General features: G+C 68.4%; 35 protein-coding genes and 2 pseudogenes. 19 read left to right on the forward strand and 18 right to left on the reverse strand.

The annotated features are described in order from the left end of the window. The 9 genes and pseudogenes from RMP06_RS05270 to RMP06_RS05310 form a co-directional block, all read right to left on the reverse strand. Window positions 1–155, reverse strand: a pseudogene (locus RMP06_RS05270) (IS5/IS1182 family transposase); the annotation flags it as partial. Between the two features lie 337 nt (window positions 156–492). Next, a complete protein-coding gene (locus RMP06_RS05275) occupies window positions 493–1011 on the reverse strand; it encodes an aminoacyl-tRNA deacylase (protein WP_310460724.1) in 519 nt (172 codons plus the stop codon). A gap of 15 nt (window positions 1012–1026) precedes the next feature. Further along, window positions 1027–1656 (reverse strand): annotated as a pseudogene (locus tag RMP06_RS05280) (L-threonylcarbamoyladenylate synthase). A gap of 19 nt (window positions 1657–1675) precedes the next feature. Beyond that, a complete protein-coding gene (locus RMP06_RS05285) occupies window positions 1676–2539 on the reverse strand; it encodes a 3',5'-nucleoside bisphosphate phosphatase (protein WP_310460725.1) in 864 nt (287 codons plus the stop codon). Between the two features lie 46 nt (window positions 2540–2585). Further along, complete coding sequence (locus RMP06_RS05290; protein ID WP_310460726.1) at window positions 2586–5825, reverse strand: sensor domain-containing protein; 3240 nt, start codon at window positions 5823–5825, stop codon at window positions 2586–2588. After that, window positions 5822–6694 carry a transporter substrate-binding domain-containing protein gene (locus tag RMP06_RS05295; RefSeq protein WP_310460727.1) on the reverse strand — a complete coding sequence of 291 codons (873 nt, stop codon included), beginning with the start codon at window positions 6692–6694 and terminating at the stop codon, window positions 5822–5824. Before RMP06_RS05295 ends, RMP06_RS05290 begins: the two co-directional genes overlap by 4 nt. 136 nt (window positions 6695–6830) lie before the next feature. After that, window positions 6831–7385: a phosphoethanolamine transferase domain-containing protein gene (locus RMP06_RS05300; protein WP_310460728.1), complete on the reverse strand. Its 555-nt coding sequence runs from the start codon at window positions 7383–7385 to the stop codon at window positions 6831–6833. Further along, window positions 7379–7603 (reverse strand): LysR substrate-binding domain-containing protein, encoded by a 225-nt coding sequence (locus RMP06_RS05305; protein ID WP_310460729.1) that lies wholly within the window; start codon window positions 7601–7603, stop codon window positions 7379–7381. The genes RMP06_RS05300 and RMP06_RS05305 overlap by 7 nt, the downstream gene beginning before the upstream one ends. Next, a complete protein-coding gene (locus RMP06_RS05310) occupies window positions 7600–7731 on the reverse strand; it encodes a hypothetical protein (RefSeq protein WP_310460730.1) in 132 nt (43 codons plus the stop codon). Before RMP06_RS05310 ends, RMP06_RS05305 begins: the two co-directional genes overlap by 4 nt. Before the next feature lie 97 nt (window positions 7732–7828). On the opposite strand from RMP06_RS05310, the gene RMP06_RS05315 reads away from it, so the two are divergent. The 6 genes from RMP06_RS05315 to RMP06_RS05340 all read left to right on the forward strand — a co-directional run bounded on the left by RMP06_RS05315 (window position 7829) and on the right by RMP06_RS05340 (window position 16906). Further along, on the forward strand, window positions 7829–9013 hold the full coding sequence (locus tag RMP06_RS05315; RefSeq protein ID WP_310460731.1) for an acyl-CoA dehydrogenase: 1185 nt from the start codon (window positions 7829–7831) through the stop codon (window positions 9011–9013). A 2-nt stretch (window positions 9014–9015) separates the two neighbouring features. Next, window positions 9016–10203, forward strand: coding sequence for a CaiB/BaiF CoA transferase family protein (locus RMP06_RS05320; RefSeq protein WP_310460732.1), 1188 nt, complete (start codon window positions 9016–9018; stop codon window positions 10201–10203). A 108-nt stretch (window positions 10204–10311) separates the two neighbouring features. Next, window positions 10312–12309 carry a TonB-dependent receptor plug domain-containing protein gene (locus tag RMP06_RS05325; protein WP_310460733.1) on the forward strand — a complete coding sequence of 666 codons (1998 nt, stop codon included), beginning with the start codon at window positions 10312–10314 and terminating at the stop codon, window positions 12307–12309. Window positions 12310–12315: 6 nt separating this feature from the next. Further along, the gene (locus RMP06_RS05330; RefSeq protein ID WP_310460734.1) at window positions 12316–12873 is read left to right on the forward strand and encodes a YfiR family protein; all 558 of its coding nucleotides are present in this window, start codon (window positions 12316–12318) and stop codon (window positions 12871–12873) included. After that, window positions 12870–15590, forward strand: coding sequence for a response regulator (locus RMP06_RS05335; RefSeq protein ID WP_310460735.1), 2721 nt, complete (start codon window positions 12870–12872; stop codon window positions 15588–15590). The genes RMP06_RS05330 and RMP06_RS05335 overlap by 4 nt, the downstream gene beginning before the upstream one ends. Continuing rightward, window positions 15587–16906, forward strand: a complete 1320-nt coding sequence (locus tag RMP06_RS05340) for a diguanylate cyclase domain-containing protein (RefSeq protein ID WP_310460736.1) — start codon at window positions 15587–15589, stop codon at window positions 16904–16906. The genes RMP06_RS05335 and RMP06_RS05340 overlap by 4 nt, the downstream gene beginning before the upstream one ends. Here the strand turns inward: RMP06_RS05340 and RMP06_RS05345 are convergent. The 5 genes from RMP06_RS05345 to grpE form a co-directional block, all read right to left on the reverse strand. Continuing rightward, window positions 16882–17292, reverse strand: a complete 411-nt coding sequence (locus RMP06_RS05345; protein ID WP_310460737.1) for a hypothetical protein — start codon at window positions 17290–17292, stop codon at window positions 16882–16884. The two genes, RMP06_RS05340 and RMP06_RS05345, sit on opposite strands and share 25 nt — an antisense overlap. Window positions 17293–17359: 67 nt before the next feature. After that, window positions 17360–17767, reverse strand: coding sequence for a DUF1801 domain-containing protein (locus RMP06_RS05350; RefSeq protein ID WP_310460738.1), 408 nt, complete (start codon window positions 17765–17767; stop codon window positions 17360–17362). Between the two features lie 9 nt (window positions 17768–17776). After that, window positions 17777–18931: a molecular chaperone DnaJ gene (gene dnaJ / locus RMP06_RS05355; RefSeq protein ID WP_310460739.1), complete on the reverse strand. Its 1155-nt coding sequence runs from the start codon at window positions 18929–18931 to the stop codon at window positions 17777–17779. Window positions 18932–19082: 151 nt separating this feature from the next. Beyond that, window positions 19083–21026, reverse strand: a complete 1944-nt coding sequence (dnaK, locus tag RMP06_RS05360; RefSeq protein ID WP_310460740.1) for a molecular chaperone DnaK — start codon at window positions 21024–21026, stop codon at window positions 19083–19085. Between the two features lie 86 nt (window positions 21027–21112). Next, window positions 21113–21670, reverse strand: a complete 558-nt coding sequence (gene grpE / locus RMP06_RS05365) for a nucleotide exchange factor GrpE (RefSeq protein ID WP_310460741.1) — start codon at window positions 21668–21670, stop codon at window positions 21113–21115. Window positions 21671–21804: 134 nt separating this feature from the next. On the opposite strand from grpE, the gene RMP06_RS05370 reads away from it, so the two are divergent. Beyond that, the gene (locus RMP06_RS05370; protein ID WP_310460742.1) at window positions 21805–22749 is read left to right on the forward strand and encodes a DUF6502 family protein; all 945 of its coding nucleotides are present in this window, start codon (window positions 21805–21807) and stop codon (window positions 22747–22749) included. Next, window positions 22749–24269 carry a DUF5666 domain-containing protein gene (locus RMP06_RS05375; RefSeq protein ID WP_310460743.1) on the forward strand — a complete coding sequence of 507 codons (1521 nt, stop codon included), beginning with the start codon at window positions 22749–22751 and terminating at the stop codon, window positions 24267–24269. Before RMP06_RS05370 ends, RMP06_RS05375 begins: the two co-directional genes overlap by 1 nt. A 27-nt stretch (window positions 24270–24296) precedes the next feature. On the opposite strand, the gene RMP06_RS05380 is transcribed toward RMP06_RS05375, so the two are convergent. From RMP06_RS05380 to RMP06_RS05390, 3 genes are read right to left on the reverse strand one after another with little or no spacing between them, the layout of a single operon-like run. Further along, on the reverse strand, window positions 24297–24746 hold the full coding sequence (locus tag RMP06_RS05380; protein WP_310460744.1) for an RNA-binding S4 domain-containing protein: 450 nt from the start codon (window positions 24744–24746) through the stop codon (window positions 24297–24299). Next, window positions 24743–26242 carry a sensor histidine kinase gene (locus RMP06_RS05385; RefSeq protein WP_310460745.1) on the reverse strand — a complete coding sequence of 500 codons (1500 nt, stop codon included), beginning with the start codon at window positions 26240–26242 and terminating at the stop codon, window positions 24743–24745. The genes RMP06_RS05380 and RMP06_RS05385 overlap by 4 nt, the downstream gene beginning before the upstream one ends. 5 nt (window positions 26243–26247) lie before the next feature. Further along, complete coding sequence (locus RMP06_RS05390; protein WP_310460746.1) at window positions 26248–26928, reverse strand: response regulator transcription factor; 681 nt, start codon at window positions 26926–26928, stop codon at window positions 26248–26250. Window positions 26929–27071: 143 nt separating this feature from the next. On the opposite strand from RMP06_RS05390, the gene RMP06_RS05395 reads away from it, so the two are divergent. Genes RMP06_RS05395 through kynB form a run of 5 tightly spaced genes read left to right on the forward strand, consistent with a single transcriptional unit; the run spans window position 27072 to window position 31299 of the window. After that, on the forward strand, window positions 27072–28031 hold the full coding sequence (locus RMP06_RS05395; RefSeq protein WP_310460747.1) for a Bug family tripartite tricarboxylate transporter substrate binding protein: 960 nt from the start codon (window positions 27072–27074) through the stop codon (window positions 28029–28031). A gap of 3 nt (window positions 28032–28034) precedes the next feature. Continuing rightward, entirely contained in the window at window positions 28035–28565 is a 531-nt protein-coding gene (locus RMP06_RS05400; RefSeq protein ID WP_310460748.1) for a tripartite tricarboxylate transporter TctB family protein, read from the forward strand. A gap of 8 nt (window positions 28566–28573) precedes the next feature. After that, complete coding sequence (locus RMP06_RS05405) at window positions 28574–30058, forward strand: tripartite tricarboxylate transporter permease (RefSeq protein WP_310460758.1); 1485 nt, start codon at window positions 28574–28576, stop codon at window positions 30056–30058. Between the two features lie 3 nt (window positions 30059–30061). Beyond that, on the forward strand, window positions 30062–30673 hold the full coding sequence (locus RMP06_RS05410) for a hypothetical protein (RefSeq protein ID WP_310460749.1): 612 nt from the start codon (window positions 30062–30064) through the stop codon (window positions 30671–30673). Beyond that, window positions 30670–31299: an arylformamidase gene (gene kynB, locus RMP06_RS05415; RefSeq protein ID WP_310460750.1), complete on the forward strand. Its 630-nt coding sequence runs from the start codon at window positions 30670–30672 to the stop codon at window positions 31297–31299. Before RMP06_RS05410 ends, kynB begins: the two co-directional genes overlap by 4 nt. A gap of 2 nt (window positions 31300–31301) precedes the next feature. Here kynB and hemH read toward each other — a convergent pair whose 3' ends face one another. Then, on the reverse strand, window positions 31302–32399 hold the full coding sequence (hemH, locus tag RMP06_RS05420) for a ferrochelatase (RefSeq protein WP_310460751.1): 1098 nt from the start codon (window positions 32397–32399) through the stop codon (window positions 31302–31304). Window positions 32400–32429: 30 nt separating this feature from the next. On the opposite strand from hemH, the gene RMP06_RS05425 reads away from it, so the two are divergent. The 6 genes from RMP06_RS05425 to RMP06_RS05450 form a co-directional block, all read left to right on the forward strand. After that, on the forward strand, window positions 32430–33146 hold the full coding sequence (locus tag RMP06_RS05425; RefSeq protein ID WP_310460752.1) for an HAD family hydrolase: 717 nt from the start codon (window positions 32430–32432) through the stop codon (window positions 33144–33146). Between the two features lie 109 nt (window positions 33147–33255). After that, window positions 33256–34752, forward strand: a complete 1497-nt coding sequence (locus RMP06_RS05430; protein WP_310460753.1) for an efflux RND transporter periplasmic adaptor subunit — start codon at window positions 33256–33258, stop codon at window positions 34750–34752. After that, window positions 34749–36956, forward strand: coding sequence for a hypothetical protein (locus RMP06_RS05435; protein WP_310460754.1), 2208 nt, complete (start codon window positions 34749–34751; stop codon window positions 36954–36956). Before RMP06_RS05430 ends, RMP06_RS05435 begins: the two co-directional genes overlap by 4 nt. A gap of 1 nt (window position 36957) precedes the next feature. Then, the gene (locus RMP06_RS05440; protein ID WP_310460755.1) at window positions 36958–38895 is read left to right on the forward strand and encodes a preprotein translocase subunit SecA; all 1938 of its coding nucleotides are present in this window, start codon (window positions 36958–36960) and stop codon (window positions 38893–38895) included. Then, the gene (locus RMP06_RS05445; protein WP_310460756.1) at window positions 38895–39737 is read left to right on the forward strand and encodes an efflux RND transporter periplasmic adaptor subunit; all 843 of its coding nucleotides are present in this window, start codon (window positions 38895–38897) and stop codon (window positions 39735–39737) included. The genes RMP06_RS05440 and RMP06_RS05445 overlap by 1 nt, the downstream gene beginning before the upstream one ends. 12 nt (window positions 39738–39749) lie before the next feature. Beyond that, a partial coding sequence (locus tag RMP06_RS05450) for a DUF4347 domain-containing protein (RefSeq protein WP_310460757.1) occupies window positions 39750–53207 on the forward strand: 13458 nt, incomplete at its 3' end.

Below are 53207 nucleotides of genomic sequence, written 5' to 3' on the forward strand. Positions count from 1 at the left end.
TACGTCGTCGGTCTCCCAGGCTTGCCGCTGACTGGCGCTGCCTGCCACGCCATGTCCCGATCCAGCCACATCGTCAGCGACCCCCTGGCTCTCAGCGCCTTCGTGTAGGGCGACCAGTTCTTCGTCGTGTACTTCTTCTTCGCCGGCTTGCTCATCCCGTCAGCCTACCTCACCGCTCGACCACCGGCCGGCTGGGTGGGTTGTGCAACAAAGCCGTACTGACATCGCTCGCCGGTAGCTTCTTGCTAAAATCCGGCAAACACATGCTGGTGGCGGAAGTGCTTGGGCAGCGTGTCAAGGCGAGTCTAAATTGGACACCCCTACCCAGTTCGGACTCTTGGGTGGTGATCCACTTTGTTAGCGTCGCGCCCGAGGCAGTGTCGCCACCTTATCTGACCTTCTCGCTGCAACCGCGGCCATACAAACTGCGCTGAGTTGCCGGCAACGAAATCTGGCGGGGTTGCTATCAGCGTGTCCCGGCTGACTCGTCCTTCATGAGCGCGGAGGCGATCCGGACTGTGCCTGATCCGCCGCCTGCACTTCGATGGCGCCCAGTGTGGTGGTCAATACCGCCGGCGCGATGCCGACGAGGTAGCCGCGCCGGCCGCCATTGATGTAGATGCGCTCGATCCCGAGCACGGTCGATTCGACATACACGGGCACCGCCTTGCGAAAGCCGAACGGCGAGGTGCCGCCGACGAGGAAGCCGCTGTGGCGCTGCGCCACCTCGGGCTTGCAGGGCTCGACCTTCTTCGCGCCGATCTGGCGCGCGAGGTTCTTGGTGCTGACCTGGCGGTCGCCGTGCATCAGGATGAGCAGCGGCTTCGCGTCCTGGTCCTGCATCACCAGCGTCTTGACGACGGCGTGTTCGTCCACCCCCAGCTGGCGCGCGGACTCGGCCGTGCCGCCGTGGTCGACATAGTCATAGGGGTGTTCGGTGTAGGCGACACCGTGCGCCTTGAGGAACTGCGTCGCGGGGGTTTCGCTGACGTGGGCGGACTTCTTCGCCATGCCGACCTCAGTCGCTCAGGCCAGACCGAGTGCCGCCAGATCGCCCCGGCCGACACGGATCACCACCGGGTCGCCACCGCTCAGGTCGATCACCGAGGTCGGCTCGGCCGGGCAGGCACCGGAGTCGACCACGGCCTGGATCAGGTGGTCGTAGCGCTCGCGTATCTCTTCGGCGTCGTTGAGCGGCTCGGTTTCGCCGCGCGGGATCAACGTGGTGCACAGCAGCGGCTGGCCGAGCAGGCTGAGCAGTTCCTGCGTGACGACGTGGTCCGGCACGCGCAGGCCGATGGTGCGCCGCGACGGGTGCGAGACGCGGCGCGGTACTTCCTTGGTCGCTTCCAGGATGAAGGTGTAGGGGCCTGGTGTGGCGCTTTTCAGCAGCCGGTACTGCTTGTTGTCGACCTTGGCGTAGCTGGCCAGTTCCTACAGGTCGCGGCACAGCAGTGTCAGGTGGTGCTTGTCATCGACACCGCGGGCGCGGCGCAGCGCATCGACGGCCGCCTTGTCGTCGAGGTGGCAGACCAGCGCGTAGCTGGAGTCGGTCGGAATCGCTGCGACACCGCCGGCAGCGAGGATCGCGACGGCTTGGCGGAGCAGGCGCGGCTGCGGGTTGTCGGGGTGGACTTCGAAGTGCTGGGCGGCCATGGCAGAGCGGAACGGTGAATCAGGCCGGGTGCGTGATGCGCTCGGCCAGCAGCTCCCACACCGGGGTCAGCTGCGCGGGAAGGCGTGGCAGCTTGCCCAGGTCGGTGCGGCTCTCGGCGGGTGAGTGGAAATCGCTGCCACGCGAGGCGGCCAGTCCGAATTCCACGGCCATCGCTGCGTACTTGCCGTACTCGGCCGTGGTGTGGCTGCCGGTGACGACCTCCACGCCCTGGCCGCCGTGTTCCTTGAACTCCGAGAACAGCGCGAATTCGGTGGTCGGCGTGAAGCGGTGGTAGCGCCCCGGGTGGGCAATGACCGCCACGCCACCGGCCTGCGTGATCCAGCGCACCGCGTCGCCCAGACCGGCCCAGCGGTGCGGCACATAGCCGGGCTTGCCGTCGGCCAGGTACTTGCGGAACACGTCATTGGTGTCGTGGCACTTGCCGGTTTCGACCAGGTAGCGCGCGAAGTGCGTGCGCGAGATCAGGTCCGGATTGCCGACGTACTTCAGCGCGCCCTCGAACGCGCCAGGGATGCCCACCTTGAGCAGCTCGGCGGCCATCTCGCGGGCACGTTCCTCGCGGCCACCGCGGGTGGCGGCCAGACCTTGACAGAGTGCGGTGTCGCGGTCGTCGAATCCGAGGCCGATGATGTGGACGGTCTCTCCCGCAAACGTCACCGAGATCTCGACGCCGGTCAGGTGCGGCAGGCCTTGTGCCCGTGCGGCATCGCGGGCGCGCTGCTGACCGCCGACTTCGTCGTGGTCGGTCAGCGCCCACAGCTCGACGCCGTTGGCGCGGGCGCGCTCGGCCAGGGCTTCGGGACTCAGTGTGCCGTCGGAGACGGTCGAGTGGCAGTGCAGATCGGCGTTGAAGATGTTCACCGGGACATTGTAGGAGGCTGTCCGGTGGCTTGTGGTGCGACGGTGGTCAGATGACCGGCCAAACGTCGGCGTAGTCGTCGCGGGTGGCAGCTGGCTGGCGCGTGGTGGCGTCCGCGGTGGCGTCGATCAGCCAGCGGCGCGCGGTGGCGGCCGGCTCCGGGCGGCCGAAGAAATAGCCTTGCGCAGCGTCACAGCCGATCTGCTGGAGCTGGTACATCTGGTCCTCGGTCTCGACCCCTTCCGCCAGCACCGAGATGCCCAGGCTGCGGCCCATCGCGACCATGGCATTCACGAGCTGCGCATCGGTGCTGTCGGTCATCAGGTCGCGGATGAAGCTGCGGTCGATCTTGAGCTTGCCCACGGGGAAGCGCTTGAGGTGCGAGAGCGAGGAATAGCCGGTGCCGAAGTCGTCGATGGCGAGCTGCACGCCCATCGCGCGCAGGCTGTGCAGGAACGCCTCGCTGTGGTCGCCCTGCTGCATCAGGCCGGATTCGGTGATCTCCAGCTCCAGGTGCTCCGCGGACAAGCCGTGGGCGTCGAGGGCTTTCTGGACCCGGGCGACCGTGCCGCCACGCTGCATCTCGACCGCGGAGATGTTGACCGCGATGCGCCCGAATTCGAGCCCCTCGTCTAGCCAGGCCCGGCCTTGCCGGCAGGCCTCGCTCGTGACCCACTCGCCCAGCGCGACGATGTGGCCGGTGTCCTCCAGCACCGGGATGAACTCGGCCGGTCCCACCGGTGGCAGGCCGGGCTGGTTCAGGCGGACCAGCGCTTCCAGGCCGATCAGGCGCCGGTCGCTCAAGCGGTAGAGCGGTTGGTACCAGAGTTCGAACTCCTGGCGCTCCAGTGCGCGGCGCAGGCGTGTGTCGAGCTGCAGACGCACTTGTGCGGCCTGCGTCAGCGCTTCGGTGTAGTAGCGGTACGTGCCGCGGCCGGCGCGTTTGGCCTGGTACATGGCGGTGTCGGCGTCGCGCAGCAGCTCCTCGACCTCGGTACCGTCCTCCGGGTAGAGGCTGATGCCGATCGAGGCCTGCACATAGACCTCGCTCGGACCGACGTCGAAGGGGCTCGACAGCAGCTGCAGCAGCTCCTGCGCCACGGCGGCAGCGTCCTCGCCTTCGCGCAGCGTTTCCAGCAGCAGGATGAACTCGTCGCCGCCGAGCCGGGCCAGCGTGTCCTCGCGCCGGGTGCGCTGGGCCAGGCGCCGGGCGACACCGACCAGCAGCTGGTCGCCAGCGTTGTGGCCGAGGCTGTCGTTGACGTTCTTGAAGTTGTCCAGGTCGATGTAGAGCACGGCTACCTTGTGGTGCTGGCGCCGCGCCGCGGCCAGCGCATGCTCCATCCGCGACAGCACCATCAGCCGGTTCGGCAACCCCGTCAGGCTGTCGACATGGGCGAGTTGCTGCAGGCGCGCCTCGACTTCCTTCTTGGCCGTGATGTCGGTGAAGACGGTGACGAGGTGGGTGGGCAGGCCCTGTTCGTCCGAGACAGTGGCGATGGAACTCCAGAGCGCCTGGTAGACCCCATCCTTGCGCACACTCCAGACCTCCCCCTGCCAGCGCCCGTGCTGGAGCACGCTGTCGCGGATGTCGCGAAAGAACCCGTCGCCATGCCGATTCGAGCGCAGGAAGTCGGTGGTCTGTTCGACGGCCTCCTGTTCGCTGTAGCCAGTGATCTCGGTGAAGGCGCGATTGACCGAGACGATGCGCCGCTGCATGTCGGTCACGATGACGCCGTCCTGCGTACTTTCGAGCGCGGCGGCATGGAGCCGGTTGCGGTCCTGGCCCTCGCGCCACTGCTCGCGGCGCTGGAATTGGGTCAGCGCGTAGGACATGTCGCTGCTGATCTCGCTGAACAGGGCCTGTTCCTCGGCGTCTTCCGGGTCGAATCGCTCGCGCACCAGCACCAGCACGGCGATGATCGTGTCGTTGCAGGTTACCGGGATCGCGACGGCCTGGGTCGGTGACGCCGCGGGGACGTCCCAGCGCAGGTGCCCGCTGCGCCAGGTGCGCAAGGCAGGGTGCGCATCCTCTGCCGCAGCGTCGTCGAGGCGCAGGCGGGCAGGGCGGTGTTCAGGGGCTGTCAGTGCCGGATCCCCTGCCTGCGTCACGGGGGCAAGGACCGTGTTCCGGCTCTCGGGCTCCAGTATCCAGGCCATCGTGAAATGGCCGTGGCTCAGGGCGACCGCGCAGATCCGCTCGAACAGCTCGGTGGGCGAGCGGGTCCAGACGATCGACTGGTTGACCTGGCTCAGGAAGCTGTAGAGGCGGCTCAGGGTCCGGATGCGCTCTTCGCTGTGCTTGCGCTCGCTGATGTCCCAGCTGATGACCACCACGCGGTCGTCGGCGTCGGGCAAGGCGTGGGCGCGGGCCTCGAACCAATGGGGCTCACCGTTCAGATCCAGGTTGTATTCCGTGTGCGTGACCTCGCGGGTGGCCAGCGTGCGCCGGATGATGGCGTCGACGCGCTGGGCCGCATCGGGGGTCAGAAACTCGTGGTAGCGCCGGCCGATCAGTGTCTCCGCCGGTGCGGCCAGCTTGTCGGCCTGGCCGTAGACCTCCAGGTAGGTGCCCTGCGCGTCGAGCACGAAGGACACGTCGGGCATCGCTGCCGCGAAGGCCCGCAGGTGGGCCTCGCGGCGCGCGAGTGTGTCGAGTGTGCGGTCGCGCTGGCTGGCGTGGCGCTGCTGGAGCAGCATCAGCCCGAGGGTGCCGAGCGCGATCAGCACCAGCGTCGCCATGCTCAGGAGACCCTGCTGGCGCAGCCGCTCGTGGCGCATCTCGTCGGCCAGCCGTTCCATGTCCATCACCGTGCGGTCGATGTCCAGGTGCAGTGCGCGCAGCGTGGTCGCAGGATGGCCCGGGTTGTCCGAGACCCGGGCGTGCAGCGCCTGCCGGGTCTGGTCAACTTGGCGCGCGTATTCGTCTGCGGCCTGAACCAGCCGGGCCGACAGGGCGCTGCTGCTGTCCAGCGTCCGGATCTGCGTCTGGAGTGCCTTCGCGCTCTCGAAGGCGTTGTCCAGTTCGGCGTCGATGCTGGAGACGCTGGCGCCACCGTCGCCGCGCCGCAGACGTTCGGCCTGTACCTCTGCGGTGCGGAGCTGCAGGCGGATCTGGTCGATCAGCCGGGTCGGGCGGCTGGTGTCGATCAGCGTGGCGCGCCAGCGCAGATCGGTCCATGCGGCCAGGCACAGGCAGAGTGCACCGAACACAGCGATCACCCCCAGCATGCGCCCGACCGACCGGGGCCGTACCTTGTCGGGCGGTGGCGGGAACTCGTCGCTCATGGCCGTGCTCCTCTGATTCGGCTGGCGGGGTCCATGCCGTGGGCTGCAGCGATGTCATCGGCGCTGAAGCCATAGCGGGCCACCGAGCGCACGTGTTCGGCGCTGCCGAGATAGCTCGACAGGGCCTGGTCAAGGCGTGCACGCCGCGGGTCACCCGGTCGGAAAACGAAGGCGGGATAGCCGATGTCCGGCTGTCCGTCGCGCAGCGGTATGGAGAGCGGCGTGGCCATGTCCAGCGTGGGGGATTCGCGCACGGCCCACCGCAGTGACGGCGCCGACAGTGCGAACGCAGCGGCCTGGCCCGATCGCAAGGCCGCGAGTGCACTCGCCGGATCGGGCAGGCGCAGCAGCTGTGCGTCGGTCAGGCCGGCCACCCGTGCCTGCGCCAGTTCGACCGATCCGTCCAGGACCGCCAGCGGTGCCCTGCCAGGGCGGCGCAGGTCTTCCAGCGCATGCAGGCCGAGCGGATTGCCCTTCGGCACCAGCAGCCCTGCGCGCACCGAGGTGGTCGGGCGGGTGAATTCGACCTGCGAGGCCCGCTCGGGGGTGATGAACATGCCGGCGGCGATGACGTCGATGCGGCCACTTTGCAGTTCATGGATGAGGCGCGGAAACTCCACATGCACCCACACCGGCTCCGGCAGGCCGGCACGCTGCAGCGCGGCCCGCAGCGTGTCGACCGCCTCCCCTTGCAGCACGCCCTGGGCGTCCCGGTAGGCGTAAGGGGCTTCCAGCGCGTAGCCGGCGCGCAGCACCATGCCGTCACCACCGTCGGTGTTGACGTCGGGCGAGGTGCGGGCGACCAGCGTGAGCGCGGCGGCGGCGACACCGACGACGAGCGCGCTCCACGCCATCAGGTGCCAGCGCATTGATGGAACCCCTTGTTCATGCAATGACCACTGCGACAGGCAGCTGGATTCGGGTGGATGTTCCGGGTTATCGGATCGACTGCGTATTTAATCAAATCGCACCGGCAGAACTTGTGATCTTGCGCTGCACGACGGGTCAAAACAGGACATTCTGGACAGCCAGCAGCATCCGCCAGAGCCGTGCCGGGCTGAGCAGTTCGACGAATTCGGCGTGCTGCAGCCACATCCACGAGAAGTCGGCGACGCTCAGGATCAGCACTGCAGTCGCTACCCCTGCAGCGGCCATGGCCACACCGAGATTGTTCAGCAGTTGCGCCCAGGTGTCGCTCTGACACGACACTGGCCGGCTCCACAGCCAGGCCAGTGGCCCGCCTGCCAGCAGCACGAACTGCGTGGTGGCCGGCATGTCCACTGGCAGATCCGCCCCTAGCGCCGTCCAGGCGGTGCCCAGCAGTGCCAGACTCAGGGCTGGCCGGATCGTCCGCGGCCAGGCCAGCACGCTGAACACCAGCGTGCACAACGCTGCCAGCAGCACCATGGTCGATCCGATGAACACGGGCGCGCGGCCGTCCGCCAGTTCCGGCAGGCGGGCCAGCGTCTGCCACAGGCGCAGTTGTCCCGCACTCGCCAGCCACAGGCTGCCGAGCACGGCCAGACCGTGCGGACTCTGCGGTGTTCGCTCGGTCAGCACCGGTGTGGCTCCGCGGCCACTTCTGCCAGCCAGGTGCCGAAACGCACGAGCAGGGCGTCGTGTTCACGTCCTTCGGGCACGACGAAGTAGCAGGCGCGGTCGCTGTCGTGCGCCTCCGGCGTGGCCTGGCAGAGTCGGCCCTGTGCCAGCTCGTCGGTGACCATGAAATCCGGCACCAGCGCCACGCCGAGACCCAGCATGGCCGCCTGCACGCTCATCGAGAACTGCTCGTAGCGCGGTCCGCGCAGATCGCCTTCGCACTGCAGCCCGGCCAGTGGCTGTCGCCGGCGTAGATCGTGGCGTCGAACTCGGTCAAGGCGGCGGTGCTGGGGATGCGGCGTTTCACGGAGTGCGTTTGAAGAAGGGCTGAATGCAATATTCTCGTTTGAATCTCCTGGGCTGCGCCTCTAGGATATGCACGCACAGAACTTGGAGATTCCGACATGGCCCGCACGCACCGCGCATCCTTCAAATGGCAAGACCCGCTGCTGCTCGACGCGCAGCTCTCCGACGACGAACGCGCCGTGCGCGACGCCGCCCGCGCCTACTGTCAGGACAAGCTGATGCCGCGCGTCACCGATGCCTTCCGGAACCAGACCACCGACGTGGCGATCTTCCGCGAAATGGGTGAACTGGGCCTGCTGGGTTCCACCCTCCCCGAGCAGTACGGCGGCGCGGGCCTGAACTACGTCTGCTACGGGCTGGTGGCGCGCGAGGTGGAGCGGGTCGATTCGGGCTACCGCTCGATGATGAGCGTGCAGTCGTCGCTCGTGATGGTGCCGATCAACGAATTTGGCAACGAGGCGACGAAGCAGAAATACCTGCCGAAGCTGGCCGCCGGCGCGTGGATCGGCTGTTTCGGCCTGACCGAGCCGGACCACGGCTCCGACCCCTGCGGCATGGTGACCCGCGCCCGCAAGGTCGACGGCGGCTACGCGCTGACTGGCTCGAAGATGTGGATCACCAACTCGCCGATCGCCGACGTGTTCGTGGTCTGGGCCAAGGACGACGAGGGCCAGATCCGCGGCTTCGTGCTGGAGAAGGGCTGGAAGGGCCTGAGCGCACCGGCCATCCACAGCAAGGTGGGCCTGCGCGCGTCGATCACCGGCGAGATCGTGATGGACAGCGTGTTCTGCCCGGAGGAAAACGCCTTTCCCGACGTGCGCGGCCTGAAGGGCCCGTTCACCTGCCTGAACAGCGCCCGCTACGGCATCGCCTGGGGCGCGCTGGGGGCGGCGGAGTTCTGCTTCGAGACGGCACGCCAGTACACGATGGACCGCAAGCAGTTCGGCAAGCCGCTGGCCGCCAACCAGCTCATCCAGAAGAAGCTCGCCGACATGCTGACCGAGATCGCGCTGGGCCTGCAGGGCTGCCTGCGGCTGGGCCGGATGAAGGACGAGGGCACGGCAGCGATCGACCTGACCTCGATCATGAAGCGCAACTCCTGCGGCAAGTCGCTCGACATCGCCCGCACCGCGCGCGACATGCTTGGCGGCAACGGCATCTCGGACGAGTTCGGCGTGGCGCGCCACCTCGTCAACCTCGAAGTCGTCAACACCTACGAGGGCACGCACGACATCCACGCGCTGATCCTCGGCCGCGCGATCACCGGCATCCCGGCGTTCTGAGCATGACCGCGCTCGACGGCCTGAAGGTGCTGGACCTGTCCCGCGTGCTTGCCGGGCCGTGGGCGTCGCAGATGCTGGCGGATCTCGGCGCGGACGTCGTCAAGGTCGAGCGCCCCGGCAGCGGCGACGACACCCGCACCTGGGGTCCGCCGTGGCTGAAGGACGCCGACGGGAACGACACGGCCGATGCCGCCTACTTCTTCTGCACCAACCGCAACAAGCGCTCGGTCGCCATCGACATGGCCACGCCGGACGGACAGGCCCTGTTGCGGCGGCTGGCGGCCGAGGCGGATGTCGTGCTGGAGAACTTCAAGGTCGGCGGGCTGAAGCAATACGGGCTGGACCACGAGACGCTGTGCGCGCGCCACCCGCGGCTGATCTACTGCTCGATCACTGGCTTCGGCCAGACCGGTCCTTACGCGCCACGCGCGGGCTACGACTTCCTGATCCAGGGCATGGGCGGGCTGATGAGCGTGACCGGCCGCGGCGACGCGGAAGAGGGCGCCGGGCCGCAGAAGGTCGGCGTCGCGCTGACCGACCTGATGACCGGGCTGCACGCGGCCATCGGCATCCTCGCTGCGCTGCAGCACCGCGAGCGCACGGGGGCCGGTCAGCACATCGACCTGGCGCTGCTCGACGTGCAGGTCGCCGCACTCGCCAACCAGGCCGGCAACTACCTGATCAGCGGCCAGGTGCCGGGCCGCATGGGCAATGCGCACCCGAACATCGTGCCGTACCAGGATTTCCCGACCGCGGACGGCGACATGGTGCTGGCCATCGGCAACGACGGGCAGTTCGCGCGCTTCTGCGAGGTGGCGGGTCGCACCGACTGGGCGAGCGATCTGCGCTTCGCCACCAACGCGGCGCGGGTGGCCAACCGCGCTGTGCTGATTCCGCTGCTGCGCCAGACCACGGTGATGCGCACCACGCACGCGTGGGTCGCGGCGCTGGAGTCGCGTGCTGTGCCGTGCGGGCCGATCAACCGGCTCGACGCGGTGTTCGCCGATCCGCAGGTGGTGGCACGCGGGCTGCGGGTCGCGCTGCCGCACCCGCAGGCCGGGACGGTGCCGGGCGTGGCCAACCCGGTCCGGCTCTCGGCGACGCCGGTGGTGTACCGCTCGGCACCGCCGCTGCTGGGCCAGCACACCGACGAGGTGCTGGCCGACTGGCTGGGCCATGGCGGGCCGTGATCGGCGCCGGATCTGAACAAGGCAGGATCCGGTCGCCTTATCCCGGCGTTGTGGTCGTGGCTGGCTGCATAGGATCGTGGCAATTCAGCTTGCCTGTCTGCTGCCGCCATGACGACCCTCCACAACGGCCATCGGCCAATACCGCAGACCGTGGCCCGCTGGCGTCCGCTGGGGCTGGTGCTGGCGAGCGTGCTGACCCCTTCCGCCCAGGCGGCCAATGACCTGATCGCGCTCAGCCTGGAGCAACTGCTCGACGTCACCATCACCGGTGCGTCCAAGTACGCGCAGAAGCAGAGCGAGGTGCCCGCGGCGGTCAGCGTGATCACCCGCCAGGAAATCAAGGCGTTCGGCTGGCGCACCCTCGACGATGCCCTGGGCAGCCTGCCCGGTGTCCACACGACCTATGACCGCCAGTACAGCTACGTCGGCATGCGCGGTTTCGGGCTGCCGGGGGACTACAACACCCGTCTGCTGGTCACGGTCAACGGCAACCGGCTGAACGACGTGGTCTATGACCAGGCCTATGTCGGTCGGGACTTTCCGGTCGACCTGGATCTGATCGAGCGCATCGAGTTCTTGCCCGGTCCGGGAGGCGCGGTCTACGGTCAGAACGCGATGTTCGGTGTGGTCAATGTGGTCACCCGCAGCGGCGCCGATCTCGGGGGCGCCGAGCTGGCCTGGACACACCAGTCGCCGCAGGCCTTGCAGGAGGGCCGGCTCAGTTGGGGCCGACAACTCGCCAATGGGGTGGATGTGCTGGTCTCGGGCTCTAGCCTGCACGCGCGAGGCGAGGACCGTTACCACGACTTTGGCGCTGCCGGTGTGGCCGGTTTGGCTGCCAGACTCGACGGCGAGCGCGACCGCGAATACTTCGTCCGTCTTGCGCGCGGTCCCTGGGCCTTCGACGTGGTGCATGGCAGCCGCAGCAAGGACAACCCCACCGGTGCCTTCCAGTCCGACCCGCTCGTTCCGGGGCAGTACCAGGCCGACGGGTTCAGTCTGGCGCATCTGCAGTACAACGACCGTTTCGCTGACGGCAAGCTGCAGGTGCTGGGTCGGTTGTTCGCGGGGGAGCAACGCTACCGGGGCATGTTCAGCTACGGCACGATGTTCTACGAACCCAGCGCCAGTGGCTGGCGCGGGGCGGAGTTGCGCGTGCTGTCCGACGCCGTGGCGGGGCACCGGCTGATGGCGGGGCTGGAGGGTCAGGACAACATCCGCGTCACGCAGGTCGTGAAGGATCTGGCCAATCCGGCCGGGGATCTCCATATCAGCAGTCCCGGCTACCGGGTCGGCGTGTATGCACAGGATGAGTGGCATGTCACCGACACGTTGGTGACCACGCTCGGGATGCGGGTGGACCGCAACGACCGCACAGGCACCAAGTTCAGTCCACGTGCCGCTGCCGTGTGGCAAGCCACCTCCGAGACCACAGTCAAGGCACTGTATGGACGCGCCCACCGTGCCCCGAATGGCTATGAACGCGACTTCGGTGACGGTGTGGCCCAGGTGGCCAATCCGGCCCTGCGCGGGGAACGCATCGACACCCTGGAATTTGTCACCGATCACCGGATCGCCCAGGATCTGACCGTGCGCGGCACGGTCTATCGCTGGACCATGCACGATCTGGTTGTCCAGGGGACCGATGCGGTCAGCGGACTGCAGCAATACCAATCGGGCGAGGCGGTACACGCCCGTGGCCTGGAGCTGTCCGCCGACAAGACCTGGGCGGCCGGGGCGCGGCTGCGGGGCAGCGTGTCGTCGCAGAACGTGGCCTATGCGAGCGGGCGGGAGTTGCTGAATGCGCCCCAGGTGCTCGGGAAGATCAATCTGTCGGCGCCGCTGCCGTGGGCGGGGCTGCGTGCCGGTGTCGAGTGGCACGCCGAGGGGCAGCGTCTGAGCGCCAATGGCAGCCGGCTCGGTGGCTACGCGGTGACGAACCTGCAACTGAGCACCGAAGCCCTGGCGCCGGGGCTGGAGCTGTCACTGGGCTTGCGCAACCTGTTCAGCAAGTCCTATGCACACCCCAGCGCCGACAGCAACTGGCAGAACGCGATCGACCAGGACGGCCGCAGTGTGCGGGTCAAGCTTGCCTACCGGTATTGAGCCTGCATGAACTGGCTCGGGTACTGCCGCGTGGGTGTGCTGGTGCCGTCCCTGCTCTGGGTCGCCTTGGTGGGTGGCCTGTTGTTGCTCGCCCCGAATGCACAGGCCGACGACTTCCCCGAATACCGCCTCAAGGTGGCTTTTCTGTACAACTTTTCCTTGTTCACCGAGTGGCCTGCCGAGGTCGGCCCCACGCTCCAGTTCTGTCTCCAGGGGACGGATCCGTTCGGGCGCGATCTCGACGCGCTGCAAGGCAAACCTGTGGGCGCCCGCAGCCTGCAGGTGCAGCGCAAGGCGGGCAATGACTCCCTGAAGGGGTGTCACATCGTTTTCATCGCCGCCTCGGCGCTGGAGCGCCTGCCGCGGGTGCTCGACGAGGTGCGCGGCCTCCCGGTCCTGCTGGTGGCGGACAGCCCGGGTGCGGCGGGGCAGGGCGTCATGCTGAACCTGTCGGTGGCACAGAACAACAAGATCTCCTTCGAAGCCAATCTGCTGGCGGCGCGCACAGCCCACCTGCAGCTCAGCTCCAAGCTGCTGCGTCTGGCCACGGAGGTGATCCAGTGATCACGCTGAACCAGCGTCTGCGCGGCATCAACCGCATGGTCCTCACGGTGGCGGTGTCCACCGTCGGGGGCATCATCATCCTGAGCAATTTCGCGCTCGGACTGCTGGACCTGACCGGTACGGGCCGGGTGCAGGCCAAGGTGCTGGTGGAAAACGCCGCGGCGTCAATGATGTTCCACGATGCCAAATCGGCGCGCGAGGTGCTGCAGTCGCTGCGCAACTCGCCGGAAGTGCTCGGTGCCATCCTGCACACCCCCGACGGGCAGGAGTTCGCCCGCTACCAGCGCGACCCGGCTGCGATGCCTGCGCCCCTGGACGAACACCGGCACGTGCCGCAATCGGTCAAGTTCCTGTCCGATCGCCTGGTGTTGAGCCAGCCGGTGCTGTTCGAGCAGACCGCGTCGGGTTACCTCGACCTGGAAGTGGGGCTGGCCGGCCTGTATCGGCGCACGGCCGCGCAGGTGCTGCTCACGCTCGGGGCCGCGGTGCTGGCGCTGGTGGCCAGCCGGTGGTTGCTGCGCCATCTGAATGCGTCCGTGCTGGAGCCGCTGGCCGGTTTGAACACGCTTATGGAGCGGGTGTCGGACGAGGCCGATTACCGCCTGCGTGCCCGCGGCAGCGACATCGCCGAACTCGACGTGCTGGCACGGGGCTTGAACGACATGCTGGTCCAGATCTGCGACCGCGACACCAGCCTGGCGGCCTACCGCGACCACCTGGAGGAGCAGGTGCAACGGCGTACGGCCGAACTGCAGCACGCCAAGGAGTCCGCCGAGGCCGCCAGCCAGGCCAAGAGCGAGTTCCTGGCGACGATGAGCCACGAGATCCGCACGCCGATGAACGGGGTGCTCGGCATGAACGAGCTGCTCCTCGACAGCGTTCTCGATCCACGCCAGCGCAGCTGGGCCGAGGCCGTGGAAGCCTCCGGGCGCCATCTGCTCGGGGTCATCAACGACATCCTCGATTTCTCGAAGATCGAGTCCGGCCACCTGGAGCTGGAGGCCGTGGACTTCAACCTCTGCGATGTGGTGGAGGACGCGCTGGCCATGTTCGTGCAGCCCGCCGAGCGCAAGGGGCTGGAGCTGGCGGTGGAGGTCATCCCGCACGACGCCCCGCTGGGCGTGCGCAGCGACCCGTTCCGCCTGCGCCAGGTCATTGCCAATCTGATTGGCAACGCGGTGAAATTCACCGACGAGGGCGAGGTGGTGGTGCGCGTGCGGCTGGTCGAACAGGGCGCGCGCGAGGTGGCGGTGTGCGTGAGTGTCGAGGACACGGGCATCGGCATCGCACCCGAAGCCCAGGCGCGGATCTTCGAGCACTTTTCGCAGGCCGATGGTTCCACCACGCGGCGTTTCGGCGGCACGGGCCTGGGGCTGGCGATCTGCCGGCGCTTGCTGAACCTGCTGGGCGGCACGGTCCGGGTCGACAGCGTGCCGGGGCAGGGGTCGACGTTCAGCATCGATCTGCGTCTGCCGGTGGCCGCCGCTGCGATCGGCCGCGCACCGGCGCCGCGTGCGCTCGACGGCGTGCGCGCCCTGGTGGTGGACGACAACGAGACCAACCGCCACATCCTGTCGCAGCAGCTCATGGGCTGGGGCCTGCGGGTGCGCTGTGTCGAAGGGGGCGCCGAGGCGCTGGTGCTGATGGCCGAGGCCGCGCAGTCGGGGGTGCCGTTCCAGCTCGGCATCCTCGACATGCACATGCCGCACATGGACGGCCTGCAGCTTGCCGCCCGGATCCAGGCCCACCCCGAGCTGGCCACCACCCGCCTGATGATGCTCAGCTCCACCTACGCCAATGCCGACCAGGCATCGCGGCAGGCGTCCGGCGTGTTGCGCTACCTGAACAAGCCCGTGCGCCGGGCCGATCTGCTGCGGGTGGTCACCGCGCTGATGGAGGCCGGCACACCGGCGGCGGCTGCACTGCAGGGCGCTGGAATGGCGTCAGGGGGGCAGGTGCCTGCACCGGTCCAACCGCTGCAAGGCCGCGTGCTGCTCGTCGAGGACAACCCCGTCAACCAGGGTGTCGCGAAGGCCATGCTGCGCAAGCTGGGTCTGTCGATGGAGCTGGCCAACGACGGCGCCGAGGCGCTGGAACTGGTGCGCACGCAGACCTTCGACCTGGTGCTGATGGACTGCCAGATGCCGGTGATGGACGGCTACGAGGCCACTGCCGCGATCCGGACGCTCCCGGACGACCGGGGCAAGGGATTGCCGATCATCGCGCTGACCGCCAATGCGATGCAGGGCGACGAGCAGCGCTGTCTCCAGGTCGGCATGGACGCCTTCCTTGCCAAGCCCTACACGCTGGCAACCCTGCGCGCGGTGCTGGTGCGCTGGCTGCCGGCCACGCCGCAGGAGGTGCCGGCCATCGACCACAAGGTGATCGAGACCCTGCGCGAGCTGGACGAATCTGGCAGCCTGGACCTGGCGCGGGAGATCTTCGAAGCCTTCCTGGCGAGCGCCGAGCCGGCCATGGTCCGCATCGAGGCGGCGCTGGCCGACGGTGACCTGCGCGTGCTCGGGCAGGTGGCGCATGCGCTGAAGTCGAGTGCAGCCAATGTCGGTGCACTGGCCCTGTCCGCAGGCCACCGGGAACTGGAGCAATGCGCCCGCGACGAGCGCCTCGCCGACGCGCAGAACCTGATCACGCCGGTGCGCCGCGAGCATGTGCGGGCGCTGGCGGCGCTGCGCGAGCTGATGAAGGAACCCTCATGACGCCTGCACGCACCCGTATCCTGGTCGTCGATGACGATCTGACCGCACGTTTGCTGATGCGCGCCGCCTTGCGCAAGGCCGGCCACGAGGTCGTGCTGGCCGTCGATGGCGAGGACGCGCTGCGCCAGTTCCGCGCCGAGGCTTTCGATCTGGTGATGCTGGATGTCGAGATGCCCGGCCTCAGTGGCTATGACGTCTGCGCGGGGCTGCGCGCCGAGGCGGGCGAGTTGCTGCCCATCGTCATGGTCACTGGCATGGACGACCTGCAATCGGTCGACCATGCCTACGAGGCGGGCGCCACCGACTTCATTGCCAAGCCGCTGAACTGGGCGCTGGTCGGGCACCGTGTGCGCTACCTGCTGCGCGGCTATCAGGCCTTGCTGGAACTGCAGCAGGCCCAGGCGCGCCATGCCGCGGTGCTGGCGGCCATTCCGGACCTGCTGTTCGAGCTGGACCATGAGGGGCGGTTCATCGAATGCCATTCACCGTCGTCGGATCTGCTCATGCTTCCGCCCGAGCGCTTCGTCGGGCGATTGCTGACCGAGGTGCTGCCGGCGGCGGCAGCGGCCGTGAGCCTGTCGGCGCTGCAGGTGGCCCTGGAGCAGGGCACGTCCTTCGGCAAACAGTACGAGCTGACCTTGCCCCAGGGCCGCTGCTGGTTCGAGCTGTCCGTGGCACGCAAGGCCTTGACTGCGGGCCAGACACCGCGGGTCATCGCCCTCGCGCGCGACATCACGGCACGCAAGGAAGCCGAGCTGCGTGTCGCCCGCGCTGCCTATTTCGACAGCCTCACCGGCTTGCCGAACCGGCCGTCGTTCATGGAGCGCGTCAGCCGCGAGATCGGCCGCGCCGAGCGCACGGGCCAGAAGATGGCCGTGCTGTTCATGGACCTCGACGGCTTCAAGGGGGTCAACGACACCCTGGGACACGGTGCCGGTGACACCATCCTGCAGACCGCCGCCGACCGTTTCCGCCTGGAATTGCGCCCGGCCGACATGGTCTCGCGCGCCAGCCCGGGTGGTCTGGAGATCGAGTTTGCCCGGCTCGGTGGCGACGAATTCACCGCACTGCTCCTGGACATCACCGGGCCGGAGGATGCGCTGGTCGTGGCCTGCCGGATCGGTCAGGTCATGCGCCAGCCCTTCCAGCTGGACGACCGCGCCGTGTCGCTGTCGACCAGTATCGGCATCGCGCTCTACCCGGACGATGGCCGCGAGGCCGTGCAGTTGCTGAAGAACGCCGACATGGCGATGTACCGGGCCAAACGTGCCGGCCGCGACCAGGCCTGCCTTTATGGTGTGCTGCCGGGCTGCTGACCCAGGCGCCGCGCGTTGTCGCCAGCACGCTCGCTGACCGGGCTCAGGCCGGCACTCAGCACGGCCAGCGGCGTGTCGGTCATCAGCGTCCAGGCGGTCTGGGACGGCCGCATCGACCAGGGGGCCGCGGCCCAGTGCGCGTAGACGGTGGCGAGCTTCTGCGAGGCATCGAGGCTGGCCAGCGTCATCGCCTGCATCGACTCCTGCAACGCGGCCAGCTTTTCCATTCCCATCGCGGTGAACTCTTGCTGGTCGATGGCCGAAGGCTGTGCGCCGGCCGCCGCGATCCGCGTGAGGCGGTGGTTCACGACGAAGGGGACGGCGGCTCCCAGCGCGTGAATCTGCCGCTGGATGTCGGCGAGCGAGCGGTGTGCGGAGGAGGTCACGGGCAGTCCCTGGATGGTGGAAGCTGCACGGTACCCCAGCGCGTTGATGCGTGCGCGCTGGCGGTGCTCAGGGGCGTGGCTTTTTCGCCATGCGCTGGCGTGGCACGGTGACCGTGGCGGCCAGTGCCTGGAGCACGAATTCCCGCACCTTCTTGCGCTTGAGGTCGGTCGGCACCGTCAGCTTGAGGTGGCGGCGCTTCTTGCCGTCGCCTTCCAGCAGGTGGCCCGGATCCGAGAGTTCTGCCCCGCGGCTGAACTCCAGCATCACGTGCCGCGGATGCGAGAAGATGCCGCAGAAGGGCGAGCCGGCGGAGAACAGGATCCCGCCGTACTTCACCTCTTCGCAGATGGCGGGATCGGCCGCCAGCACCAGCCCCCGCAGTCGGGAGACGAGATCGACACGCACGTCCTCGTGCAGGAAGAGCGTGTCGAGCAGGTCATCGACCTTGTCGGTGTTCAGGAATCGATCGGACATGGGGGCAGCTTACTTGAACAAGTCCTTCATCCGGTCGGTCCAGCTCTTGGCGGTCGGCGAGTGCTTGTCGCCGCCCTTCTTGAGCGACTCGTCCAGCTCCTTGAGCAGCTTGCGCTGGTGCTCGCTGAGCTTGATCGGGATCTCGATCTGGATGTGGCAGTACAGGTCGCCGGGGTAGTTCGAGCGGATGCCCTTCACGCCCTTGCCGCGCAGGCGGAAGGTCTTGCCGTGCTGGGTGCCTTCGGGCAGTTCGATCTCGGCCTCGCCCCCCAGCGTCGGGACCGACACCGAACCGCCGAGCGCGGCGGTGATGACGCTGATCGGCACGGTGCAATGCAGGTCGTCGCCGTCGCGCTCGAAGATGTCGTGCGCCTTGATGCGGATCTCGACGTACAGGTCACCGGCAGGACCACCCTGCGTGCCGGGTTCGCCATGGCCGCGCAGGGCGATGCGCTGGCCTTCGTTGATGCCGGCGGGGATCTTCACCTCCAGCGTCTTCTGCTTCTTGACCTTGCCCTGGCCGTTGCAGGTGGTGCAGGGCTCGGGAATGATCTTGCCGGTGCCGTGGCAGTGCGGGCAGGTCTGCTGGATGCTGAAGAAGCCCTGGCGCAGATGCACCGTGCCCGCGCCGTGGCAGGTCGTGCAGGTCTTGGCGCTGGTGCCGGGCTTGGCACCGCTGCCGTGGCAGGTGTCGCACTCTTCCCAGGTGGGGATGCGGATCTGGGCTTCCTTGCCGAGTGCCGCCTCTTCGAGCGTGATCTCCATCGCGTACGACAGGTCCGCGCCGCGGTAGACCTGCTGGCCGCTGCGCCGCTGGCCACCGCCACCGCCGCCCTGGCTGAAGATGTCGCCGAAGATGTCGCCGAAGGCCTCGGCGAAACCGCCATTGCCGCCGAAGCCCTCCGGACCGCCGCGGAAGCCGCCGGCATTCGGATCGACACCCGCGTGACCGAACTGGTCGTACGCCTGGCGCTTCTGGGCGTCGGAGAGCATCTCGTAGGCCTCCTTGACCTCCTTGAATTTCTCCTCGGACGCCTTGGCGCCGTCACCCTGGTTGCGGTCCGGGTGGTGCTTCATGGCCATCTTGCGGTAGGCCTTCTTGATCTCGTCCTCGCTCGCGTTCTTGGCGACGCCGAGGGTCTCGTAATAGTCACGCTTTGCCATGGACGGTTCCGACAGCAGCAAGCCCGTTCCGAATGTTCAGAGGATTCAGAGGCGGGCTTTTGAAACAGGAACGCCGCGCCGAGCAAAAAGTGCTGCAGGCAGCACCAGTCTCGAACGCGGCGGGGGACCACCGTGACGGTGGATCAGCCGATCACTTCTTCACTTCCTTGAACTCGGCGTCGACAACGTCCGGGTTGCTCGGATCCGACTTCGGTGCTTCGCCGCTACCGGCCGCACCGGCGCCTGCTGCACCCGCTGCGCCCGGCTGGGCCTGCATGTCGGCGTACATCTTCTCGCCGAGCTTCTGGCTGGCGGCCATCAGCTCGTTGGTCTTGGCTTCGATGGCTTCCTTGTCGTCGCCCTTGATGGCTTCCTCGACAGCCTTGATCGCAGCTTCGATCTTGTCCTTCTCGCCCGCATCGAGCTTGTCGCCGTAGTCCGTCAGCGACTTGCGCACCGAGTGGACCATCGCGTCGCCCTGGTTCTTCGACTGGACGATCTCGACCTTCTTCTTGTCCTCGGCGGCGTTCACCTCGGCATCGTGCACCATCTTCTGGATCTCTTCTTCCGAGATGCCCGAGTTGGCCTTGATGGTGATCTTGTTTTCCTTGCCGGTGGCCTTGTCCTTGGCACCGACGTGCAGGATGCCGTTGGCGTCGATGTCGAAGCTGACCTCGATCTGCGGCGTGCCACGCTGGGCCGGCGGGATGCCTTCGAGGTTGAACTCGCCCAGCAGCTTGTTGCCGACCGCCACTTCGCGCTCGCCCTGGAACACCTTGATCGTCACGGCCGGCTGGTTGTCGTCCGCGGTCGAGAAGGTCTGCGCGAACTTGGTCGGGATGGTCGTGTTCTTGGTGATCATCTTGGTCATCACGCCGCCCAGGGTCTCGATGCCCAGGCTCAGCGGCGTCACGTCCAGCAGCAGCACGTCCTTGCGGTCGCCGCCCAGCACCTGGCCCTGGATCGCGGCGCCGACAGCCACGGCTTCATCCGGGTTCACGTCCTTGCGCGGCTCCTTGCCGAAGAACTCCTTGACCTTGTCCTGCACCTTGGGCATGCGGGTCATGCCGCCGACCAGGATCACGTCATCGATGGCGCTGACGGCCACGCCGGCATCCTTCATCGCGGTGCGGCAGGGGGCGATCGTGCGCTCGATCAGCTCTTCCACCAGCGACTCCAGCTTGGCGCGGGTCAGCTTGATGTTCAGGTGCTTCGGGCCCGAGGCGTCGGCCGTGATGTACGGCAAGTTCACGTCGGTCTGCGACGAGTTCGACAGCTCGATCTTGGCCTTCTCGGCGGCTTCCTTCAGGCGCTGCAGGGCCAGCACGTCCTTGGTCAGATCGACGCCCTGTTCCTTCTTGAACTCGGTGACGATGAAATCGATGATGCGCTGGTCGAAGTCCTCGCCGCCCAGGAAGGTGTCGCCGTTGGTGGACAGCACCTCGAACTGCATTTCGCCATCGACGTCGGCGATCTCGATGATGGACACGTCGAACGTGCCGCCACCCAGGTCGTACACCGCGATCTTGCGGTCGCCCTTGCCGTGCTTGTCCAGACCGAAGGCCAGGGCCGCGGCGGTTGGCTCGTTGATGATGCGCTTGACATCCAGACCGGCGATGCGGCCGGCGTCCTTGGTGGCCTGGCGCTGGGCGTCGTTGAAGTAGGCCGGCACCGTGATCACGGCCTCGGTCACTTCTTCGCCCAGGTAGTCCTCGGCGGTCTTCTTCATCTTGCGCAGCACTTCGGCCGAGACCTGCGGCGGGGCCATGCGCTTGCCGCGCACTTCCACCCAGGCGTCACCGTTGTCGGCGGGCGCGATGGTGTAGGGCATCAGGTCGATGTCCTTCTGCACTTCCTTCTCGGTGAACTTGCGACCGATCAGGCGCTTGACCGCGTACAGCGTGTTGCGCGGGTTGGTCACCGCCTGGCGCTTGGCCGAGGCGCCGACGAGGATCTCGCCGTCTTCCTGGTACGCAATGATGGACGGCGTCGTGCGCGCGCCTTCACTGTTCTCGATCACCTTCGTGGTGTTGCCTTCCATGATGGCCACGCACGAGTTGGTGGTGCCGAGGTCGATGCCGATGATTCTGCCCATGATGCGGATGCTCCGGAAATTGCTTGGTTGTCTGTGATTTGTGGCTGATCGGGCCGGTTTCAAGGCCCGAACGTGCTGGGATCGTCTTACTTCGGCGCCGCCACGGTGACCAGCGCTGGGCGCAGCACCCGCTCGGCGATGAGGTAGCCCTTCTGCAGCACCATCACGACGGTGTTGGCGTCCTGGTCGGCGGGGACCACGCTGATGGCCTGGTGCTGGTGCGGGTCGAACTTGGTGCCGACCGGCGGGCTGATCTCGACGACCTTGTTGCGCTCCAGCGCCTGCACGAGCTGGCGCAGCGTGATGTTCACGCCTTCGAGCACCTGCTCCGGCGAGCCCTGGCCGCTGGCGTGGGTGGCCAGCGCGGCTTCGAGGCTGTCCTTCACCGGCAGCAGGCTCTCGGCGAAACCCTCGACCGCGAACCTGCGCGACTTGGCGATTTCTTCGTCAGCGCGGCGGCGGGTGTTGTCGGCCTCGGCCTTGGCGCGCAGGTAAGCGTCGGCGAGTTCGACGTTCCTGGCTTCGAGTTCGGCGATGCGGGCGGCGGCTTCGCTGGCCGCGGCTTCAACTGGTTCGGCAGTGGCTGTGTTCAGCGACGCGGGCTCGGTGTCTTGGTAGGGCGCGGAGTTCAGGGTGTCGGACATGGGGCGTTTCCTGGCCTGTTATTGCAACAACTGGATTGCGAAATGAGGATGTCCCTCCAGACTTCAAGGGGGCGTGTGACAGAAGTTGACGATTCGCCACAAGGTTACGGTGTGAGAACTGTCACACTTGCGGCTTGACCGCCCCCTCTGGTGGGCGGCTGTATTTTCCGAAGATGACCGATCCGATCTCGCCCACCCCTGCCGAGCAGGCACTCGACGATGTTGCCGTGATGCTGGCGCCCCTGGTGCGCTGGCTGCTGGTACAGGGAATACCGCTGAATGCGCTGGTCCGCACCTTGCGTGGTGTCTACCTGTCCGAAGCCCATGACGACCTGGGTCGGCGCGGTCGCCGGGTGACCGATTCCGCGCTCAGCGTGCTGACCGGCGTCCACCGCAAGGAAGTGCGCGCCTACATGGAGGCCCACCACGAGCCCACTGGCGTGTTGCCGAGTGCGCCGCGCCTGGCGCCGACGCCGGCTGCCACGCTGTTCACCCAGTGGATCACGGACCCCGATTACCGCATGCTGGCTGGCGAGGTCCGCCGCCAACTGCCGCGCCACGGGCCGGCGCCGAGCTTCGAGGCGCTGGCCCGCGAGGCCTCGCGTGACGTGCATCCCCGCACCCTGCTTGAAGAGCTGGAGCGGCTGGAGCTGGTCGAAGTGCAGCCCGAGCAGGTGCGCTTGCTGTCTGACCGCTTTGTGCCACCGGTACACGACCCGGCGGCCGTGCGCACGATGGCCGTGAACGTGGCCGACCACATCGCGGCGGCCGTACACAACTTGCGTGCCGATACCCCTGCGCAGCGGCAGCTGGAGCAGAGTGTCTACGCCGACGGCCTGAGTGCGGAATCGGCGGCACAACTGGGCGAGGTTGCGCGCGCGCTCTGGGGCGTGGCGCTGGAGGGCATGGTGCGCGAGGCGCGTGCGCGCCTCGCGCTGGATGCCGGGCGTGGTCAGCAGCCGACATCCGCTCCTTCCGAGGACCGCAACACCCGTGTGCGCTTCGGGATTTATTACCATCTTGAAGTGAGCAAATCGACAACGTCGAATGCGTCGAACACTTCGGGGAGAACTGAATGATGCGCACGGCGATGCGACGGGCCGGTCTGGCGGCGACGGTGGTGGGGCTGGTGCTGGCTGCGCTGGTGGCCTGCGGTGGCGGCAGCGTGGGCACCAACGGCACGGGCAGTCCAGTGCTGGTGGGCCTCAGCGTCGGCACGGTGTCAGGCCTGGGCAGCGTGATCGTCGATGGCACGCGGCATGACGACAGCGCGGCGCAGATCGAGATCAGCCGCAACGGCACCGAGTCCGACGTCGGTGATGTGCGCCTGGGCCACCGGGTGTCGCTGGAGTTCGGCGTCGACGCGACCGGCGCGCAGGTGCTGCAGCGCGTGGAGTTGCTGCCGGGCGTGGTGGGCCGCGTGAACGAGCGCACCGCGGATACGCTGGGCGTGCTGGGCCAGACGGTCACGGTCAACAGCGACCCGGCGCGTGGTCCGGTCACCGTGTTCGAGACGCCGCTGAACAGCCTGGCGGACGTGCGGCTGGGCGATGCAGTCGAGGTGCACGCGCTGACACAGCGGACCGGGGCCGGGACCGGTGACGTGCGCCTCGTTGCCACGCGCATCGCGCCGCGCAGCACGCTGTCTGGCGTGCGGGTCAGCGGCACGGTGGCGGCGCTCTCGCCCGTCGGCAGTGGCGGGGCGCGCAGTTTCCGGCTGGGCGCTCTGACGGTGCAACTGCCCTCGGAAGCCGCGCTGCTGCCCCCGGGCATCGGTCTGGTGGAGGGCCGCGCGGTGACCGTGTTCGCGGCCGAGTCGGCCTTCGATCCGGCCACGCTGGGCCTGGGCGCCAGCAAGGTGCAGGTGATGGCGGTCGGTGATGCCAGCAGTGGCGCAGGCAGCGCGGGCAGCACCTTGCGCCGAGCAGGTCTGGTCGGTGGTTCGACCGGCGTCTCCTTCGATCTGGACGGCGTGGCGCTGCTGGTCAACGCCGACACCCAGACCGTGCCGGCCGGGCAGGCGGTCACCGACGGCAGCTATGTACAGGTCACGGCCACGCTGAACAGCGGCGGCCGATGGCTGGCGACTCGCATCGAGCGCCTCACGTCGGCCACCGTCAGCGCCGAGTTGCGTGGCACGCTGGATGACTGGTCGGCCACCGCACGCACCTTCCGCCTGCGCGACACCACGGTGTCGGTGGCGGCCTCGACGCGCATCGATCTCACCGGCTGCCGCGCCACCACGCTGGCGGACGGGCTGTTTGTCGAGGTCAAGGGCAGTGCCACCGCGCAGGGCCTGACCGCCGGTTCAATCACCTGTGAACAGGAACCTGCGGGCACGAAGAGCCGGCTGGAGCGTCATGGGGTTGTGCTCAGTGTGGATGCCGCGACGCGCAAGCTCACGTTGCGCCGCCAGCCTGGCGACCCGGTGCTGACGGTCACCTGGACCGACCAGACCTACTTCGGTGATGCACTGACGGTCGCCGGGCTGGTCGCGCTGGTGGGTACATCGCGCGAAATCGAGGTCGAAGGTACCCTGTCGCTGGACGGGCTGCAGATGGCAGCGCGCAAGATCAAGCTGCGCAAGTCGGGTTCCTGAGCCACGCCGAGCGTGTTTCCGGCACGCTCAGGTGTCCTCGTCGAGCGAGGCACTCCAGCGTTGCCACTCGACGAGCTGGCGGCGGTCGGCCTTGGTCGGACGGCCTTGGTCCATCGCCACAGCGGGATCGACCGCATAGGGCCGGCGCACCTGCCAATCGGCCTGGGCGGCGAGGCTTTCCGGTGTTTCGGCATACAGCAGTTGCGCTTGCGGCGCCGGGCCGCGCGCCTCCGACAGGCCCAGTACCTGCACCTCGCGCGGCACCGGGCTGTTGCCCTGCCGCAAGCTCAGCCGATCACCGGGGCGGACTTCCCGCGAAGGCTTGGCGTGCTGCGCATTGACCAGCACCCGGCCACGCTCGATCTCGTCACCGGCGAGGGTGCGGGTCTTGAAGAACCGCGCGGCCCAGAGCCACTTGTCGAGGCGCTGTCCGGGTGTCGGCGCGGGCGGGGCAGGAGGGCGGGACTTGCTGCTCATCGGCTGGCGTCAGGGTCGGGAAGTGGTGGATTGGCCAGGGGAAGTCGCACCGTGGCGTCCAGCCCGGTGATGTGTCCGTCGGGGGCGAGTCGATTGTCCAGCACCAGCGCGCCGCCGAGCGACTGCACGATCTCCTGGCAGATCGCCAGCCCCAGACCGGCGCCGGAGCGGAGATTGTCGCCGCTGCGACCGGCCGCGAAGGGGCGGAACAGGTGCTCGCGCTGGGCGGCCGAGATGCCGGGGCCACTGTCGGTGATGGTCAGCGCGGCGTGGCGCGCGTCGCTGCGCAACCGCACGGCCAGTGCGGATCCTTCAGGGGTGTTCTTGATGGCGTTGTGCAGCAGGTTGCGCACCAGCTCGCGCAGCGCCCAGGCGTGGGCGCGCACGGGCGCTGTCTCGGTCTCGATCGAGAATTCCAGCCCGTGGTCGGCGATCAGCGCGGAAAGATCGAGCGCCACATCGCGCACCAGGTGGTCCCAGTCCAGCACCGGCGCCTGCCCCTGGTGGCGCAGTTGTTCGACCTTGGCCAGTGCGAGCATCTGGTTGGCCAGCTCTGTGGCACCGTCCACGGTGTGCTCGATCTCGGCCAGCGCCTGCCGGGCGTCGATGTCGCCTCGGCGGGCGGACTGAACCTGTGTTTTCAGCACGGCCAGCGGTGTGCGCAACTGGTGCGAGGCGTCGCGCACGAAGCGTTTCTGGTGGTCGAGCAGTTGGGCCAGCCGCGCCATCATGGCGTTGTTGGCGTCGATCAGTGGCTGCAGTTCGCGCGGCGCCTCGTCAGCCAGCAGGGGAGTCAGGTCGCCGTCGCCGCGCTGTTGCAGCTGGGCGCTGAGCTGGCGCACCGGCCGTGTCGCCCGCTGCACCACCCAGACCACTACCCCCGCGATCACCGCGATCAGCGCCGCCTGGCGCCACAACGTGCCCAGCAGCAGCGCGCGGGCCAGCGTGTGGCGCAGCTCCAAGGTCTCGGCGACCTGGATCGTGGCCATGCCGACGCCCTCGCGCCCGGCCACCGGCTGCAGCAGCACCGCCACGCGCACCGGCTGGCCGCGGAACTCGGCGTCGTAGAAATCGACCAGCGCCGCATAGACACTGCGCGCGGGCAGCTGGCCGTGCCAGACCGGCAAGTCCTCGAACCCCGAGATCATCCGGCCCTGCATGTCGCTGACGCGGAAGTACATCCGGCTGCGGTTGTCGGCCTCGAAGGCTTCGAGCGCGGAGTAGGGCACCGTGGCGGTGACGAGGGTGCCGGTACCGCTGCCGCTGCTGGTGTCACGGGCGATGTCCAGGTGCTCGCCGATCGACTTGGCCGAGGCCAGCAGCGTGCGGTCGTAGGCAGTGTCGGCCGATTCCAGCGCCTCGCGGTAGACGCTGACCGTGTTGAGCAGCACCAGCAGCACGACCGGCCCGAGGATGCCCAGCAGCAGGTAGGCGCGCAGCGACAGGTGTTCGTGCAACCGGTGCCAGCGTTCCAGGAGCGACAGAGGTTCTGGCATGGAGGTCAGGACACGGCCTTGAGCAGATAGCCCAGACCGCGCAGCGTGACGAGTTGCGCGCCGGTCTGGGCGAGTTTCTTGCGCAGGCGGTAGACGACCACCTCGATCGCTTCGGCCTGCACATCCACTTCGCCAGGGAAGACCAGCTCGAACAGCCGCTCGCGCGCCACCGCGTGGCCGGGCCGGGCGAGCAGGGCGCGCATCAGCGCGAGTTCGCGTGCGGTCAACTCCATCGGCGCGTTGTGCAGGTAAACGGCGCCGCTGTCGGCATCGACATGCAGGCCGCAGAAGGCGTCCGGCTGGCGGCTCGGCCCGCCGGGCAGCACACCGGATCGGCGCACGAGCGCCCGCACCCGTGCCTCCAGTTCGTCCAGATCGAAGGGCTTGGCGAGGTAGTCGTCCGCGCCCGTGTTCAATCCGAGGATGCGGTCGCCCACGGTGCCGCGGGCGGTGAGGATCATCACGGGGGTGGTCCAGCCGGCGCTGCGGGCGCGGCTGAGCACTTCGAGGCCGTCCAGTCCGGGCAGGCTCAGGTCGAGCAGCACGACATCGGGCTGGCTCGCCTCCCAGCGGTCGAGTGCGCGGGCCCCGTCGTCGCAGCCGACGACCTGGATGCCGCGCCGCTCGAAGGCCCGGCGCAGCGTGGTCTGCATCGTGGCGTTGTCTTCGATCAGCAGCAGTTTCATGGTGCAAGCCTAGCGCGTCGGCTACCGGACATTGTTCGAGCGGAACTCCGCATTTCCCCTAGGTCGGCGGACAGCCGTTTGACAGACAGTGCAGCCAACATCCCCCGTGTCCATCTCACCACCATCCATCCAGGAGTTCCCCCATGCGTCGCGACACCTTCCTCAAGTCCCTGGCGGCCATGGCCGCCGCCGGCGTGCTGCCCGCGCAAGCCGCTGACATCAACCTCAAGATGATGATCCCCGCCAACCCGGGCGGTGGCTGGGACGGCACTGGTCGCGCACTGGGCAAGGCGATGCAGGACGCCGGTGCGCTCAGCACCGTGCAGTACGAGAACAAGGGCGGTGCCGCTGGCGCCATCGGCCTGGCGCAGTTCGTCAACGGCAGCAAGGGCGATCCGAACACGCTGATGGTGATGGGCGCCGTCATGATCGGCGGCATCATCACTGGCAAGCCGCCAGTGTCGCTGAGCGCCGCGACCCCGGTGGCTCGCCTGACCAGCGAATACAACGTCTTCGTCGTGCCGGTCGATTCGCCGTTCAAGACCCTGAAGGACGTGGTCGAGGCGGTGAAGAAAGACCCCGGCAGCGTCAAGTGGGGCGGCGGTTCGCGCGGATCGACCGAACACATTGCCGCCGCCATGCTCGCCCGCGAGATCGGTGTCGATGCGACCAAGATCAACTACGTCCCCTTCCGTGGCGGCGGCGAGGCGATCGCGGCCATCCTGGGCGGCAACGTCTCGGTCGGTGGCAGCAGCTACAGCGAGTTCCAGCAATACATCGATTCCGGCAAGATGCGGCCGATCTGCGCCACCTCGCCGACCCGCCTGAAGATCGCGCCGACCGTGCCGACGATGAAGGAGCTGGGCTACAACGTCGAGATCGGCAACTGGCGCGGCGTCTACGGCGCCCCCGGCATCACCCCCGCGCAGCGCAAGGCACTGACCGACCTGCTGCAAAAGACCGTCAAGTCCAAGGGCTGGGCCGAAGCGCTGGAAAAGAACGGCTGGACCGACGCCTGGCTGGCCGGCCCCGCCTTCGACGAGTTCGTCGAGCGCGAGTTCGCGTCGCTGCGGGTCACGATGGTCAAGGCAGGGATGATCTGAGCCATGGCTGACATTGCGCGTGACGCTCTGCCGGCCGACGCCCGGCGCCACCAGACCTGGCTCGGTGCCGGGGTGGTGGTGCTGGCCCTGGGCCTGGCATGGGGGGCAACCTCCATTTCTTCCGATGCGGGCTACGCTGGTGTCGGCCCCAATTTCCTTCCCTGGGTGGTGTCGGGCCTGCTCGGCCTGTGCGGCGTCTGGCTGGTCTGGGAAGCCCGCAGCGGCGGCTTCCGCGACATGGAGGAGACCGACGGTGCCGACCAGGGCGACTGGCCCGGCTTCGCCTGGGTCACCGCCGGCATCGTCCTCAATGCCCTGCTGATCACGACGATCGGTTTCATCTTCAGTTGTGCGCTGTGCTTCGTGCTGGCGGTGCGCGGCTTCAAGGCGTCGGAAGGGCGGCTGGACCTGAGCCCGCGCGCCTGGATCACCGACACGCTGATCGGCATGGCCATCGCGGCGCCGGTCTACTGGATGTTCACGAAGGCGCTGGCGATCAGCCTGCCCGGACTCACCTCGACGGGATGGCTGTGATGGACATGATGCACATCTGGGACCAGCTCATGCAGGGCTTCCTGACGGCGGGCACGCCGATCAACCTGCTGTGGGCGCTGGTGGGCTGCACGCTGGGGACTGCGGTCGGCGTGCTGCCCGGCATCGGCCCGGCGACGGCGGTGGCGATGCTGCTGCCGATCACGCTGAAGGTGGAGCCGACGGCGTCGATGATCTTCTTCGCCGGCATCTACTACGGCGCGATGTACGGCGGCTCGACCACGTCGATCCTGCTGAACACGCCCGGCGAGGCCGGGTCGATGGTCACCGCGCTCGAAGGCAACAAGATGGCCAAGAACGGCCGGGCGGGTGCGGCGCTGGCCACGGCGGCGATCGGATCGTTCGTCGCCGGCACCATCGCCACCGTGCTGGTGACGTTGTTCGCGCCGATCGTGGCGACCTACGCCATCCGCCTCGGCCCGCCGGAATACTTCATGCTGATGCTGCTGGCCTTCTGCACCGTCAGCGCCGTGCTCGGCCAGAGCACGCTGCGTGGCCTGACCGCACTCGGCATCGGCCTGGCGATGGGCCTGATCGGCATCGACCAGATCTCCGGCCAGGCGCGTTACACCGGCGGCGTGCCCGAGTTCATGGACGGCATGGAGGTCGTGCTGGTCGCGGTCGGCCTGTTCGCGGTGGCCGAGGCGCTGTACGCGGTGCTGTTCCAGGGCGGCGAGCAGGAAACGCAGAACGCCCTCAGCTCGGTCCACATGACCCGCGAGGAGTGGCGCCGCTCGTGGCCGGCGTGGCTGCGGGCGACGGCGATCGGCTTCCCCTTCGGCACGATCCCGGCCGGCGGCAGCGAGATCCCGACCTTCCTCAGCTACGCCGCCGAGAAGAAGCTGTCGAAGCACCCGGAAGAGTTCGGCACCATTGGCGCGATCGAAGGCGTGGCCGGCCCGGAAGCGGCCAACAACGCCGCGATCACCGCGACGCTGATCCCGCTGCTGACGCTGGGCATTCCGACCTCGAACACGACCGCGATCCTGCTCGGTGCGTTCCAGAACTACGGCATCCAGCCTGGGCCGCAGCTCTTCGACACCAACGCCAAGCTGGTCTGGGCGCTGATCGCCTCGCTCTACATCGGCAACGTGATGCTGCTGATCCTGAACCTGCCGCTGGTGGGGCTGTGGGTCAAGCTGCTGAAGATCCCGAAGAGCTACCTCTACGCGGGCATCCTGATCTTCGCGACGGTGGGCGTCTACGGCATGCGCCAAAGCTCGTTCGACTTGCTGCTGATGTACGCCATCGGTCTGCTGGGGGTGGCGATGCGCCGCTTCAGCTTCCCGACCGCACCGGTGATCGTCGGCATGATCCTCGGCCCGCTCGCCGAAGCGCAGATGCGCAACGCGCTGTCCATCGGCGAAGGCAAGTGGGGCGTGTTCCTGGAGCGTCCGATGTCGGCGGTGCTGCTGGTGGTGGTGCTGATGGTGCTGGTCTTGCCGCGCCTGATGAAGCTGCGGAAGAAAGGTTGATGCATGCTGCGGTGTCTCCTCGATGCGGACGCGCTGTCCTGGCTGCTGCGCCTGGACAGTGACCCGGCCCACGACGAGCACCGCCTGGCCTGGCTGGCCGAGGCCCAGCGGCAGCGTGCCGCGCTGCTGGTCCCGGCGGCGGTGCTCGCAGACTGGCTGATCGAGACCGGACCGGCGGGCGACGCCGCGTTCAAGGCGTTGCGGACGGCACGGCCGGTGGAAGTCGCGGCCTTCGACGAACGCGCCGCCCGCGAACTGGTGCGCTTGCACACCTTCGCCAGCACAAGCGACGATGACCGCTGGACCCGCGCCAGCCGCGAGCAGCGGCAACTGGTGGCGCTGGCCGTAGTGCGGCAGGCGTCGCTGGTGGGTGAGGCGCCGCGGCTGGATGCGGCGGCCGCGCTCGCTGGCGTGGTCTTCGTGTCGATGGGTGACATCGCATCGCTTGGCTCCCCGCCGCAACTCAGCCTGCCGCTGGATACCCCCGAAATTTCCACGACCGCGTCCGTGGCGCCACTGTCGCCGATGGACAAGGGTGTGTTCAGCGATCTGGCGCAGGCCTTCAGCGCCTTCGACGTGCTGGTGTCCACACCACAGGCCACGCCCGCGCCGTGACCGCGCGGCGCCTGTGGGACATCTCGCCGGCCATCGGTCCGGCCACACCGGTGTACCCAGGCGACCAGTCCTACACCCAGCGCTGGACGGCCAGGCTCGGCCCTGGCAGCCCGGTCAATGTCAGCGCGATCACGCTGTCTCCCCACACCGGTGCCCACGCCGATGCACCGTTGCACTACGCAGAAGGGGCACCCTCGATCGGCGAAGTCGATCTGGCGCCGTTCCTCGGTCCGTGTCGCGTGGTCCATGCCATCGGTTGCGGGCCGCTGATCCGGCCGGAACATCTGCGGCATTCGGCCGACGGCCTGCCGCCGCGTGTGCTGGTGCGCACCTGCGTGCAGGCGGCCACCGTCTGGACCGAGGACTTCGCTGCCTTCGCCCCGGAGACGCTCGACTGGCTGGCGGGTCAGGGCGTGCGCCTGGTGGGCATCGACACACCGTCCGTCGATCCGGCGTCCAGCCAGACGCTGGACAGCCACCAGCGTCTCTTGCAACTGGATCTGCGCGTGCTGGAGAACCTGGTGCTGGACGCCGTGCCCGCGGGCGACTACGAGCTGATCGCCTTGCCGCTGAAGCTGGTGCTGGCGGACGCCTCGCCGGTGCGGGCCGTGCTGCGGGCGCTGTAGCCTCAGGCCTTGGCGCCCAGCGCGAGCGCACGCTGGCGCTGGCTTTCCAGCTCGGCGGCACGCGGCTGCGCGTCCACCCGCACCGCCCAGCCCGCCGTGCTGCGCTCGACCAGACCGCGCAGCGCGTCGATCCAGGCCGGGTGGTCGTTCAGGCAGGGGATGTGGTCGTAGCGCTGGCCGCCCGCGGTCAGGAACACCTGGCGACCCTCGATGGCGATCTCCTCCAGCGTCTCCAGGCAGTCCGCGGGGAAGCCCGGGCAGAAGATCTGCAGATGCCGGACGCCCTTCTTCGCCAGCACCTGCAGGGTCGGTTCGGTGTACGGCTCCAGCCACTTGGCCTTGCCGAAGCGGCTCTGGAAGCTCAGCGACAGCGCGTCCTTGCCCAGGCCGAGCCGCTCGCCTAGCAGGCGCGCCGTCTTGTAGCAGTGGCAGTGGTAGGGGTCGCCCAGCGTCAGCGTGCGCTCGGGCACGCCGTGGAAGCTCAGCAGCAGGTGGTCGCCGCGGCCTTCGCGCGCCCAGTGGTCCTGCACGCGCCGGGCGAGGGCCTCGATGTAGCCCTCGTCGTCGTGGTGTTGGCGCACCCAGCGCAGTTCGGGCAGCGTGCGCTGGCGGAGCTGCCAGTGGTGCACGTCGTCCATCACGCTGGCGGTGGTCGTGCCGGAATACTGCGGGTACATCGGCACGACCAGGATGCGGTCGCAGCCGGCGGCCTTCAGCGCATCCAGTTCGCTGGCGATGGACGGATTGCCGTAGCGCATGGCGTGGCGCACGGTGAGCGCCAGCCCGTGGGCGGTGGCGTTGGCCTGCAGCAGCTCGGCCTGCTTGCGGGTCCAGACCGCCAGCGGCGAGCCTTCGGGCGTCCAGATGCTGGCGTACTTGGCCGCCGACTTGGCCGGGCGGGTGCGCAGGATGATGCCGTGCAGGATCGGCTTCCACACCGCTGGCGGAATCTCCACCACCCGCTGGTCGCTGAGGAACTGCGCCAGATAGCGCCGCACCGCGGGCGCGGTCGGGGCGTCGGGCGTGCCGAGGTTGACAAGCAGCACGCCGACACGGGCCGGGCTGCCGTGGCGGTATTCGGGTTCGGGTTGGGTTTTCATGGCGCGTGCATTCTCGCCGACACTGCCGGCATGACGATGACGATCACCGCACTCACCCTGGACCTGGACGACACCCTCTGGCCCGTCATGCCGACGCTGCTGCGCGCGGAAGCCGTGCTGCAGGACTGGCTGCGCGCACACGCCCCCGCGACCGCCGCGGCTTTCGATGTGCCGACGCTGCAGCGCCTGCGCGGCGAGGTCGGGCGCCGACACCCGGCGCTGGCGCACGACCTGACCGCGCTGCGGCTGATCACCCTGCGCGAGGCCTTGGCTGCGGCGGGAGACGACCCGGCGCTGGCCGAGCCGGCGTTCACCGTGTTCTTCGCCGAGCGCCAGCGGGTGCAGTGGTACGGCGATGTCCGACCGGCGCTGGAGCGGCTGGCGGCGCGCTTTCCGCTGCTGGCGCTGTCCAACGGCAATGCCGAATTGGCCGCTACCGGGCTGGCGCCGTATTTTGTCGGGGCCGTGAGCGCCCGCAGCTGCGGTGTGGCCAAACCGGCGGTGCGCATCTTCGAGGCGGCTTGCGCGGAGCTGCGCTGCACGGCGGGGCAGGTGATGCATGTCGGTGACGACTGGACGCTCGATGTCGTTGGCGCCCGGCGGGCGGGGCTGCACACGGCGTGGATCCGGCGCCCCGAAGCGGCACTGCACCGTGGTCCGGCGAGCGCAGACGCGGACGATGCACCGGCCGGTCTGCACCTCCACCTGGACGATCTGCTGGTGCTGGCGGACGCGCTGGGCGCCTGAAACGGCGGGTCGCTTCGGGGCGATCTGTGCGGTGATTCGCGGGTTCTTCGTGCCTTGAGCGGCCGGGAGCGGGCGCCACACTGGCGGGCATTCATGGGTTTGTCCACCAGTGAGCACCTCCTCCGTCCCCCGTACCCCTGCCCGCGAAGTGGCCGCGCCCGCCAGCCCGCCGGCACAGGCCGAGGCGCGGCTGAGCGCGGCGATCCGCGACCTCTCCACCACCCCTGCCGTGCCGTCGGCGTCGGTGCGCGCTGTTCCAGCCGCCGAGTGGCTGATGGAGACGGTCGGCGTCTTGCTGCACGCGCCGCGGGGTGCGGATGCGCTGCGGGCGCTGGTGCTGCACCTGGCGTCCGGGTTGCAATGTGACCGGGTCGCGCTGGGCTTGCGCCGGCAGACCCGCTCCGATCTGGAGGTGCTGGCGGTGTCCGATCTGCCGCGCCTGTCGGATGCCGCCGAGCTGGTGCGCGACCTGCATGCCGCGATGCAGGAAGCCGCCGCCAGCGCTTGCACGCTCACACACCCGGCCCGCCGCCATGGCCCCATGCAGGCGGGGCTGGCCCACGTCCAGCTCAGCCGCGCGATGGGTGCATGTGCGGTCTGCACCGTACCGCTGGGCGGTGACGGCCTGGTGCTGGGGGCGCTGACGCTGCAGCGGGACCTGGGCGCCCCGTTCCGCACCGAAGAAATCCTCCGGCTGGAGCAGGCGGCCACTTACCTGACGCCGCTGCTGCGCCTGTATCTGACGCGGTCGACCGGCCGCGGTTCGACGTCGCTGGTCGCCTGGCCGGCGTGGCTGGAACCGCTGCGCCGGCACGTCTGGCCCGTCGCGCTGGGCGTGGCGCTGGTGATCGGACTGTTGCCGGTGCACCGCGAAGTGGTGGCGCCGACGCGGGTCCAGGGCCTGCACGAGCGGCAGCTCGTGGCGCCGCGCGATGGTTTCATCTCGGTCGTCTACGCCCGCCCGGGCGCGCAGATCCAGTCCGGTCAGTCGCTGATCGACTTCGACGGTGAACAGGCCTCCAACGAACTCCGCACGGCCGAAGCCGCGCTGGCCCAGTCCGAGAGCGCCGTCAACGAAGCGCTGGCCCGGCACGACCAGGCCCAGATCGTCGTCCAGATGGCCAAGGTCGACGAAGCCCGTGCCCGCGCCGATCTGGCGCGGCGCGATCTGGAGCGCGGTCGCGTGCTGTCCCCGCTCACGGGCGTCGTGGTGTCGGGCGACCTCAGCCGCTCGGTGGGGGCACCCGTCAAGCGCGGCGAAGTGATGATGACGGTGGCGCCCGTCGATGGGTTCCGGCTGGTGCTCTGGGTCGATGAGCGCGATGTCGCGGGCGTGCAGATCGGCACCATCGGCGCGCTGCGCGTGGCCGCCCGCCCGGGACAGGCGCTGCCCATGACCGTCACGCACATCACCCCCGTGGCGCGTGTCCGCGAAGGACGCAACGGCTTCGAGGTGGAGGGCGCGCTGGTGTCGAACGCCGCGACGCTGCGCCCCGGCTTCGAGGGCGTGACGCGGCTCGACACCGGGCGCCATCCGCTCGCGGTGGACCTGTTCGGCCGGCTGTTCGACTGGCTGCGCATGGGCTGGTGGACACTGCTCGGATGAGTCCGGAACCGACCCTGGCGGCTGTGGGCGAGGTGCTCGACCCGGTTCCGCTCGACAGCCCGCTCTGGTACCGGGTGGCGAACATCGTCCCCCGGCTGCGGCCGACGGTGCGCGTGCGCCACCGCGGCAGCGAGGGGGCTACCCGCCATGTGCTCGCGGATCTGCTCACCGGGCGCCACCACCTGCTCGACGAGTCCGCCTGGTCCTTCGTCGGGCGTTTCGACGGGCGGCGCACCATCGGCGAGATCTGGACCTGGCTGAGCACCCACCGATCGCAGCCGCCGACCCAGCACGAGGTGCTGGAGTGGCTGGCCAACCTCGATGCAGCCGGGTTGCTGCAGTCCGACCGCCTGCCCGATCTGCACGCGCTGATGCGGGGCGAAGAACAGGTCGACCGCCGCCGCCGCCGGGCGTCGCTCAACCCCCTGTCCTGGCGCGTGCCGCTGGGTGATCCGACCCGCTGGCTGACCCGGCTCGACCCGCTGGCCCACGCGCTGTCGCATCCGCTGGTGCTGCTGCTGGCCCTGGCGCTGGTGGGTGTCGGGCTGATGCAGGTGGCGCTGCAGTGGCCGGCGTTGCAAGTCGATGCACGCGAGCGGCTCGGCAGCCCGGCGTTCCTGGCACTGAGCTGGGTGGTCTATCCGCTGATCAAGGCACTGCATGAACTCGGCCACGCGCTGGCGGTGCGGCGCTACGGCGCCGAGGTGCACCACGTCGGCATCGGCTTCCTCTATCTGGTGCCGGCGCCCTATGTCGATGCGTCGGCGGCGACCGGGCTGTCGCGGCGGCGTGAACGCATTCTGATCAGCGCCGCGGGCGTGCTGGTGGAAAGCGTGCTGGCGGCGGTGGGTGTGCTGGTCTGGTCGGCGGTGCAGCCGGGCATGGTGCGCGATCTGGCGTTGTCGGTGGCGCTGGTCGGGGGCATTTCGACCTTGCTGGCCAACGCCAATCCCCTGGTGCGCATGGACGGCTACCACGTGCTGACCGACGCACTCGACCTGCCCAACCTTGCACAGCGCAGCCGGCGCTGGTGGATCGATCAGGTCCAGCAGCGGCTGGGCGGGCAGGCCGTCGGCTCGGCCTTGCCGGCGGGAAGCTGGCTGCAGCGTGGCGTGACGCTGGCCTATGCGCCAGTGGCGTGGCTATTCGGCGTGCTGGTGGCGGTGTCGGCCTGCCTGTGGCTGGCGCAGACGGCGGCCATGCTGGCATTGATGGCCGGTGCGATCGCGCTGTGGATGCAGGTCGGGCAACCGCTGCTGGCGAGCCTGCGCTGGCTGGCCCGCTCGCCGTCGCTGCAGGGGCGGCGCCTGCGGACCGCATCGCTTGGATTGGTGGTGGTGACGGCGCTGCTGGCGGGTGTGCTGCTGGTGCCAATGCCCCAGGCCACCGTCGCGCAGGCGCAGGCCTGGATGCCGGAGGAAGCGCTGGTGCGTGCGCCGGCCGATGGTTTCGTCGCAGCGGTCGAAGCGCCGGGGGGCAGCGCCGTGCAGACCGCCGCGCCGCTGCTGACGCTGCACAACGACGACCAGCTGGTCGAACTGGCCAGGTTGCACGCCCGGCGGCTGGAGCTGGAGGTGCAGGTCAACCGCCTGCAGGTGCATGACGCCGCCGCGGCCCAGCGCGCCGAAGCTGAAGCGGGCACCCTGCAGGCCCGCGAGGCCGAACTCTCCCGGCGCATCGAACAGATGGCGCTGCGCAGTACCCGTGCCGGCCGTGTGAGCTGGATCGAGCCGCAGACCCTGCTGGGCCGCTACGTGCAACGTGGTGAGCTGCTGGGCTATGTGCTGGCGGATGACCGGCTGGTGGCGCGCACGGTGGTGCGCGACGAGGACATCGCGTGGCTGCTGTCGGGTGTGCGGGCGGTGTCGGTGATGCGGCCGGAAGAGGCGGGACACGCCTACACCGGCCGCTGGGATGGTGTGGTGCCGGAGACCGGTTCGGTGCTCCCGGCGGCGGCGCTGGGCGTGCACGTGGGTGGGCGGATCGAGACCGATCCTGCCGACGCGGACGGCCTGCGCACGCTGCAGCCGGTGGCGGTGATCGACGTGCAGGTGCCGGATCTGGCGGTGCAGAGGCTCGGATCACGGCTGCTGGTGCGTTTCGACCACGGGGCGCAGCCGCTGGGCGCGCGCCTGCTGCGCCGCCTGCAACAGCTCACCTTGCGCCACCTTGGCGAGGCCACCGACGTGCCCGGAGGCCGTTGACGTGGTCGCCACCACCGCCGTTTCGGCCATGGCGCTGGTGCGGCCCGGGCCGATCTGGGGCACCTATCCACAGCGCACGGATGCCCGGACGCTCGCGCTGGCGGTGCAAACGGCGTGGCGTGTGCGGCGCGAACGGGCGGTGTTTCTGGCTGCCCTGCGCGGACTGGCACCCGATCCGGGTACCTGGCCGCGCACGCTTGCCCGGTTGCGACGCGACGGTTACACGCCCAAGGCTTGCGCGGCGGTGTTCCGGCGGCTGGCCGAACTCGTGCAGACCCATCTCGGCTTCGCCCCACACGACACGCAGCACCTGGCGGCCTGGACGATGCTGCAGGGTTGCCTGGTCGAGATGGCCACTGGCGAAGGCAAGACCGTGGCGATGTTCCTCGCGGCGGCCTGCGCCGGGCTGGCGGGTGTGCCCACGCATGTGCTGACCGCGAACGACTACCTGGCCGAGCGCGACGCGGCCGAACTGCGTCCGCTCTACGAGGTGCTCGGCTTGCGGGTGGCGTGTGTGACTTCCGCTTCGACGCCGGCGCAGCGCCGCGACGCCTATGCGGCGGACGTGACCTACGCCGCGGCGCGCGAGGTGGCCTTCGATCACCTGCGCGACCGCGTTGCCCACGGCCGGGCGGGCGGTCGGCTGGCGTGGACCGATGCCGGTGACCCGACCGGCGGACCGCTGATGCGCGGGCTGTGTCTCGCGCTGATCGACGAGGCCGACAGCGTGCTCTGTGACGAGGCGCGCGTGCCGCTGATCCTGTCCGGCCAGGGTGCGCAGGCACTGCCGGAGGACGCACTGCGCACCTTGCTCACCCGGGCGCAGACGCTCGACATCGACCGCCACGCCCTGGTCACGGCGGCGACCGGCAGCGGTGCGGCCACCGTGCGCCTGACCCGCGCCGGTCGCGACTGGCTCGCCGCGCAGCCCTGGGCGGCCGAGCGGCCATGGTCCGACCTGCGCTGGCGCGAGGACTGGGCGCTGCGTGCGCTCACCGTGCTGCATGCGCTGCAGCGCGACCGCGATTACGCGGTGCAGGACGAGCGCATCGTCTTCATCGACCCCATCACCGGCCGCGCTGCCCCGGAGCGCCAGTGGTCGCGTGGCCTGCACCAGTTGCTCGCCCTCAAGGAATCGCTGCCCATGCCCGCACCCCAGCAGACGCTGGCACAGCTCACCTACCAGCGCCTGTTCAGCCGCTACCACCAGCTCGGCGGCATGAGCGGCACGCTGGCCGAGGTGGCGCCCGAGATGGCCTTGAGCCATGGCACGCCGGTCATCCGCATCCCGCGCCACCACCCAGTGCAACGGCGGGATCTCGGCGTGCGGGTATTCGCCGACGCCGAACAGCGCTGGCAGGCTGTCGCCGACCGGGCAAGCGTGGTGGTGGCCGAGGGGCGTTCGGTGCTGATCGGCACGGCGTCGGTGGCCGAATCGGAGCAGCTCGCGCAGCGTCTGCGGGCACGCGGTTTGCGGCCGATGGTGCTCAACGCGGTGCAAAGCCGGTTGGAAAACGAGGTCATCGCCCGCGCCGGGCAGGCTGGGCGCATCACGGTGTCCACCCAGATGGCCGGGCGCGGCACCGACATCCGGCTCAGCCCCGCCGTGCGGGCGGCGGGCGGTCTGCATGTCCTGGTGTGCGCCGATGCGTTGCCGGCCCGGCAGTGGCGCCAGCTGGCCGGACGGTCGGCGCGCCAGGGCGATCCGGGCTCGGCCGAAACGCTGGTGTGTGTCGGAGAAGGACTGCTGTTCCGGCGGCTGCCGCGCTGGCTGCTCGCTACGCTTGTGCCTCGTCCCCCCGCCTCGCGCTGGACGGTGGGCGTCTGGCACGTGGCGATGCTGCTCGACGAATGGGCCCAGATCCGCGAGCGCCGCGCCCTGTTGCGCCAGGACCGCGCCGGGGCCGGACGGCTGGCGTACAGCGGGTGGGAAGAATGATGAGCTTGGAGTCTGCGGTGAAAGAACACGGTCGTCGTGTGGGTGTTGTGGCGGTGGGCTGGCTGCTGGCCTCGACCGTCCAGGCAGCGCCGCTGGCCTGTCTGATCGAGCCGTCGCAGGTCGTGGACATCGGCAGCCCGGTGGTCGGCGTGCTGGCCACGGTGGCGGTCGAGCGCGGCGACGCGGTGCGCCGCGGCACGGTGGTCGCCACGCTGCGGCGCGAGGTCGAGCGCGCCAACCTGAGTGCCGCCAGCAACCGCTCGGAAGTGCAGGCCGAGCTGCGCGCCGCGCGTGCCGCCGCCGAACTCGCGCGCAGCAAGCTCGTGCGCGCCGAGGATCTGCGCCGGCAGAACTTCATCTCCGAGGTGGCGGTGGAACAGGCCCGTTCGGAATCCGAGGTCGCCCACCGCCGCATCGACGCCGTGCGCGAACAGCAGCGCGCCGCCGCCAGCGACACCGAAACCGCGCGCTCGCAGTTCGCCCAGCGCGAACTGGCCGCCACCATCGACGGCGTGGTCGTCGACCGCTTTCTCAATCCGGGTGAACGGGTCGATGACAAGCCGATCCTGCGCATCGCGCGGCTGGACCCGCTGCGGGTCGAACTGGTGCTGCCGCTGTCCGACCTGGGTCGCCTGAAGGCCGGCGACGCGGTGCAGCTCAAGCCCGATTACCCGGGGGCCACCCGCAAGACCGCCACGGTCGAGCGGGTGGACAAGATCGTCGACGCCGCCAGCCGCACCTTCCGCGCGCGGCTGACGCTGCCGAATCCGGACAATGCCATCCTGGCTGGTGTGCGCTGCCTGCCCGAGTGGGCCACGGTCACGCCCACGGCTGCCCGCTGACGGGTGGGTCTGATGAGGGTTGTCCACCGCACCGGCATCGAGGAGCTGGAAGCCCGCATCCTCTATTCTGCCGATGCCGCGCTGCTGTTCGGCGGTGTGCCGGTGGCGGACGTGCGCAGCGTGGAGGCGGCCCAAACGGCGCCGGCCGCTCCGGACGCCGCGCGCTGGCTGCTGGTCGATCGCCGGGTCGAGGACTGGGATCTGACCCTCGCGGACCGCCAGGCGCGCGCGTCGGCGGACGCGCCTGCGCCGTCCGTGCTGCTGATCGACGGTGACGCAGACGGCCTTGCCCGGCTCGCCGCACTTGGGGGGGAGGCCGAGGTGCTGCCCTGGACCGATGCACAAGGCGTGCGCTGGCTTGGGGCTTCATCGCTGGATGGTGAGACGCCCGGCGCGGATTCGGCAGCGTCGACAACCGCAGTTTCTGACCGCTGGGAAGCCGAGGTCCGGCACGAACTGGTGGTCATCGACGGTGGCATCGACGGCGCCTCGCAACTGGCCATGATGTGGTGGTCGAGAGCGACCGCTGCCTGCCAGATCGAGGTGGTGGTGACCGATGCATCAGCGGACGGTCTGTCCCAGATCACCGCACTGCTGGCGACCCGGCAGGATCTCTCCGCCGTACACCTCGTCAGCCACGGCGATGCAGGCTCGCTGCGGCTGGGCACGACCACGGTCGATGCGGCGCTGCTGGAGGCGCGGGCGCAGGAAGTCTCCGATTGGCGACTGGCCCTCACCGATGGCGCGGACCTCCTGGTCTACGGCTGTGACGTGGCACAAGGCCTTGCGGGTGCCGCTTTCGTGCACCAGTTGAGTGATCTCACTGGCGCCGATGTGGCCGCCAGCACCAATCTGACCGGTTCGGCCGACGAGGGCGGGGACTGGTTGCTGGAGTACCAGTCCGGGCAGATCGAGCGAGCCGTTGCCTTCGACGCGACCGTCCAGGCCGAATGGCAGGGGACGCTCAACGCCATCCCTGTCACCAACCTCAACGACTCGGGCGCTGGTTCGCTGCGCCAGGCCATCCTCAATGCGAACGCTGGCGGGGGCGCTGACACGGTCAACTTCACCGTCAATGGAACCATCAATCTCGCCAGTGCCCTGCCGCAGATCACCGGGCGCACAACGATCGACGGCACCAATGGTGGCGTACCGGGCATCGTGCTGAACGGTGGCAACAGCATTGCCGTTGGCCTGGATCTGCAGGCAGGCAGTGACGGCAGCGTGGTGCGCGGACTGGTGATCCAGGGCTTCACCAGCAGCGGCATCGACATCGTCAGTGCTGGCAACACGGTGGCGGGCAACTACATCGGCACCAATGCCGCAGGGACCGCCGCTGTCGCCAATAACAACGGCGTCAACATCTACGCTGGCGCCAACAACACCGTGGGCGGAACGACGGCGGCGGACCGCAACGTCATTTCCGGCAACACCAATATCGGTGTCAGCGTTGTCGGCGCCGGTGCCAGCGGCACGGTGATCCAGGGCAACTACATCGGCACCAATGCCGCCGGCTCCGGCGATCTCGGCAACACCTGGCACGGGGTCTTTCTCAACGACGTCAGCGGTGTCACGGTCGGCGGCAGTGCGAGTGGCGCCGGCAACCTGATCAGCGGCAACGGCTCTGGCGCCGGGGCCGTGGGCATCACCCTGGGTGCCACGGCCAGTGGCAATCTGGTCGCGGGCAACACGGTCGGCCTGAACGCGACAGGCACCAGCACGCTGGCGAATTCGGGCGTCGGCATTGTTGTGCTGGGGGCGTCCAACACCATTGGTGGCACCACGTCTGCTGCCCGCAACGTGGTGTCGGGCAATGCGACCATGGGCATCCAGATATCGAGTGCCAGCGCCAACAGCAACACCGTGCTGGGCAACTACATCGGCACCTCGGCGTCCGGGCTGGTCGATCTTGGCAACGGCGAGGACGGCATCCAGATCGACGGCGGCGCCAGCATGAACACCATCGGCGGACTGACGGCCGCGGCGCGCAATGTCGTGTCCGGGAACAACAACTCCGGCATCGCGATCGACGGGTCTGCGTCGGTCGGCAACACGGTGCTCGGCAACACCATCGGACTGGCTGCAAACGGCACCAGCAGCCTGGGCAACACGCACAACGGCGTCAGCGTCTACCAGTCCACCAACACCGTCATCGGCTCGACCCTGGTCGCCGGGCGCAACGTGATCGCCTCCAATGTGCTGAGTGGCATCTCCATCACCGACGCCACAGGTACACAGGTACTCGGCAATTACATCGGCACCGATGCCACCGCTGCCGTCGCCCGCGGCAACGGCCTGGACGGCATCCGCATGTCCGGCAACACCACCGGTTCGGTCATCGGCGGCGGTGCGGCGGGGTCCGGTAACCTGATCGCCAACAACACCGGCGACGGTGTGCTGGTCAACACCGCGTTTGGCACTGCCAATGCCATCTTCGGCAACGCCACCACCGCCAACAGCGAAACCGGCATCGATCTCGGCCCCGACAACGGCACCACGCTGAATGACTTCGGCGACTACGACGTCGGCGCCAACAGCCTGCAGAACTTTCCGGTCCTGACCAGCGCCACCTCCTCGCCGGCCGGCACGGCGATCTCCGGCTCGCTCGACACGTCCATTCTGGGCACCTACCGCATCGACTTCTATGCCAACCACCGGGGCGGCGAGGATGGCACCGGCTACGGCGAGGGAGAGCGCTACCTCGGTTACACCACGGTCTCGTCCGGGGTGGTGGGCGTGGTGTCCTTCACGGCGATGCTGACTGATGCCTGGGTGAATCACAACGACCGCGTGACCGCCACTGCAACTGTGGACCTTGGTGGTGGCAACTACGGCGCGACCTCCGAATTTGCGATGAACGTGATCGCCACCGCCAGCGGCGTGGTCGTGGTCGATACCACGGCCGACACGCTGGACGGCACGACCAGCTCCATCACCAACCTCGGCAACAACCGTGGTGCCGACGGCCGCATCTCCTTGCGCGAGGCCATCGCGGCCACCAACAACACCGCCAACGGCGCCACGCCGGACAAGATCGTCTTCGGCATCGCTGGCACCGATGCGCACACCATCGCGCTCGCCTCCCTGCTGCCGCAGGTGAGCCAGGCACTGGACATCGACGGCCGCACCGACGACAGCTTCGTGCTCAACGGCAGCCAGCCGGTCATCGTGCTTGATGGCGGCAATGCCGTGGTGGACGGCTTGCGCCTGTACACCGGCTCGGACGGCAGCTCGGTCCGCGGCCTGAACATCCAGCGCTTCACCCAGGACGGCATCGACATCTCCGGCAGCGCCGGCAACACCGTGGCAGGCAACTGGTTCGGTGTCGGTACCGACGGCGTCACCGACCGCGGCAACCAGCAGGGCGTGAACGTCTGGAATGCGGACAACAACGTCATCGGCGGGTCGGCCGTGGCGGACCGCAACGTCATCTCCGGCAACAGTGGCACGGGCGTCTGGATCGGTGGTGGCGCCACCGGCAACCAGGTGGTGGGCAACTACGTCGGCACGACTGCCAGCGGTGACGCGGCGCTCGGCAACGACGGCGATGGCATCTTCATCCAGTCCGCCAGCAACACCGTCGGCGGAGTGGCCGCGGGCCAGCGCAACACCATCTCTGGCAATGGCACCGTCGGTGTCCTGATCGATGGCGTCGCAGCGACCGGCAATGTCGTCATCGGCAACTACATTGGTACCGACCGCACCGGCACAGCCGACCTGAACGGCGGCGCTTCGGTCAATGGCGCCAGTGGCGTGATCCTCCGCAGTGGTGCCAGCGGCAATCGGATTGGCACCGACGCCGACGGTGCCAACGACACCGCTGAACGCAACGTCATCTCCGGCAACAACTGGTATGGCGTGGAGATGATGGACATCGGCACGACGGGCAATGTCGTGCAGGGCAACTACGTCGGCACGGATGCCTCCGGTGTGCTTGCATTGGGCAATGCGCAAGGCGGGGTCTCGTTCTGGAACGGTGCGTCCGGTAACCAGGCCGGATCCGGTCTGGCGGGCGCTGGCAACGTGATCTCCGGCAACGCCAACGGTGTGCTGGTGGCCGCCGGCTCCACCGGCAACCGCGTTCAGGGCAACTTGATCGGCTTGGGTGCGGATGGCAGCACGCTGATCGGCAATACCGGCGCCGGGGTGTACTTCTACAAGGGCGGCACGGCCACATCGGTCACCGGCAACCTGATCGGGACCAACGCCGACGGCAGCAACGACACCGGCGAGCGCAACGTCATCTCGGGCAACGATACCGGCATCCTGATGGAGGACGCCGAAGTCACCGCCAACACGGTGGCGGGCAACTACATCGGCACCGATGCCACCGGGCTGCTGGACCGCGGCAACACCTACGACGGCATCCTCTTGCAAGGCGGGGCCAACGCCAACACCCTCGGCGGCGCCCTGGCCGCACAGCGCAATGTCATTGCCGGGAATGGAGACGATGCCATCGAGATTGCCAATGAAGCCAGCGACGGCAACACCGTGCGCGGCAACTGGCTGGGCATCAACGCGGCCGGGACAGGGATGCTGGGCAATGGCGGGGATGGCATTTATGTTCACGGCGGTGCGGACAACAGCGTCATTGGCGGCACGGGCGCCAACAGTGGCAACTGGATCGCCGGGTCCGGGCTGGTGGGCATCGAACTCGACGGGGCCGTGTCCGGCACTGTTGTACAGGGCAACCGCATCGGCACTGACCTGGCAGGCACGGCCAACTGGGGCATGCAGGAGAACGGCATCCTGGTCGAAGGCGGTGCCACCAGCAACCAGATCGGCGGCACGGCGGCTGGCGCCGGCAACACCGTCGCCTTCAGCGGGCAGGGCGGTGTCTGGACCTCGGGCATCCATGTCTCTGGCAACAGCACGGCCAGCAACGCCGTGCTGGGCAACACGGTCTACAGCAACGCAGGTCTCGGCCTCGACCTCGGCACGCAAGGCGTGACCGCCAATGATCTCGGTGACGGCGACAACGGCGCCAACAACCTGCAGAACTTCCCGGTGCTGGCGACCGCGCGCACCGACGCCGCCAGCCAGCTCGTCCTCACCGGCACGCTCAACAGCACTGCCAGCAGTTACTACCGCATCGAGTTCTTCGCCAACACCAGCCAGGACGGGACGGGTTACGGCGAAGGCCAGCGCTACCTTGGCTACGCCCATGTCGCCACCGACGCTTCGGGCAATGCGACGATCAGCACGACCTTGGGTGCCAACGTGGCCGTGGGCGAGTTCGTCACCGCGACCGCGACGAAGAGTGATGCCACCTACATCACCTTCACCGACACCTCGGAATTCGCGCGCAACATCGCCGTCGTGTCGAGCACACAGGCCACCGTCACGGTGGACACTACCAGCGACGCCAGCGACGGCGACACCACCAGCCTGAGCACGCTGCTGGCGAACAAGGGCGCCGACGGCTTCGTCAGCCTGCGCGAAGCCATCACGGCAGCCAACAACACGGCCAATGGCACCAGCGTGGACAGGATCATCTTCGACATGGCCGATCCGCTGGTGGCGGGCGCCCACACGATTGCACTGACGACGAACCTGCCGGATCTGACCGACGCCGTCGAAATCGATGGCCGCACGGAGCCGGATGCGCTCGCCGCGCTGGCGGTCATGCTCGACGGAGGCTACGTGGCAAACACGGGATTGAGCGTGCAAGCCAGCGGATCGACCATTCGCGGACTTGTGGTCTCGGCGTTTGCGGACAAGGCGATCGTGGTCGGGTCCGGGGTGGCCGATACGCGCATCGTGGGCAACTACCTCGGAACCGACGTCACCGGCACCCAGGCGCGGGGCAATGTGTTCTGGGCGATCGATCTGCTCAACGCCGGCACGGGAACGGTCATTGGCAGTGCCTTGTCCAGCGACCGCAACGTCATCGCCGCGAGCCAGCTCTGGGGCGGGATTTCGGTCAATGGCACCTCGAATGTGACCATCCAGGGCAATTCCATTGGTGTTGGGTCCGACGGTGTCACGGCACTGGGCAACCATGACCGCGGGGTCTTTGTCTTCAACAGCAGCAGCGGTGTGCGCATCGGCGGCACGGGTGCGAACGAAGGCAACCTGATCGCGGCCAACACGGGGGCGGGTGTCGAGATCGGCAATGGGGCGTCGGGTGTCAGTGTTCTGGGCAACCGCATGACCGGCAACGGCGGCTTGGGCATCGACCTGGAACCGTTCGGTGCCGTGCTCGCCAACGATGCACTCGATGTGGACACCGGCGCCAACGGTCGGCAGAATTTCCCGGTCCTGTCCAGTGCCAACAGCACCGGCGGCAACACCACGGTCATCGGCACCCTCAACAGCCAGGCGTCCGCCACCTACCGCATCGAGTTCTTCTCCTCACCCGTGGCGGATCCCAGCGGCTTCGGCGAAGCGGCGGTCTACCTCGGCACCGCCACCGTCACCACCGACGGCAGCGGTAACGCCAGTTTTGGCGCTTTGCTGAGCGGGGTCACCGTCACGGCAGGGCATGTCGTCAGCGCCACTGCCACCGTGGACCAGGGCGGGGGCAACTACGGCAGCACCTCCGAATTCGCCGCCAATGTCGACGCGACCAACGCGGTGGCCGGGGTGATCGTCCAGAGCCTGTCGAACACCAGCGAAGGCCAGGCCACCGGCAGTTTCAGCGTCGTCCTGGCCACGGCGCCCACCGCCAACGTCTCGATCGCCCTCAACGTGTCCGACTCGACCGAGCTGTCCCTGGGCACCAGCACGCTCACCTTCACCAGCGCCAACTGGAACGTGGCCCAGATCGTCACGGTCACGGGCGTGGACGACACCTTCGTCGATGGCACGGTCTGGTCCAACGTCGTCCTGGCACCTGCGGTCAGCGCCGATGCCAGCTACAACGGGCTCGATCCGGCCGACGTGTCCATGGCCAATGCGGACAGCGACACCGTCAATGCCTTGGTCGTGACGACCGCCTTCGATGTCTTCGACGGCAACACCAGCAGCATCGCAGCCCTGATCGCCAGCCGGGGCGCCGACGGCCGCATCAGCCTGCGCGAGGCGATCACGGCGGCGAACAACACCGCCAATGCCGTGGGCGGCGCCGACCGCATCGTCTTCGACATCACCGATGCGCTGGTCGGCGGCGCCCACACCATCACCCTGTCCTACGACAGCGCCGACCCGGGCAACCTGCCGGATGCCTTGCCGACCGTGACCGAGGCGGTGGTGATCGACGCCACGACGGATGCCGACTGGGCCGCGGCAGGCGGCTTGCCCGTGGTGGTGCTGAATGGCAGTGCCGCAGCCGGCTCGGCCGATGGCTTGGTCATCACCGCCGGCAACAGCACGGTGCGCGGTCTGGTGATCCAGAACTTCGGCCATTACGGTCTCTACCTGTCGTCCGGTGGCGGCAACACCATCGAAGGCAACTTCATCGGTACCAACGCCACCGGCACCGCCACCGCTGGCAACTCCTGGGGCATCGTGGTGGACAACTCGGCCAACAACGTCATTGGTGGCACCACCGCCGCGGCGCGCAACCTGATCTCGGGGAACGTCAACGATGGCATCAACCTCAGCGGCGCCGGCTCGACCGGCAACCAGGTCCAGGGCAACCGCATCGGCACCAACCTGGCTGGCACCGCGGCCGTGGGCAATGCGGGCGTGGGCATCGGCATCGGTGCGGGCGCTTCCGGCAACACGATCGGCGGACCAGGCAGTGCGTACCGGAACCTGATCTCCGGCAACCAGGAGTACGGCGTCTTCCTTTCCGACGCGAACACCATCGGCAACGCGGTGCTGTCCAACTGGATCGGTGTCAACGCGGCGGGCACGGGCGCGCTGTCCAATGGCGGCTTCGCGGTGGTGGTGGACCAGCAGGCGGCGTTCACCACGATCGCCGGCAACGTCCTGTCCGGCAACACGGCGACGAGCTGGAGCTTGGCCCGCGGCGGCATCTACCTCTATGCCAACGGCGTGACGATCCAGGGCAACCAGATTGGCGTGGCGGCCACTGGTGGCGGGCTGCTGGGCAACGGCGGTGGCACGGGCGTCAGCGGCGGCATTCTGGCCAACAGCGGCAGCACCGGCGTGCGCATCGGTGGCACGGGTGTGGGAGAAGGCAACACCATCGCTGGCAACACGGGTGCTGGCGTCGTGGTCCTGACGCCCGGTGCGCAGACCACCGTGGTCGGCAACACCTTCCACGACAACACCGGCCTGGCCATCGACCTGGGCAACGACGGCCTGACCGCCAATGATGCGGGCGACACCGACACGGGGGCCAACACCTTGCTGAACACGCCGCTGCTCTACGGCGCGGACATCCAGGGCGCCGATGTGCGAATGCGTGGCGAGATCAGCACCTCCGCCAGCACGACGCTGCGCATCGAGTTCTTTTCCAGCTCCCTCGGAACCGAAGACCCGACCGGGTACGGCGAGGGGGCCACCTGGCTTGGCTACACCGACGTCACCACGGACGGAGCCGGCCGGGCCGCGATCGATGTGACCTTGGCAGGCGTTGCACCAGCGGCAGGTTCCCGTGTCAGCGCCACGGCCACGGTCAAGACCGGTCCGGCGACCTATGGTGCAAGCTCCGAGTTCGCGATGAACGTGGTGGCCGCCGTGCCCGACGAGGCGCCGGTGCTTACCCTGTCCGGCTACGGCGGCAGCTACACGGAAAACGCGGCGGTCGTGTTCGACCCGGGCGCCATGCTCACCGACAGCGACAACCCCGTGCTGGCGGGCGGCAACCTCATTTACCAGATCACCGCCAACGGCACCGCCACCGACGAACTGGGCATCCGCCACCAAGGCACCGGTGCGGGCCAGATCGGCCTGTCGGGCACCGACGTGACCTGCAGCGGTGTTGTCATCGGCACCTATGCCGGCTTCGGCAACGGCAGCACGCCGCTGGTGGTGACCTTCAACGGCAACGCCACCACCGCGGCGGTGCAGGCGCTGCTGCGCAACGTCACCTACCGCGACACCAGCGACAACCCGGGTACGGCCACCCGCACCATCGAACTGACGGTCAGCGACGGCAGCGGTGGCACCAGCACGCCCGCCGTGGTAAGCATGGCGGTGGTGGCGGTCAACGATGCACCGGTCAATGCCGTCCCCGCGACGCAGACCACCGCCAGTGGGGTCACGCTTGTCCTGTCGGCTGCCAATGGCAATGCCATTTCCCTGGGCGATCCGGACGCCGGGAGCTTCCCCGTCCAGATCGTGCTGACCAGCACGGACGGCACGCTCACCCTGGCGGGAACCACTGGCCTCACCTTCACCGCAGGCGATGGCGTGGCCGACAGCACCATGACCCTGTCCGGCCGCCTGGCGGACATCAACGCGGCATTGAATGGCCTCGCGTTTGCACCGACGCCCGGATTCACCGGTACGGCGACGCTCCAGATCAGCAGCAGCGATCTCGGCAACAGCGGCACTGGCGGGGCGCTGACAGACAACGAGGTGTTGCTGGTGTCGGTGAACGAAGGGGCGCTGTGGCTGTCCACCACGGGCAACGCGACGGCCTCGGCCGGCGCGGGTGGCGTGTCCTGGACCGACGGTGTGGCGGTCCGCCTGGGCAATCCGAATTTGTCGCTGGGTTCTGCAACGAACACCGGAACGTTCTCGACCCTCTTCGACATCGATGCCCATGCCCTGGACGGCAACGCCGACCTGAACGGCCTGCACCATGTCGGCCGTGCGACGACGATCGGCACCGTGAACCCCATCAGCGTGCAGGCCGGCGACGTGTTGTTCACGGTCGCTGCCAGCGAGGTGCTGGGCGGTGTGGCGGTGACGCCCAACGACATCGTGCTGTTCCGCCCGACGGTATCCGCCGACTATTCCGCCGGCACGTTCTCCGTGGTGCTGCGTGACCCCGGCGGGACGGGCAACAAGGTGCGCGATTTTTCACTGGTCGAGCAGCCCGTCACCGTGGGCGGTGTGGGATTGCAGGCCGGAGACTTCCTGCTGGTGTTGTCGAGCGCGTCCTACGACTCGGACGTGAACCTGTTCCGACCGACTGATCCGGGCCTGAATCCCGCCAGCGGTACGCTGACCGAGTGGCTCGATGGTGCCAGCGCAGGCGTGGGCAACACGCGGCAGATCTCCGGTCTGGAACTGGTCACGCAGACCACGGTGCTCGGCGGACAGGTCCTGTCTCCTGGCCAGCTCCTGATGTCGCTCAACGGCAACGAAACCATCGGCAGCAACGACTTGGCGGTTTCAGCCTTCGACCTCTTTGTCCTGGATGTCTCGGCCACGGGCACCGGCACGTCCGCTGCCACGGCCACGCTGCTCCTGCGGGGCGCTGATCTGGGCTTGTCCTCGGCCAGCGAAAGCCTGGATGCGATCGCTGTGTTCAGCCAATCCAGCGCGGCGCCTGTCGTCACGCTCGGCGGCAGTGCTGCAGCGTGGACGGAAAACGGCGCGGCCATCGTCATCGACCCCGGTGCCACCGTCACCGATGCGGATTCCCTGCAGTTCGGCAATGGACTGCTGAGCGTGTCGCTGTCCGGCAATGCCAGCGCCGACGATCGGCTCGCCATCCGGAACCAGGGCACGGGGGCGGGGCAGATCGGCGTGTCCGGCGCCAACGTGCTGTACGGTGGTGTGGTCATCGGGAGTTTTTCCGGGGGAACTGACGGATCGACCCCGCTGATGGTCGGGTTCAACAGCCAGGCGACGCTGGCGGCGACCCAGGCACTGCTGCGCAATCTGACGTTCGACAATGTGTCCGAGGCCCCCTCCACGCTGACGCGCAGCATCGAGATACGCCTGGCCGACGGCCGGGAGGGCACGAGCGACGCGGCCATCAAGACGGTCACCGTCACTGGCGTCAACGATGTCCCCGTGCTGGCCCTGAGCGGCAGCGGCGGCAGCTACACCGAGAATGCGGCCGCCGTGTACGACCCGGGCGCCACGTTGACCGACATCGACAACGCCGTCCTGACCGGCGGCAACCTCACGTTCCAGATCACCGCCAACGGCACCGCCACCGACGAGCTGGGTATCCGACACCAGGGCACCAGCCCCGGCCAGATCGGTTTGTCGGGCAATGACGTGACCTATGGCGGCGTGGTGATCGGTACCCACACCGGCTTTGGCGGCGGCAGTGCGCCGCTGGTCGTCACCTTCAACAGCAACGCCACTGTGGCTGCCGCGCAGGCACTGCTGCGCAATGCCACCTACCGCGACACCAGCGATGCCCCGAACACAGCCACCCGCAGCATCCGCCTGACGGTGTCCGACGGCAGCGGGGGCACCAGCACCCCCTACGTCGTCACCATGTCGGTGGTGTCGACCAATGATGCCCCGGTGCTCACGCCATCGGGGGCCATCTCGACGTTTGCCGAGGGGGGGGCGGTCGTCGTGCTCGACGGTGGGCTGACCGTGTCAGATGCCGAACTGGAGGCTGCGAACGCCTTCAGCGGTGCCACGCTCACGCTGGCGCGCAATGGCGGCGCGAACGGCGAGGACGTATTCGGCGCCACGGGCACGCTCGCTGCGCTCACGCAGGGCGGGGCGCTGGTGGTGGGGGGCATGACCATCGGCACTGTCACGGCCAATGCCAGTGGAACCCTGGTGCTGGGCTTCGATGCCAATGCCACCACGGCACAGGTGAATGCGGTGCTGCAACAGATCGCTTATGCCAACACCAGCGCCACGCCACCGGTCAACGTCCAGATCGACTGGGTCTTCAACGACGGCAACACCGGCGGGCAAGGCGCAGGTGGGGCCCGATCGGGTTCAGGCAGCACGCTGGTGAACATCGGTGCCGTGAATTCCGCGCCGGTCATCACCGCGGCAGATGCCGGCGTGGTCTATGCCGAAGGCAGCGTCCCCGTATTCGCCGCGGACATCAATCTGGCACTCGCCGACGTTGACTCTGCCGACTTCGACGGCGGAACTCTCACGGTCTCGCTGGTCGCCGGCGGCGTGGCGGCACAGGATGTGCTCGGTTTCCACCACCAGGGTAACGGTGCCATGCAGATCGGCGTGGCGGGGTTGGCGCTCACCTATGGTGGCATCGGCATCGGCTCCTACGTGGGCGGCAGCAGTGGGGCGGATCTGGTGGTCACCTTCAACGCCAACGCGAGCCTGGCCGCGGTGGAATCGCTGATGCTGGCGGCGACCTACGTCAACAGCGACACCGCTGCGCCCGTGACTGGCGCGCGCACTGTTCGTTTCGTGCTGACCGACGGCGACGGCGGCACCAGCAATGCCTATGACACCTCGGTGATGGTGAGCGGCGTCAACGATGCCCCAGTGCTCGGCATCACATCCAGCAGCGGCACGTATGTCGAAAACGATCCGGCCGTCTTCGATGCGGGCGCGACCGTGTCCGATCTCGATTCGGCAGACTTCGGTGGTGGCGTGCTCACTTACTCCATCACGGCGAACGGCAGCAGCAGCGACGAACTCTCCATCCGGAACCAGGGCCTGGGTGCCGGCCAGATCGGCCTGGGCGGTGCCGGCGGGCTGGAGGTGACCTACGGCGGCGTGGTGATCGGCACCTGGACCGGCCCTGGCAACGGCAGTACCCCGCTGCAGGTGAACTTGAACACCAGCGCCACGCCGACGGCGGTGCAGGCCCTTCTGCGCAACATCACCTACCGCAACACCAGCGACGATCCAGGCAGCGCTACCCGCACAGTCCAGATTGACCTCAGTGACGGCGATGGTGGGAGCATCACACCCGTTGTTGCCTCGCTTGCCATCACCCCGGTCAATGATGCGCCGGTGATCACCAGCCTGGGCGGAGGTGCCAGCGGCGCCGTCACCGTCGCGGAAAACACCACTGCGGTGACCAGCGTGACGGCGAGCGATCCGGACCATGCTGCGTCTGCGCTGGTCTACAGCCTCGTCGGCGGCGCGGACGTGGCCCGGTTCGCGATCGACGCGGCCACGGGCGCGCTGAGCTTCGTCGCGGCACCTGACCACGAAGCGCCGAGCGATGTCGGAGCGGACAACGTCTACGACGTCACCGTGCAGGTCAGCGATGGCACGCTGACGTCGACCCAAGCGATCGCTGTCACGGTGACTGCGGTGAACGACAACACGCCGGCCATCACCTCGGGCAGTGTGTTCAGCGTGGCCGAGAACACCACCGCTGTGACCACGGTGACCGCATCGGATGCCGATCTGCCCGGCCAGACGCTGACGTACAGCCTCGTCGGCGGCGCGGACGTGGCCCGGTTCGCGATCGACGCGGCCACGGGCGCGCTGAGCTTCGTCGCGGCACCTGACCACGAAGCGCCGAGCGATGTCGGAGCGAACAACGTCTACGACGTGACCGTGCAGGTTAGCGACGGTGTGCTGACGTCGACCCAAGCGATCGCTGTCACGGTGACTGCGGTGAACGACAACACGCCGGCAATCACCTCGGGCAGCGTGTTCAGCGTGACCGAGAACACCACGGCCGTGACCACAGTGACGGCGAGCGACGCCGACCAGCCCGGCCAGACGCTGACGTACAGCCTCGTCGGCGGCGCGGACGTG

The organism is Sphaerotilus sp. (genome assembly GCF_031429695.1).
GTDB lineage: Bacteria > Pseudomonadota > Gammaproteobacteria > Burkholderiales > Burkholderiaceae_C > Sphaerotilus.

Bases quoted from the DNA above. Each gene is read 5' to 3' on its own strand.
- RMP06_RS05275 (WP_310460724.1), bottom strand. From the start codon at position 1,011: ATGGCGAAGAAGTCCGCCCACGTCAGCGAAACCCCCGCGACGCAGTTC.
- RMP06_RS05290 (WP_310460726.1), bottom strand. From the start codon at position 5,825: ATGAGCGACGAGTTCCCGCCACCGCCCGACAAGGTACGGCCCCGGTCG.
- RMP06_RS05295 (WP_310460727.1), bottom strand. From the start codon at position 6,694: ATGCGCTGGCACCTGATGGCGTGGAGCGCGCTCGTCGTCGGTGTCGCC.
- RMP06_RS05305 (WP_310460729.1), bottom strand. From the start codon at position 7,603: ATGAGCGTGCAGGCGGCCATGCTGGGTCTCGGCGTGGCGCTGGTGCCG.
- RMP06_RS05315 (WP_310460731.1), top strand. From the start codon at position 7,829: ATGGCCCGCACGCACCGCGCATCCTTCAAATGGCAAGACCCGCTGCTG.
- RMP06_RS05320 (WP_310460732.1), top strand. From the start codon at position 9,016: ATGACCGCGCTCGACGGCCTGAAGGTGCTGGACCTGTCCCGCGTGCTT.
- RMP06_RS05325 (WP_310460733.1), top strand. From the start codon at position 10,312: ATGACGACCCTCCACAACGGCCATCGGCCAATACCGCAGACCGTGGCC.
- RMP06_RS05330 (WP_310460734.1), top strand. From the start codon at position 12,316: ATGAACTGGCTCGGGTACTGCCGCGTGGGTGTGCTGGTGCCGTCCCTG.
- RMP06_RS05340 (WP_310460736.1), top strand. From the start codon at position 15,587: ATGACGCCTGCACGCACCCGTATCCTGGTCGTCGATGACGATCTGACC.
- RMP06_RS05350 (WP_310460738.1), bottom strand. From the start codon at position 17,767: ATGTCCGATCGATTCCTGAACACCGACAAGGTCGATGACCTGCTCGAC.
- dnaJ (WP_310460739.1), bottom strand. From the start codon at position 18,931: ATGGCAAAGCGTGACTATTACGAGACCCTCGGCGTCGCCAAGAACGCG.
- dnaK (WP_310460740.1), bottom strand. From the start codon at position 21,026: ATGGGCAGAATCATCGGCATCGACCTCGGCACCACCAACTCGTGCGTG.
- grpE (WP_310460741.1), bottom strand. From the start codon at position 21,670: ATGTCCGACACCCTGAACTCCGCGCCCTACCAAGACACCGAGCCCGCG.
- RMP06_RS05375 (WP_310460743.1), top strand. From the start codon at position 22,749: ATGCGCACGGCGATGCGACGGGCCGGTCTGGCGGCGACGGTGGTGGGG.
- RMP06_RS05380 (WP_310460744.1), bottom strand. From the start codon at position 24,746: ATGAGCAGCAAGTCCCGCCCTCCTGCCCCGCCCGCGCCGACACCCGGA.
- RMP06_RS05385 (WP_310460745.1), bottom strand. From the start codon at position 26,242: ATGCCAGAACCTCTGTCGCTCCTGGAACGCTGGCACCGGTTGCACGAA.
- RMP06_RS05390 (WP_310460746.1), bottom strand. From the start codon at position 26,928: ATGAAACTGCTGCTGATCGAAGACAACGCCACGATGCAGACCACGCTG.
- RMP06_RS05395 (WP_310460747.1), top strand. From the start codon at position 27,072: ATGCGTCGCGACACCTTCCTCAAGTCCCTGGCGGCCATGGCCGCCGCC.
- RMP06_RS05400 (WP_310460748.1), top strand. From the start codon at position 28,035: ATGGCTGACATTGCGCGTGACGCTCTGCCGGCCGACGCCCGGCGCCAC.
- RMP06_RS05405 (WP_310460758.1), top strand. From the start codon at position 28,574: ATGCACATCTGGGACCAGCTCATGCAGGGCTTCCTGACGGCGGGCACG.
- RMP06_RS05410 (WP_310460749.1), top strand. From the start codon at position 30,062: ATGCTGCGGTGTCTCCTCGATGCGGACGCGCTGTCCTGGCTGCTGCGC.
- hemH (WP_310460751.1), bottom strand. From the start codon at position 32,399: ATGAAAACCCAACCCGAACCCGAATACCGCCACGGCAGCCCGGCCCGT.
- RMP06_RS05425 (WP_310460752.1), top strand. From the start codon at position 32,430: ATGACGATGACGATCACCGCACTCACCCTGGACCTGGACGACACCCTC.
- RMP06_RS05435 (WP_310460754.1), top strand. From the start codon at position 34,749: ATGAGTCCGGAACCGACCCTGGCGGCTGTGGGCGAGGTGCTCGACCCG.
- RMP06_RS05445 (WP_310460756.1), top strand. From the start codon at position 38,895: ATGAGCTTGGAGTCTGCGGTGAAAGAACACGGTCGTCGTGTGGGTGTT.